This is a genomic window from Mycobacterium hippophais, from assembly GCF_027529605.1.
GTDB lineage: Bacteria > Actinomycetota > Actinomycetes > Mycobacteriales > Mycobacteriaceae > Mycobacterium > Mycobacterium arseniciresistens.
Map to the genome: position 1 here is coordinate 417,039 of NZ_JAPZPY010000003.1, position 57,671 is coordinate 474,709.

Genomic DNA, 57,671 nt, shown 5'->3' on the forward strand with positions numbered 1-57,671 from the left:
ACTCACATCATACGACGCACCTCGCTGAGTATGCTGATCTCGCACGTTCCGACGCATAAATCTCGATAAGTACTGTTGAACGCGCATATATGCGGGTCGCCAAGGAGCTCAAAGTAATTTGCCAAACTTGCAGTTTCGCGTCACGTTTTCAGGCACGGTCAGGAGCCCGGGCTGGTCGGCGCTGTCGCCGTCGTGTTTCTGACAGCATCGTCAGAAAGAATTGCGGCCGCAGGCACGCGGCGACAGCGTCAGTGCCTGATCAGGAACCGGTGGTACCGGGGTGGGACATGGGTTCGGAGACGGGCTGGGAGACGGGCGCGGGCCGGCTGACGGGTCGCTCGACCGGAGTCGGTTCGGAAGTGGGCGCGTCGAGTGCCTGAAATCCGTAGACGAAGAGGCACGTCGACACCAGCGCCCAGGCGTTGCCGAGTATCCAGTCGAGGCTGCTGCCATCGGCCGCGCCGGCCAGGAAGTACACCGCCACGGCCAGGAACGGGTAGCCCAGGGTTACGAAGAAGCGGCCATCCCTGCTGCTGCGCCAGCGCGGATGGCGACGGTTACGCAGGTGCCAGGCGCCGATCGCCACGATCACCGCGATCCCCGCGATTGTCGAGTTCATCGGTGGACCCCCGCGCTGAGTGAGAGGCGTATGCCCAAGTGCCAGCATCCCCTGGTGGTCCCACTGGGAGCCACGAAAAGGGCGATATCTTGCCGAATTCTTACCGTCGCGCCTGGTTGCAGGTCACATTCTCCATCGCGGCGCGCCGATCGAGCCCGGCGGGATCTGGATTGGCGACCTGAACCAGCGATCCACCGGCGGCGAACACCGCGAGCAGATGGTCGACGAGGTCGTCGGCGGTGGCCCACGCGTGGGTGGACAGCACCCGGTCGGTGGCCGTGATCCCTTGCGCCGTAGCGGATTCACGGGCCGCGGTGATCACCTCGTCGGCTGACTGCCCAGCCAGGGCGGGCCCGGGCCTGCGTTCGGGGACAATCTGGTCGCCGTGCACGCGCACCGCGGTGGCGTAGTCGGTGATCCCGACGGGCAGATCGGGCACCGGCTTGCCGAACGGATCGAGTGACAGCACGGCGATCTCGCCGACCCCGACGGCGGCATCCGCCTCGGGCAGCCGGTCGAGTGTGCACAGCGCGACGTCGGCCTCACCGTCGAGCACCACCTCGGCGCCGATCCACCAGACACCGAACAGCACCGCTGCGGTCTGCCAGTGGGCGGGCAGCAGCACCGCCACCCGGCTGCCCGGTCCGGCGCCCAGTTCGTCGCGCAGCAGATTGGCCGTCTTGGCCGCCCAATTGGCGAGCGTCACCGCGGACAGCTCGATACGTTCGCCGGTGGCGTCGTCGTAGTAGGTGATGCGCGGCCCGACGGGGTCGGATGCCAGCAGCGGGTCGAGCACCGCTCCGGAGACGGTGGTCATGTCAGTTGACGCACTCCGGGTCGTCGGAGCCCGCGGTGATCACCGGCGCCGGCGCCGGGGGCGCCCCAGTCGACTCCTCTGTCGACCCGGTGGCCGCCGGGTCGGCGGCCAGCAGGGCGGGGTCGGCGCCGTCGAGACCCGAGCCCGGGCCGGTGTAGTCGGCGGCCAGCACCACCCGCACCGCGCCGGACGGCACCGAGGCGTCCTCGACGACCGGCAGCCCGCCGAGGTCCTTGGCGACCGCCTGCGCGCCGAGGTCGTCGGCCGTGGCGGCCTGCACCTGGCTGCCGCTCACCTGGACGCCCTGCTCGTGGTTGCCGGTCGGGCCGGGCGTGAATCCCTTCTCCGTCAGCACTCCCGACACCGCGGCGGCCAGCCCGTTGATGTCGGTCGCGTTGACCACCTCCGCGGTGGTCTTGCTCGGCGTGTAGGCCAGTTCCTCGGTCTTGCCCTCGTCCTGGTCGTGCAGCAGGCTCGACACCCACTCCTGCACCTGCACCGGGTCCACCCGCACCACGCTCTGCATGCCGTCGTCGCTCCAACCGTCCTCCCGCAGAACGGGAATGGTGGCGAACGCGACGTTGCCCGCCGCCAGCTTCTGCAGCTGGTCGACGAAATCCATGATGTCCCAGCCGTCGGAGAGCACCACCGAGCGCTGCACCGCTGCTTCCAGCCGGCTCAGCGTGGCGGGGCTCGACAGCGTCTTGCTGGAGATCACCTCGTGGGCGAGTGACGCCATCACCGCCTGCTGGCGGGTCACCCGGTCGAGGTCGCCACGCGGCAGGTCGTGGCGTTGCCGCACGAAGCTCAGCGCCTGGGGGCCGTTGAGCTTCTGCCAGCCGGCCGGGAAGTCGGCGCCCGAAAGTGGTTCGTAGACCGCATCTTTGAGGCAGACGTCGACACCGCCCAGGGCGTCGGTGATCAACGAGAAGCCGAGCAGCCCGATCTCGGCGTAGTGGTCGACGGTGACACCGGTGAGATTGGCGACGGTCTTGATCAGCGCCTCGCGACCGTCTTCGACGGCCTCCTTCTCGGCCTGCGCCGGATCCATGCCCTCGACTTCGACGAGCTGCTTCAGCGTCTCGAACCTGGCCTCGCCGTAGACGCCGTTGATCTTCGTCTTGTACATGCCCGGCGTCTCGACGTACGAGTCGCGGGGAATGGAGATCGCGGTGGCCGACTCGCCGCTGTTCGGGATGCGGATCAAGATGATGGTGTCGGTGTTGGTCGCGACGTCGTCACCGGCGCGCAGCGTGGCCAGCTCCTCGGCCGAGAGCGGGTTGCCGTGGGCGTCGGTACGACTGTCCGACCCCACCAGCAGCACGTCGATCGCCCCGTCCTCGCCGCCGCCGCCCAGCGTGGCCGAGCTGATGTGGTTGATGCCGGACTCGAACGAGCGGATTCGGCTCCACGCCACACCCGTCCCCAGCACCACCGCCAGCGCGGTGGTCACGGCGACAGCACGAAGTACACGGGCGGGCATCAGCCCAGGTTACTTGCGAGTGGCGCCGCATCGAGGTAGCGCTCGTCGGCGTGCCAGCCGCCGTGTCAGACTCGCGGCCATGGCGCAGCGCATCGTGATCACCGGGGCAGGCGGCCTCGTGGGCACCGTTCTCGCAGCTCAGGCCCGCCGCGAGGGGCGCACTGTCGCGGCGCTGACCTCCGCCGAGTGGGACATCACCGATCCCGCCGCCGCCCAGCGCGTCGTGCGCGCCGGCGACGTGGTGATCAACTGCGCGGCCTACACGAAGGTCGACGCCGCCGAGTCGGAGCCCGCGCGCGCCCACGAGGTCAACGCCGTCGGCCCCGGCCACGTCGCGCGCGCCTGCGCGGCCGTCGGCGCCGGTCTGGTGCACATCTCCACCGACTACGTGTTCAGCGGCGACCGCCGCGAGCCCTATGAGGTCGACGACGAGACCGGACCGCTTGGCGTCTACGGCCGCACGAAGCTGGAAGGGGAGCGCGCCGTGTTCGACGCGCTGCCGACCGCGCACGTCGTCCGCACCGCGTGGATCTACCGGGGCGCCGCGGGCGGGACGGACTTCGTCGCGGTCATGCGGCGCATGGCGGCCGGAGACGCCACCGTCGACGTGGTGGCCGACCAGGTCGGCGCCCCCACCTACGTCGGTGACCTGGTGACGGCCCTGCTCCAGGTGGCCGACGGCACCGTCGACGCACCGGTGCTGCACGCGGCGAACGACGGCCAGGCCAGCCGCTTCGAACAGGCCACGGCGGTGTTCGAGCTCCTCGGCGCCGACCCGCAGCGGGTCCGTCCCGTCGGCACCGACCGGCACCCGCGGCCCGCGCCCCGGCCGGCGTACTCCGTCCTGTCCGGCAGGCGGTCCGCCGCGGCCGGACTCACTCCGCTGCGGCCGTGGCGGGAGGCGCTGACCAGCGCGCTGAACGAGGCGCCGTGACGGCCCGGTTACCCTCTACGCCGTGATGGTGATGTCACGTGGGTGACGAGCTGGTGGTGGTGACGGTGACGTATTCGCCGGGCCCGCACCTCGACCGCTTCCTGGCGTCCCTGCCACACGCGACCGAACGCCCGGTCACGGTGGTGATGGCGGACAACGGGTCGACCGACGGCTCGCCCGAGGAGGCCCTGCAGCGGTATCCGAACGCCCGTCTGCTGCGGACCGGCGGCAACCTCGGCTACGGCACCGCGGTGAACCGCGCCGTCTCCGAATACCTGCGCGACGCCGACCCGTCGCACGACCCCGAGTTCTTCGTCGTCGCCAACCCCGACGTGCAGTGGGGACCGCACTCGATCGACACCCTGCTCGAGGCGGCTGCCCGGTGGCCGCGGGCGGGGGCGCTGGGGCCGCTGATCAACGACCCGGACGGCACCGTCTACCCGTCGGCGCGGCACCAGCCGAGCATTGTCCGCGGCGGCATGCATGCGGTGGTCGGCCCGTTCTGGAAGTCCAACCCGTGGACGGCGGCCTACCGGCAGGACCGCGAGGAGCCCAGCGAACGTGTCGTCGGCTGGCTGTCCGGGGCGTGCCTGTTGCTGCGGAGGTCCGCCTTCGACGACGTGTCGGGCTTCGACGAGCGCTACTTCATGTACATGGAGGACGTCGACCTGGGTGATCGCCTCGCCAAGGCGGGCTGGCAGAACGTATACGTGCCGTCGGCGGAGGTGTTGCACCACAAGGGCCACTCCACCGGCCGCGACCCGGCCCGCAACTTGGCCGCGCATCATCGCAGCACCTACACTTTCCTGGCTGACCGTTACCCGAGGTGGTGGCAGGCCCCGCTGCGCGGGGCGTTCCGGGGAGCCCTCGCCGTGCGCGCAGGTTTGGTGGTCAGGAAGTCGCGGCGAAGGAAAGGGCACTAGCGTGGCGAATCCGCTGAACCCGGCCGAGGTGGACGCCGTCGTCCTGGTGGGCGGCCAGGGCACCCGGCTGCGACCGTTGACGCTGTCGGCGCCCAAGCCGATGCTGCCGACGGCCGGGCTGCCGTTCCTGACCCACCTGCTGTCCCGGATCGCCAAGGCAGGCATCGAGCACGTCGTGCTGGGCACCTCGTACAAGGCGAAGGTGTTCGAGGCCGAGTTCGGCGACGGCTCCAAGCTCGGCCTTCAGATCGACTACGTCACCGAGACCGAACCGCTGGGCACCGGCGGCGCCATCGCCAACGTGGCCGACAAGCTGCGCCACGACACCGTGATGGTCTTCAACGGTGACGTGCTGTCCGGCGCGGATCTGGGTGCGCTACTGAACTCCCACGCCGAGCGGGAGGCCGACGTCACGCTGCACCTGGTGCGTGTCGGCGACCCGCGCGCCTTCGGCTGCGTGCCCACCGACACCGACGGCGTCGTGACGGCGTTCCTGGAGAAGACGCAGGATCCGCCCACCGACCAGATCAACGCCGGCTGCTACGTGTTCCGGCGCGAGGTGATCGAGCAGCGGATCCCGGCCGGGCGTGCGCTGTCGGTGGAGCGCGAGGTGTTCCCCGCGCTGCTGTCCGACGGACTCAAGGTGTGCGGCTACGTCGACGCGACCTACTGGCGTGACATGGGCACGCCCGAGGACTTCGTGCGAGGTTCGGCCGACCTGGTGCGCGGCATCGCGCCGTCGCCGGCGCTGGGCGGTCACCGCAGCGAGTCGCTGGTGCACGACGGCGCCGCGGTGGCGCCCGGCGCACTGCTGATCGGCGGCACGGTGGTCGGCCGCGGCGCCGAGATCGGGGCGGGCGCCCGGTTGGACGGCGCGGTGATCTTCGACGGGGTGCGGGTCGAGGCCGGTTCGGTGATCGAGCGGTCGATCCTCGGCTTCGGCGTCCGGATCGGGCCGCGCGCGCTGATCCGGGATGCGGTGATCGGCGACGGCGCCGACATCGGCGCCCGCTGCGAGCTGCTGCGCGGCGCGCGGGTGTGGCCGGGCGTCGCCATCCCCGACGGCGGCCTGCGCTACTCCACCGACGTCTGACCGTCCGCCTCTTTCCACGGAACTGCATTCCCGGTCGTCAAGCCGCGCGCTTGCTAGCCAGGAATGCCGTTCCGGCGCAACGCCGCGTTCACCAGTTGCGCCAAGCCGAAGTCGGTGCCATCGGGCAGCGCGTCGAGTGGCCACCAGCGCAGGTCGAGCGACTCCCGGCTGACCGTGATCTCGGCGTCGCGCGGCGCGCGCACCACGAACTGCATGTCGAGGTGGCGGGTCGGCACGCCCAGCGAGCAGGTCACCGGGTGCACGTGCAGGGCGGCCATCGACGGGTCGATGGTCAGGCCCGCGACACCGGATTCCTCACCCGCCTCGCGCAGCGCGGCGGCGACGATGTCGGCGTCGCCCTCCTCGCAGTGCCCGCCGAGCTGCAGCCACCGGCCCACCCGAGGGTGAAGGGTGAGCAGCGTCCGGGTGCCGGTGTGGTCGATGACGAGTGCCGAGGCGGTGATGTGGCCTGCTGCGCAGGACCGCTCACACGCGTCGGGCCTGGCGGCCAGGAACGCCAGCACCGAGTGCCGCAGGCTGTCCTGGGCGGGGTCGGGCGCCACCCAGTCGGTGAGCACCTCGACCGCCGAGGCGTGCAGTGTCACCGGCGCACCAGCAGCCCGTCGACGGACGCGGGATCACGCGGGCCGGTGGGTTCGGCGGCGTAGCCGATGGCGATCGCGCCCAACGGCTCCCAGTCGTCGGGCACCTCCAGCTCGTGGCGCACCAGGTCGGCGGCGAAGATGGTGGAGCCGATCCAGCAGCTGCCCACGCCGCGGACCGCGAGGGCGACCAGCAGCGCCTGCACGGCGGCGCCGGCGGCGACGGTGAACATGGTCCGCTCTGCGGCCGTCCGCTGCGCGTCCGGGTAGTCGTGCGCGCCGTCGGGCACCACGAACGGGATCACGAGTTCGGGTGCGTCGTAGAGGATCTGGCCGCGGGCGACGCGTCGTTCGACGGCGTCGGCCGGCATCCCGTCGCCGGTCAGGTCGGCACGCCAGCGGTCCCGCATCCGGTCCAGCACGCGGCGGCGGGTATCGGCGTCCTGCAGCCACAGGAAGCGCACCGGCCGGGTGTGGTGCGGTGCGGGGGCGGTGAGCGCCTCGGCGACCGACGCCTCGATCAGCTCCGGCCCGACGGCGTCGGCGCTGAAGTGCCGGACCGAGCGGCGCAGCAGCTGGGCCTGGGTGCGGCCGAGGTGCAGCGCCTCCTCGGTGCCCAGCCAGAACAGGTCGTCCTCGCCGGGCCGCAGCAGGTCGCGTGCGGTCGACCCGTCGTCGGGCAGCGACAGCCCGCGCACCACCGCGACCGGGATGCCCGTCAACTTGCCCTTCACCAGATCCGCCGCCGCCGCGATCTCGTCGGCGACGGCCACCTCGGTGACGAGCAGTTCGTTGCCGTGCACGTCGCGGGCCCCGGCATAGCCGTGCAGCACGGAGAGCCCGGCGGCGCCGATCGCGGCGTCGGTCTGGCCGTTGCGCCAGGCGCGTCCCATGGTGTCGGTGATCACCACGGCGACACGCACGCCGAGCCGGTCGGCGAGTCCGGACCGCAGGGCCGCCGCGCTGCCGTCCGGGTCGACGGGCAGCAGGGCGAGTTCGGTCGAGCCCACGTTCGAGCCGTCGACCCCGGCCGCCGCCTGGATCAGGCCGATGGCGTTCTCGGTGATCAGCGTCTTGCCCTTGCGGGCCAGCACCCGCACGGCTTCGTCGTCGATGAGTTTGCGCCGCAGCGCATCCCGTTCCTCGGGGTCGGCAGGTGCGGCGACGATGCGGCCTTCGCACTTGGACACCACCTTGCTGGTGACCACCACGACGTCGCCGTCCCGCAGCCACGGCGCGGCCGCGGCCAGCGCGGCGGCGAGGTCGTCACCGGTGCGGAACTCCGGCAGCCCGGGCACCGGCAGCAGTTCCACCGCCGCGGCGGATCCGTGCTCGGTCACAGCGTCAGCCCGGCCAGGTCGAGCGCGGCGCGCACCATGTCGGCAGTGGCGCCCGGGTCGGTCATCAGCAGCGGAACGGCCCGCACGTCGACGCCCTCGATCGCGGCGTCGTCACCGGTGTGGACCAGCCAGCCGTCGAGCAGGCCGACACCGGAGCGCGCCCCGAAGTGTCTGCCGACGGCTTCGGAGGTGGATTCGACGCCGATGACCGACAGGCAGCGGTCCGCCATGCCGCGCAACGGCTTTCCGGCGACGATCGGGGAGTAGCCGATCACCTTGGCCGATGTCGAGCGCAGGGCGGCGCGGACGCCTCCCACTGCGAGGATCGGTCCGATGCTCACCACCGGGTTCGACGGCGCCAGCAGCACCACGTCGGCTTCGGCGATCGCATCGGTGACACCGGGGGCGGCGGTGGCCTTGTCGGCGCCGACGAAGGCGAAGCTGTGCGTCTCCACGTTCGCCCGGTAGCGCACCCACCATTCCTGGAAGTGGATCGCGCGCCGCTCTCCGGCCGTCTCGCCCGGGCCGGGGTCGGTGATCACGACGTGGGTCTCGCTGCGGTCGTCGCTCACCGGCAGCAGCCGCGCGCCGGGCGCCCAGCGCGCACACAGCGCCTCGGTGACCTGGGAGAGCGGATAGCCCGCCCGCAGCATCTGGCTGCGCACCAGGTGGGTGGCCAGGTCCCGGTCGCCGAGCCCGAACCAATCGGGTTGCACCCCGTAGGCCGCCAGTTCCTCCTTGGCGTGCCACGTTTCGTCGCGGTGACCCCAGCCGCGGTCGGGGTCGATGCCGCCACCCAGGGTGTACATGCAGGTGTCGAGGTCGGGGCAGATGCGCACGCCGTGCATCCAGGCGTCGTCGCCGACGTTGACGACGGCGGTCAGTTCGTGTCCGGACGACGCCTCGCCGGTGGCGAACTGCCCGAGTCCGAGCAGGTGCTGCACACCGAGCAGGAAGCGCGCGCCGCCGACTCCGCCGACCAGTACGGTGACCTTCACATCGATCGAGATTAGGCGCTGCCGCGATCGCCGCCGCGACCGCCTGCGGCCCCGGCGCGAACATCCAAGATCACAAACGAGACACGCCGACGTCACGGCGCGCCGTATGCGGGTCACGGGATGGTATGAATTTCTGTTCCAGCGCTTGACCCCGGCAGCTAACGCGTGTCTAATCACATCAGTGTCATTCCCGGTTGGCCGGCCGAAATCGGTGTCGCAGACCGAGATTCGATCACTTGTTCGAATTGATTGGTCGCACATCTCCATCGTGGGGCTCCGAGTTCATCTACGACACCGAGTGAGGAGGCGGGAAATGTCTTTTGAGAGTAGCGATTTCGATCGAGTAGTCCGGTTCGACAACCGGCTGCTCGGCGCTGTCGGCAGCATGCCGCACACCGATATCAGGCCGGCGCCGACGGCGGCCGCAAACCGGCCGCAATTGAGCCTGGTCCCCGACCAGGGCGACGAGTGGGAAGTTGATCCGGCAACTACCGAGGATCAATGGCAGGAGCGCGCGCTGTGCGCTCAGACCGACCCCGAGGCGTTCTTCCCGGAGAAGGGCGGCTCGACCCGCGAAGCCAAGCGGATCTGCCTGGGCTGCGAGGTGCGCGACGAGTGCCTCGACTACGCGCTGGCCCATGACGAGCGGTTCGGCATCTGGGGCGGGCTCTCCGAGCGGGAGCGCCGACGCCTCAAGCGCGGCATCATCTAGCTCCGACCTGGCCCGCGCCGGGCCTCACTCGTCCTCGATCGTCGGGTCGATGACTGTGGGTTCGACGCCCAGGAATGTGGCGACCTGCGCCACCAGCACCTCATGCAGCAGCTCGGCGAGTTCGTCGGTGTCTTTGGCCCGGCGCTCGATCGGCTTGCGGAACAACACTATTCGCGCCCGGGTGGCGTTACCCCGGACATCTACGCCCGCGGGTATCAGCCTCGCCAACGCAATCGGCCCGTCGGCCACCACCTCGGGCGGCCACTGAACACTGTCGGGATCCTTCGGTGAGATCCGCGGAATCTCGTCCACCGCGACGTCGAGTGCGGAGACCCGGTCGGCCCAGCGCCGCTCGATCGGCTCGTAGGCCTCCAGCACCGCCATGTCGAACCGTTCCGCGCGACTGCGCCAGCCCGGCACCGACGGCGGCAGCAGCGGGCCGCGCATATCCCGGCGGCGGCGTGATCGCCACCGGTTCCCTTCGGCCACGGTCACCGATCGTAACGGTTCGAGATCGGCCGCCCCGACGCTGCGCGTGTCCGGTGCCACGGGGCCGCGGTGCGCGATAGCCTCTCGATCGTGAACGTTCCCCGTCGCTGCTGCCGGCCCGGGTGCCCTCACTATGCTGTGGCGACGCTGACCTTCGTGTACTCGGACTCCACCGCCGTGGTCGGGCCCCTGGCCACTGTGAACGAGCCGCATTCCTGGGATCTGTGCGTCGGCCATGCCAGCCGGATCACCGCCCCGCGGGGATGGGAGCTGGTTCGCCACGCCGGCCCGCTGCCCACCCATCCGGACGAGGACGACCTGGTCGCCCTCGCCGACGCGGTGCGCGAGGGACGTGAAGTGGCGGCCCCGATGAACGGTGTGGTGGCGGGCTTCTCCGATCCCTCCACCGGAGTCGCGGGTGGTGCGCTGATGGCGCCCCCGGCCCGTCGGCCCGATTCGAGCGGGCGCCGGCGCGGACACCTGCGGGTGTTGCCGGACCCCGGCGAGTAAACCGGAGGCCGGCGGCCGCCGGTGGAGCAAACGAGCCGGGCGATAGACGCAGATCCGTCATCCTCCGACGGCTAGGCTGGCGCAGAAGATCCCGTCACGAGGAGTGCTATGTCCCGGCCGGCTGCGGCGGTTAACCGCGTCATCAAGGCGTATGACGTGCGTGGCCTGGTCGGTGACGAACTCGACGAGGCATTCGTCGCCGACGTCGGCGGCGCGTTCGCCCGGCTGATGGCCGCCGACCCGGCAGTCCACCAGGTGGTGATCGGCTACGACATGCGCGCCAGTTCGCCCGCGCTGGCCGCCGCGTTCGCCGAGGGCGTGGTGGCCCAGGGCCTCGACGTCACCCGGATCGGGCTGGCGTCCACCGACCAGTTGTACTTCGCCTCCGGCCTGCTCGACTGTCCCGGCGCGATGTTCACCGCCAGCCACAACCCGGCCGCCTACAACGGCATCAAGCTGTGCCGCGCAGGCGCCAAACCCGTCGGCAAGGACACCGGGCTGTCGGTGATCGCCGAGGAGGTGATCGCCGGTGTGCCCGCGTCGGACGCGCCGCGCGGCGTCATCTCCGACCGCGACGTGCTGGCCGACTACGGCGACTTCCTGCGCTCACTGGTCGACCTGGCCGGTCGGCGCCCGTTGCGGGTCGCCGTCGACGCGGGCAACGGCATGGCGGGTCACACCGCTCCGGCGGTGCTGGGGAACATTCCGTCGATCACGATGGCGCCCTTGTACTTCGAACTCGACGGCACGTTCCCCAACCACGAGGCGAACCCGCTGGACGCGGCCAATCTCGTCGACCTGCAGGCCCATGTCGTGTCCTCCGGCGCCGACATCGGCCTGGCGTTCGACGGCGACGCCGACCGCTGCTTCGTCGTCGACGAGCTCGGTCGCCCGGTGTCGCCGTCGGCGGTGACGGCCCTGGTGGCCGCGCGCGAACTGCAGCGTGAAATCGGCGCCACTGTCATCCACAACCTGATCACCTCCCGGGCCGTGCCGGAACTGGTGGTGGAGCGCGGCGGGACACCGCTGCGCTCCCGGGTCGGGCACTCCTACATCAAGACGTTGATGGCCGAGACCGGCGCGATTTTCGGCGGCGAGCACTCCGCGCACTACTACTTCCGCGACTTCTGGGGCGCCGACTCCGGGATGCTGGCCGCCCTGCACGTGCTCGCCGCGCTCGGTGAGCAGGACCGGCCGCTGTCGGACCTGATGGCCGACTACCAGCGCTACGAGGCGTCCGGCGAGATCAACTTCACCGTCGGCGATGCGGCGGCCTGTGTCGAGGCGGTGCTCAAGTCATTCGGTCCCCGCATCCACTCCATCGATCACCTCGACGGCGTGACAGTCGATCTCGGCAACGGGAACTGGTTCAACCTGCGCACGTCGAACACCGAGCCGTTGCTGCGGCTGAACGTCGAGGCGCGCACCGTCGAGGAGGTCGACGAGGTGGTCGGCCAGGTATCGCAGACGGTCGAGGCCCAGAGCGTCACCGTCGCGGGGGACTCGTCGTGAGAGCCACCGAGGCGGTCATCGACCTCGACGACGCCGATGGACTGCTGAACGCCGACCGGGACGGTCTGCTCCGGGCCACTGCGATGGCAGGCGCCCAGGTCCGCGCCACCGCGGCGGCGTTCGACGAGGGAGTGCTCGAGCCGTTGCGGTCGGGCCAGCCGCCGCGCACCGTCGTGTGGGTCGCCGGCCGTGGCGTCGCCGAGACCGCGGGGGCGATGCTCGCCGCCACGATGGGACCGTCTGCCGCTGCGCCGGTCGTCGTCACCGCGCAGGTGCCGCCCTGGATCGGTGCGCTGGACGTGATCGTGGTCGCGGGCGACGACGCGGCGGACCCCGCGCTGGTGACGGCGGCCGCGACCGGTGTGCGCCGTGGCGCGCGGGTGGTGATCGCCGCGCCGTACGAAGGTCCGCTGCGGGATGCCACCGCCGGCCGGGTGGTGGCGCTGGCGCCGCGGGTGTGGGTACCCGACGACTTCGGCCTGGCCCGCTACCTCGCGGTCGGGCTGGCCACACTGCACACCGTGGATGCGGGTCTGCCTGCCGACCTCTCCGCACTGGCCGACGAGCTCGACGCCGAGGCGCTGCGCAACAGCGCGGGCCGCGACCTGTTCACCAACCCCGCCAAGTCTCTGGCCGACCGCATCTCCGGGCGCGACGTCGTGCTCGCCGGCGACAATGCGGCCACCCTGGCGCTCGGCCGGCACGGCGCGGCGGTGCTGCTGCGGGCGGCCGGTGAGGCGGTGGCCGCCGTCGGGCTGGCCGATCTGCTGGTGGGTTTGCGCAACAGGCCGTCCGGTCGCCGTGGCGAGACGTCCTACGAGTCATCGCTGTTTCACGACGACGAGCTCGACGGGCCGCTGCCGCGACGGGTGCGCGCCTTCGTCCTCACCACCGACCTCGAGCGCCCGGTGATACTGGCCAGGGTCGCGGGTTTCGACGGCGTCGACGTGGTCAGTGCCGAGGATGTGCCCGACGCCGGTGACGGCCCGGCGAGGGGGGCGAGCAGTCGGCCGGAACACCAACTGGCCACGCTGGCCGTACGACTGGAGATGACGGCTGTGTACCTGAGACTGGTTCGGGGTTAGACACGTGCACCTGCTACGAGGCGCGGTGCGGACCTATGCGTGGGGTTCGCGCACCGCGATCGCCGAGTTCACCGGAAGGCCCAGTCCCACACCGCATCCCGAGGCGGAGCTGTGGTTCGGCGCGCATCCCGGCGACCCGGCCTGGCTGCAGACCGACGACGGCGAGCAGTCACTGCTGACGGCGCTGCGCGAGGACCCGGAGGGCCAGCTGGGGACGGGGCTGCTCAGCCACTTCGGCGACGCCCTGCCGTTCCTGGTCAAGGTGCTCGCCGCCGACGAACCGCTGTCGCTGCAGGCCCATCCGAGCGCGACGCAGGCCGCAGAGGGTTTTGAACGCGAGGACCGGCTGGGGATCCCGGTGTCGGCGCCCATGCGCAACTACCGCGACCGCAGCCACAAGCCGGAGCTGATGGTGGCGCTCGACCAGTTCGAGGCACTGGCCGGATTCGCCCCGGTCGACCACACCATCGAATTGATTCGCGCGCTGGCCGTTCCCGAACTCGAGCTCTACCTCAACCTGTTGGCCGGCCAGCCCGACGCCGACGGGCTGCGGGCGTTGTTCACCACCTGGATCACGGCGCCGCAACCCCACCTCGACCTGCTCGTCCCCGCGGTGCTCGAAGGAGCCATCGAATACGTCCGTTCCGGCCACAAGCGCTTCGCCGCCGAGGCCAAGACCGTGCTCGAACTCGGCGAGCGCTATCCCGGCGATGCCGGCGTGCTGGCCGCCCTGCTGCTCAACCGCATCTCGCTGCGGCCCGGCGAGGGGATCTACCTGCCTGCCGGAAATCTGCACGCCTACCTGCGCGGAATCGGCGTCGAGGTGATGGCCAACTCCGACAACGTGTTGCGCGGCGGTCTCACACCCAAGCACGTGGACGTGCCCGAGCTGCTGCGGGTGCTCGACTTCACGCCGACGCCCGAGGACGAGCTGCGGCCCGAGATGAGCCGCGACGGAATGGAACTGGTCTATCGCACGCCGGCGCCGGAGTTCGCGGTGTCGGTGTTGAGCGTCGCGGGCGACCAGTGCGGCCACGAGATCGACGCGCCGTCACGGTACGACGGCCCGCAGGTGCTGCTGTGCACCGAGGGTGTGACAGTGGTGCATGCGAAGAGCACGTCGCTGACGCTGCAGCGCGGCGCGGCGGCATGGGTGGCCGCCGACGACGGCCCGATCCGGCTGATGGCGCAGGAACCGACCAAGCTGTTCCGGGTCACCGTCGGGCTCTGACGCCCGTCCCCGCTCAGGCGACCGGTACGGCCTCGCGCGTGGCGCGCCGCTCGGCCAGCCACAGCCTCATGTTGTGCTTGATCGTGCGGCCCACGAGTCGCGGCGAAGGCACCATCCAGAGGCTGTCGAGCAGGCTGAACCGTCGCAGAAACCATTCGGCCAGCACGGGATCGGTCTCCGCGGCGCCGAGGAACTGGTCGAACAGCCCGCCCACCGGCGAGTACCACCACGGCATCGGGCCGGTGGCCCGGTGCAGCGTCAGGTCGCCGACCGCGTTCATCTGCCACACCGGGTAGGTCGTTTTCGCGGTGGCCTTGCTCAGCGTGCTGGCCAGGCTCTCGCCGGGATTCTGCAGGGCCCGGCGCAGGTGACCGGCCTGCAGCGACGTCATCGTCATGCCTTGGCCGTAGGTGGGATTGAAGCTGACCACGGCGTCGCCGAACGGCACGATCCCGGCCGGGAAGCGGTCGAGCTTGTCGAAGCGGCGCCACCGGCTCGTCGGATATTTGTGGAACGACATCTCGCCGACGGGTTTCCCGGCCCGCAGCGCGGCGGCGACGTGGGAGGGCAGGATGTCGTCCGCGAGCGCGCACATGCCATCGAAGTCCTTCGGCGGATCGACTTTGCCGACGCCGAAGGTGGTGACGTTCCACAGGCCGTCCTCGTAGAACAGCATGCCCACACCGAGCGGCAGATCGTCCGACGCGCCTGCCACGACGACCTTCTCGGCCAGCAGGCCGTCGGGCACCTGCACCCGCTGGCTGGCGTAGCCGATGCCGACGTCGACGGTGTCCTCGCGGGGACGCTCGAAACCCCACTGCGCGAGCCACACCGGCAACCGGGTTCCGCGGCCGGTGGCGTCGACGACGAGGTCGGCGGCTACCGCTTCGCCGTCGTCGAGCACCACCCCGGTGACGCGCTGGGCGGCAGCGTCGAACGTCGGTTCGGACACCAGGCGCCGGATGATCTCGACGTTGGGTATCGCGTTCACCCGCCGGCGGATCTGCCATTCCAGCTGTGGACGGCTCGGCACATAGGCGGTGAACTCGTCCTGCAGGGTGTGCTGGGTGCCCAGCACGTGACCGGCCGCGCCGAAGTGGATGCAGTCGGGCCGGTTCTCCAGGATGGGCACGCCGGCGGCGACCATGTCGTCGAGCAGGCCGGGGAAGTGGCTCTCGAACTCGGCGGCCCCGCGGGCCATCAGCAGGTGTACGTGCCGGCCCTGGGGGACGGCTGCGCGGTTGGCCGGACCGTCGGGCAACTCGTCGCGCTCGAAGATGGTCACGTGCTCGTAGAAGTCGGAGAGCACCCGCGCGGCACACAGCCCGGCGATGCTCCCCCCAATGACGATTGCGTGTTTAGTACTCCGCCCCATCGGGTCACAGTAGCCGGTAGATTTCGCACACCCGGGCGAGAATCTGTCCCGCACCGGATCCGAAAGGAATTCGTCATGACCGGCAGATGGCGCACCAAATCCGTGGAGCAGTCGATCGCCGACACCGACGAACCGAGCACCCGATTGCGCAAGGATCTGACGTGGTGGGACCTCACCGTGTTCGGCGTATCCGTGGTGATCGGGGCGGGCATCTTCACCATCACCGCGTCCACCGCGGGCAACCTGACCGGTCCGGCCATCTCGATCTCGTTCATCCTGGCCGCGATCGCCTGCGGGCTCGCGGCCCTGTGCTACGCCGAGTTCGCCTCGACCGTGCCGGTGGCGGGCAGTGCCTACACGTTCTCCTATGCGACGTTCGGTGAGTTCGTCGCCTGGATCATCGGCTGGGATCTCATCCTGGAGTTCGCCGTCGCCGCGGCCGTGGTGGCCAAGGGCTGGTCGAGCTACCTGGGCACGGTGTTCAACTTCGGCGGCGGCATCGCCGAGGTCGGCGGCCTCAAGGTGGACTGGGGCGCGTTGCTGATCATCGCGTTCGTGACGCTGCTGCTCGCGCGCGGCACCAAGCTGTCGGCCGGCGTCAGCCTGGTGATCACCGTGATCAAGGTCGCGGTCGTGCTGCTCGTGGTGATCGTCGGCGCCGGCTACATCAAAATGAGCAACTACTCGCCGTTCATACCGCCGGCCGAGGCGGCCGAGGGTGGCAGCGGCGCCGAGCAGTCCCTGTTCTCCTTGATCACCGGCGCCGAGGGCAGCAGCTTCGGCTGGTACGGCCTGCTCGCCGGCGCGTCGATCGTGTTCTTCGCCTTCATCGGCTTCGACATCGTCGCCACCACCGCCGAGGAGACCAAGAACCCGCAGCGCGACGTGCCGCGCGGCATCCTGGGGTCGCTGGCCATCGTCACGGTGCTCTACGTCGCGGTCGCCGTCGTGCTGTCGGGCATGGTCTCCTACACGGTGCTGCGCGACGCGGGTGAGAAGGCGAACTTGGCGACGGCGTTCTCCGCGAACGGGGTGGAGTGGGCCGCGACGGTGATCTCGATCGGCGCACTGGCCGGCCTGACGACCGTCGTCATCGTGCTGATGCTGGGCCAGACGCGGGTGTTGTTCGCGATGTCCCGCGACGGGCTGATGCCCCGCCAGCTGGCCAAGACCGGCGAGCACGGCACGCCGGTGCGCATCACGCTGATCGTCGGGGTTCTAGTGGCCGTCGCGGCATCGGTGTTCCCGATCGACAAGCTCGAAGAGATGGTCAACATCGGCACGCTCTTCGCGTTCGTCCTGGTGTCCGCCGGTGTGATCGTCCTGCGCAAGACCCGTCCCGACCTCGAGCGCGGGTTCCGGGCGCCGCTGGTGCCGCTGCTGCCGATCGCAGCCATCGCGGCCTGCGTCTGGCTGATGCTCAACCTGACCGGCCTGACCTGGATCCGCTTCCTGATCTGGATGGCCATCGGTGTGGTCATCTACTTCGTCTACGGCCGCAGGCACTCTGTGCTCGGGCGCCGCGAGGCCGCTGCGGTCGAGTAACTGTTCAGGGATTTCGGCGCGCTTTCGATCGCTCGTCAGCGACTGGAAGCGCGCCGAAGTCGCTCGGAAGCGCTTTACAAAAGGACCATTGGTGTCTAGACAACGGACAAATAGCGTCGTATAGTCAACCCAAGACGTGATCCCGATCACCGAGGAGGCTGTTCGATGACGACCGAAATCTCAGACATCACCGCTGATCAGTGGCGGGACAGGAAGCGGTACCTGTGGCTGATGGGGCTGATCGCGCCGACCGCCCTGTTCGTGATGCTGCCGATCGTCTGGGCGCTCAACGACCTCGGATGGCACACCGCGGCCCAGCTGCCGTTCTGGATCGGCCCGATCCTGCTCTACGTGCTGCTGCCGGCGCTCGACCTGAAGTTCGGCCCCGACGGCCAGAATCCGCCCGACGAGGTGATGGAGCGGCTGGAGAACGACCGGTACTACCGCTACTGCACCTACATCTATCTGCCGTTCCAGTACGCCAGCGTGATCTTCGGCGCCTACCTGTTCACCGCGTCGAACCTGAGCTGGCTGGGCTTCGACGGCGGCCTGGGCTGGCCGGCCAAGATCGGACTCGCGCTGTCGGTGGGGGTGCTCGGAGGGGTGGGCATCAACACCGCACACGAGATGGGGCACAAGAAGGACTCGCTCGAGCGTTGGCTCAGCAAGATCACGCTGGCCCAGACCGGATACGGCCACTTCTACATCGAGCACAACCGCGGCCACCACGTCCGCGTCGCCACCCCGGAGGACCCGGCGTCGGCACGCTTCGGCGAGACGTTCTGGGAATTCCTGCCGCGCAGTGTCTGGGGCAGCCTGCGGTCGTCATGGCAGCTCGAGGCCCAGCGCCTGCGACGCAACGGACGCAGCCCCTGGGACCCGAGGACCTACCCGGGCAACGACGTGCTCAACGCATGGGCGATGACCGTGCTGCTCTTCGGCGTCCTGATCGCGGTGTTCGGCGTGGCGCTGATCCCGTACCTCGTGATCCAGGCCGTCTTCGGCTTCACGCTGCTCGAGACGGTGAACTACCTCGAGCACTACGGCCTGCTGCGGCAGAAGACGGCCAGCGGCCGCTACGAGCGCTGCGCACCCGCGCACAGCTGGAACTCCGACCACATCGTCACCAACCTGTTCCTGTACCACCTGCAGCGACACAGCGATCACCACGCCAACCCCACGCGTCGCTACCAGACGCTGCGCAGCATCGACGGCGCGCCGAATCTGCCGAGTGGCTACGCGTCGATGATCGCGCTGACCTACTTCCCGCCGCTGTGGCGCAAGGTGATGGACCACCGGGTGCTGGACCACTACGACGGCGACATCACCCGGGTGAATCTGCATCCGCGGCTGCGCGACAAGATGCTGGCGCGGTACGGGGCGGTGGCGGAGGTCTCCCGATGACCGCCTACCGCTGCCCGGGCTGTGACTACGTGTACGACGAGACCACGGGTGCCCCACGTGAGGGGTTCCCGGCCGGCACCCCGTGGGACCAGGTCCCCGACGACTGGTGCTGCCCCGACTGCGCGGTGCGCGAGAAGGTCGACTTCGAAGAGATGGGAGCAACCCGATGAGTGACTACAAGTTGTTCGTCTGTGTGCAGTGCGGATTCGAGTACGACGAGGAGAAGGGCTGGCCCGAGGACGGCATCGCACCGGGCACCCGCTGGGACGACATCCCCGACGACTGGAGCTGCCCGGACTGCGGCGCGGCCAAGTCGGATTTCGAGATGGTGGAGGTTGCGCGGTCTTGACCGCTACCCTCGCGCGTGTGACAAGCCCGCGCGACCGTCGAAGCGCGCAGCGCATCCCGTACGCCGAGGCGTCGAGGGTGCTGCTGCGCGATTCGATCCTGGACGGGATGCGCGACATGCTGACGACCCGGGACTGGTCGGCGATCACGCTCTCGGACGTCGCCAAGGCCGCCGGGATCAGCAGGCAGACCATCTACAACGAGTTCGGCTCACGTCACGGCCTGGCGCAGAACTACGCGCTGCGGCTGGCGGACCGCCTGGTCGACGCCGTCGACGAGGCCATCGAGGGCAATGTCGGCGATGTGCACGCCGCCTTCCTGCAGGGATTCCGCGCGTTCTTCGCCGAGTCGGCCGCCGACCCCCTGGTGATCTCGCTGCTGTCGGGGGAGACCAAGCCCGACCTGCTGCAGATCATCACCACCGACAGCGGACCGATCATCACCCGGTGCTCCGACCGGCTGACCGACACCTTCGCCCACAGCTGGGTCAGGGCGAGCGACGAGGACGCCGGCGTGCTGGCCCGTGCGATCGTCCGGCTGGCGATGAGTTATGTCTCGATGCCGCCGGAGGCCGACCACGATGTGGCCGGTGACCTGGCCCGGCTGATGACGCCGTTTGCCGAACGATACGGTGTCATCGAGCAGAATTAGCGGCGCTCTGACCGCGCCGACTACTGTGTAACCAGGCTAACTAAATGGCCTCACGCGCGCGCACGTAAAGGAATGCATATGACTGAGTTGAAGGCTGACAGCCTCAACGGCATCGATTTCAAGGTTGCCGACCTGTCCTTGGCCGAGTTCGGCCGCAAGGAGATTCGGCTGGCAGAGCATGAAATGCCGGGGCTGATGGCCCTGCGCCGCGAGTACTCCGAGGTGCTGCCGCTCAAGGGGGCGCGGGTCTCCGGGTCGCTGCACATGACGGTGCAGACCGCGGTGCTGATCGAGACGCTGGTGGTACTCGGCGCCGAGGTGCGCTGGGCGTCCTGCAACATCTTCTCCACCCAGGACCACGCCGCGGCCGCGACCGTCGTCGGTCCGCACGGGACGCCGGAGGAGCCCAAGGGCGTCCCGGTGTTCGCCTGGAAGGGCGAGTCGCTCGAGGAGTACTGGTGGGCCGCCGAGCAGATGCTCACCTGGCCCAACGAGCCGGCCAACATGATCCTCGACGACGGCGGTGACGCCACCATGCTCGTGCTGCGCGGCGCGCAGTTCGAGAAGGCGGGCGTGGTCCCACCCGACGAGGAGGACGCCTCCGACGAGTACAAGGTCTTCCTGAACCTGGTGCGCAAGCGGTTCGAGACCGACAAGGGCAAGTGGACCAAGATCGCCGAGTCGGTCCAGGGTGTCACCGAGGAGACCACCACCGGTGTGCTGCGGCTCTACCAGTTCGAGGCGGCCGGTGACCTTCCGTTCCCCGCGATCAACGTCAACGACTCGGTCACCAAGAGCAAGTTCGACAACAAGTACGGCACCCGGCACTCGCTGATCGACGGCATCAACCGCGGCACCGACGTGCTGATCGGCGGCAAGGCCGCCCTGGTGTGCGGTTACGGCGACGTCGGCAAGGGCTGCGCCGAGGCGCTCAAGGCGCAGGGCGCCCGGGTGGCCGTCACCGAGATCGACCCGATCAACGCCCTGCAGGCGCTGATGGACGGCTTCGAGGTCAAGACCGTCGAAGAGGCCGTCGGCTGGGCCGACATCATCATCACCGCGACCGGCAACCAGGGCATCATCACCCTCGAGCACATGCGGTCGATGAAGCACCAGGCGATCCTGGGCAACATCGGCCACTTCGACGACGAGATCGAGATGGCCCGCCTCGAGCGTGACCCGGACATCCGCCGGATCAACATCAAGCCGCAGGTCGACGAGTTCGTCTTCCCCGACGGGCATTCGATCATCGTGCTTTCGGAGGGGCGCTTGCTGAACCTGGGCAACGCGACCGGCCACCCGTCGTTCGTGATGAGCAACAGCTTCTCGAATCAGGTCATCGCGCAGATCGAGCTGTGGACCAAGAACGACGAGTACGACAACGCCGTCTACCGCCTGGCCAAGCATCTCGACGAGAAGGTCGCCAAGATCCACGTCGAGGCACTCGGCGGCTCGCTGACCAGGCTCACCAAGGAGCAGGCGGAGTACATCAACGTCGATGTCGAGGGCCCGTACAAGCCGGAGCACTACCGCTACTGAGTTTTCGCGCCGAACGTGCGCTCACGGCGAGAATCAGCGTGATTCTCCGCGGTGGGCGCACGTTCGGCGTTTCTGGGTCCGCTGGCTCGTGATCAAATCGACCGGCGGGTAACCGGATACGTCAATCGGGAGCCAAACCCCCCGCCGCCGTTATCGAACTGTTAACGTTCGCGCCGTGGGTCGGGGGATTCGGGTCGTCGTTACAGTTATCAGCTTTTTCGTCATGGCGGGATCGGCGACGGCGTTCGCCGACGACCCGACCATCGACCACCACCACCCGTACTTCAACGAGGACGAGTACCAGGCGTTCTACACCCCGCCAGATCCGCTGCCGCCGGGCCAGCCCGGCGACGTGGTGCGCTCGGAGCCGTCCCGGCTGGTCCTCGAGCCGTCCGGCCAGCTCGGCATGATCATGGCCAACGGCACGCGAATCATGTACCGCAGCACAGACGCTCGCGGAAACCCCAACGTCGTCACGGGCACCTACTTCGAGCCGCACAACCCGTGGCCGTTCGGCGGGCCGCGGCCGTTGATCGTCTACGGACCCGGCACCCAGGGCCAGGGTGACCAGTGCGCGCCGTCACGGCAGTTCAATCAGGGCATCCACTGGTCGCCCTATCTCGACCTCGCGTTCAACTACGAAGAATTGTTCGTCGCGACGATGGTGGCCCGCGGGTTCGCGATCGTCATGACCGACTACGAGGGCCTCGGCACCCCGGGGCTGCACACCTACGTGAGCCGGGTGTCCCAGGGCCACGCGATGCTCGACGCCGCCCGCGCCGCCAAGCGGCTGCCCGGGACGTCGCTGGCGCCGGACGGCCCGCTCGCGTTCTGGGGATACTCCCAGGGCGGTGGGGCCGCGGCGTCCGCGGCCGAGATGGCCGAGCTGTACGCGCCGGAACTGGACGTCAAGGGCACCTATGCCGGTGCACCGCCCGCGGACCTGAAGGCGCTCTTCCCGTTCGCCGACGGCAGCATGCTCGTCGGTGTCGTCGGATATGCGCTGAACTCGGTGATGACGGCCTATCCCGAGCACGAGGCGGCGATCCGCGCGACGCTGACGCCGCGCGGCGCCGACATGCTGTTCAAGGTGCAGGACCAGTGCATCGCGGAGACGATCTCGAAGTTCATGTTCCGGCACCTCCAGCCGTACTTCAATCAGGACATGAACACGCTCGTCAGCCAGGAACCGTTCAAGTCGCTGTTCGAGGAACAGAAGCTGGGAAAGACGAAACCCAACGCGCCGGTGCTGATCAACGCCAACAGGTTCGACCCGCTGGTGCCGTGGGCGCCGGCGATGCAACTCGGCAGGGACTGGTGTGCCCAAGGCGCCGACATCGAGGCGCGAACCAACGAGCAGCCGCCGTTCCTGAACAAGGCGGTGATCAACCATGCGTTGCCGATGCTGGTCGACGGAGAGCCGGCCATGCAGTGGATCGCGGACCGGTTCAAGGGCGTTCCGACAGCGCCGAACTGCGGACGGATCTAGCGGCGGCTCACACGGGATTGAACGAGCTGATCAGCCACTGCCCCTGCACGTTTCGCAGGACCATCTGGACAGCGGACTCGTCGGTGTCCGGCTGCGGATCGGCGAGCGTGCTGGATTCCTGATCGATGAACACGAGCAGTTCAGCCACGTCGGCGCTGAGCGATTCGACCGCGACGCCGACGACTTCGGCGTCGGTGGTGATCCGCTGTTGCTGTGCTTGCGGCACGACCGCTGTCTCGAGGAGCTCCCGGTATTCGTCCTTGAAGTCGCCGGTCAGCAGCGGGTCGACGGTCTCCGCCAAGCCGGCGACGGATTCAGGCGTGTAGGAGAGCAGCTTTGGGACCACCTTCTTCACGTGCTGCTGTACCTGTTCCATACTTCCGGTCTGGCTATTCGGCCGGCTCGGCGTCATGTCCCGGCCGTTCAGCCACAGGCCGACGGCCGTCGCCGCAGCGATTCCGAGGATCAGCACAGCATTGACGGTCCACCAGGCGATGCGGGAGCCGGTCGCGTTCACGACACGAACTCCACGTCGGACGCTTTGAAGGCGGAATCGGACTCGACGACGGTGATCCGCAGCCGCCACGACCTCGGGGCGGCACCGGCGCTGTCCTTGGTCACCGTTTCGACGCTGACCGCGACGAGCACCCGTGCGCCGTCGGCGTCCAGCGATTCGATACCCGCGCCGTTGACCGTGCCGGTGCTCACCGACTCCGACGTGCGGACGGTGTCTACGAATTCGCGGGAACGCTTGGCGAAATCGGCGTGAAACGGTCCGGTCGAACTGTCGAGGACCCGCTGTACATCGCGATCGGCCGTCCGGTAGTCGATTGTCGTGAGGTTCTCCGCGACCGTCTCACCGGCGTCCACATAGGGTTCCCAGTCGGCTTCGGCGACGGGCGCCTTGATCGCGACCGGATTGATCTCCTGCCGCTGCAGGCCGGCGAACGTGATCGCCACGATCAGGACGATGCTGAGGACGACGGGCACTGCGAAGAACAGCACGGTGAGTCCGCGCCGCTCTCCCGGTGCGGGATGGCCCCAGTGGCCCGGGTGCGTCGGCGGTGTGGTCATGATGCAGTGAATCTACCGCCGCTGCGGGGCATCGAAACTCACGTATTGGGGGCGGATGCGTGGCTCACGATCGGCCGATGGTGCCTGCGAGTAGCTGACTGTAAGCCAGGCGTCCCAGCAGCTGAAAGCAGGCCTGCGATTCCGTGGTCAACCGAACCAGGTGATTCTTGTTTCCCCGTTCGTACCAGTACACCTCCCAGGTGCCGTCTTCGGATGATTGATCGACGCACCAGGTGTAGTCCGCGCGGCCGCCGAGCGCCACCGTCGTGGGGGCGATGCCGATGTCGGTCAGCGCTTGTGCCAGCTCGGTCAGATTCACGTCTGTGCTTCCTCGATCTGCCTCATCGCATCAGGTACGTGTAGTAGTTGCCGACGCTCGTCAGCGCCGCAGCCGACAGCTCAGGGTGGCGCGCGTGCATGACACTCTGCACGTGATCGCCGGCGTCGTTCAACGACATGCGGGTCCAATCGGGTTGCACGGCCATCGCTTCAGCGAGAATGTTGCGTACGAGCTGTTCGGCCATGGGTGTGTCGTCGGCGCCGTAGCGCGCCGAGAACTCGGCGTCGTTGCGGCCGGGGTAGTGCTCGAGATACAGCGTGATCGCCTCGCTCACATCGATCGTCGGGACACCGGGATGCGTGTCTGACCTTTCGAGCATGCCCGTGTGCGCGGCATCGAAGTGCATTTCGATGATCGATCGCACCCAGTGCAGCGGCGTCTCGTGACTGTCGTGCTCCCGTCGAGCCGTGCGCACCGACTCCTCGAGAGGAAGCTCCTGGCGCGCCATGAACCGACCAAGGAACTGCCACAACTTCGATCTGCTGCGCAGGCCGTATTCGTTGGGCGCGTGCAGCGGTGCGATCATGCAGTTCGTCTCACCCTCGCGCGACGACCGGTAGATCTGCAGTCTGCAGTCGCTGCCTCGGTAGTAGACGATCGACAGCGGACGCCCGCTTGCTCCGTTGTCGAGCCCGTCGAAGATCTCGTCGAGCACGAGGCCCCTTGCCGACAGGGCTGAACCGACGGTCTTTTCTACCTCTGTGGCGAAATCAGTACGCACGGCGAGGAGTTCCTGTTCGTCCGCGCTTCTCTTGGCGTCGATCGCCCGCAGCGTCGCGCGCGCAGCGCGTTGGGCCAAGTCCTCATGGCTCACTTCGCCGTGCACGTTCCACTGCCAGCTGCCGACATAGGTGGTCGTGGTGTTGTGAAGGCCCGGGAACCCGATCTGAATGTCGACTTCAGCCGGTTGCGTCCTCGTGCTCTGACCGAGCGCTTCCCGGCACATCTCGATCACCACTTCTGCGGCGTTGCCGACATAGCGCCCGGCGCCTTCGTCTTCCATGCCGACGAGATACGCATCGGGCGGGCCTGCTCCCCGTGCGCTTCGGTCGATCGCCACCCAGCAGTGTCTCGCCCAGTTCTCGACGATGATCCGATCGGGCGCAGCGAACATGGGCCGTTCGAGGTCTTTAAGGCCTGTCGCGAGTACCTGCACACCGTCGTAGGGATAGCTCCTGAGACTTCGGCTCGGTTCGCAGCCGCCGACCTCCAATCTGCGGTGGTACGGAACCGTCAGCCCGTCGCCTTTGCGCATCCTCGCCCACAGTGCGGCTTCGATGTCGGACACCGAGCCCCGCAGTGCCACATGCTCTTCGACATCGGTCAGCTCGGTAACGGGTACCTCGCCGATGACCTCGAACTTGTCGGGGCGGTACATTCCGGGCATCCCGGAGACCTCGTCGAATCGTGCGCCGAGATACGTGACGTTGGCGGTGTCACCGGTGATGATCCCGACTTCGAACCGATACCCGCACCATCGGGCGACGGTCCTAATCGTTTCCAGTCGCGCGACGTCCGTCCTCTGAACGATGGTCTCGCCTCGGACCCAACTCTTCGTGGACGGGGTGAAGCCCGGGGGGAGCGGGTCGTCGTCGGAGAGGAGACGCACTCGATCGCCGAAGCTGTGAGCGAAGTACTCGCGGCCGTCGTAGGTCGCATACTCACCGGAGGCGCGGATACCGTGTCGTTGGTTGTCCATCTGCTGCAACCCTTCTCTGCGCACCGCAGCTGAGCAGTGTCCGGTGTGAGAACCATCAGGCGCCGTCCGCCGATCGCTCCGGACCGTCCGGCAAATCACTCACAAAACCCTGTGCTACGTAATCACCAGATCCGACGGAAGATTGGTCGCGGCAATGAAGTGCTCGATCGTTGAAGCGTTGTCACCGGGGCCGGAGGGGTCGACAGACAGGGTGACTGTCTCACCTCGGCGATCTATCCCCGATAGGAAGACAGTCTCACCAGTGATCAGTCGCAGGACGAGGAGTTGTTGCTCGGGATCAGAATCGCCGACAGGCCGAAACCCTTTCTGCAACAGATCAGTAATCTCTCGGACTGAAGCCTGTAATCGTGCAACTGGCACAGTTTGGCCGAAGGCTTCCCGCGATTCCGCGGAGTCGAGGTTGCGGAAGCTCGGTTCGGGCCAGGGTCGCCGAGCGTCGAGTTCCGTGGCGACCGCCCGTAAAAAGTCTGCGAGTTGAATCTGACTAAATTGCGGGAGTTGATCGCCGCCGTCGAGGATCTCGCCCGATGCCAACGAATCCTCTATTGCCTGGTAGTAGGCATGCGGTCCCAGATCCAGCGCTTCATAGCGCACTGCGTTATCCGCGACCCATCGCACGAATTCTTCAGTGATCTCCTCTGTGAAGGAAAGACTGTGGAGAATTTCATCAATCGCGAAGCGCCAGTCATTGGTCATCAGATAGTTCCCGGACGAGCGGTCAACTGCACACTCGAAGCATCGAGACGGATTCCCTGGCTCGCGAGTTGATCGAGCACCTGCTGTGTAAGCGCCAGGCCAGGTTGATAATGACCGCTGCAGTCGCTGAGCAATTCGATCCTTCCGTTCTTTACAACTAGTTCACCGGCTCCTGCGACCGGCGCTCCGGCGAGAAAACTTGAGTGATGGAAGACCCTGAATTTCTGAAAGGTCGACGCGTAAAGATTGCCGTGCGCGTCCATTACGAAGATCGCACGACCGCCGTGATTGGGGCCGAAAGCCGAGACGCCCTTGGAAGTGTCGAAGGGCTTACCGCTCGAGTCATAGACTATGCCATCGCGGATGGTTATTCGCCGAGCTTCTCGAGCCGCTTCGTCGAGGTACGTCACCCCTGGTGAACCCAGGGGGCCTCCCGGATATTGCTCGCCTACGTACTTCGGCAGGATTCCACCAGTGTTCGGATACGGGGTTTCGCGCACCAACGGCGGCGGAACCTCGTCGGGAGGAATATTGGGCGCTTTAATGTTGTCGCGGTCGGACTGGTAGCGATCGCTGACATCGCGGGAATCGGGCGGCGTGGCGGCGTCAGCGGGCTTGTCGGGCGGTGGCGTCGAGCTTGGAGCTTTGGGGTCGCCGGCGGCGCTGGAAGCTCCGTACACGAGCTGCGGCGCATCAACGTTGTTGGTCCCCGGCGCAGTGCTTCCTGACGGATCAAACGGCGGCCGGTGGCGTCCATCACTGAGAACGGGCGACTCACGATGCGGTGCACCTGGCACTCTGTCCGCTGGCGAGCGCGGAGGCGGTGTCGAGGCGGAATTTATAGGCGCGGTTGGTGAATTCCCCGCCGAGGGCCCTGCGGCGCCTGGCTGTTGCGCCCGAGGGCTTTCCGGTGTTGCGGCGCGCGGGCCTGTCCCGTCCAAGTTACGCGTTGATGCATCCGGCGCCCCGGACTTCGGAGCCGCCGGCGACCCGTCGGCGGCACCCGGTGACGACCCGGACCCGTGTGACCCCACAGGCGTACCGAATCCGCCCATCCCGACCGGCATCACTCCCGCAGGCTCGTGCCGCTTCGCGTCGCTCTCACCCGCTGCATGCGCAGGCTCTCGCGTCTGGTCACCGTCTCCAGTGCGTTCGGGACCGCTCGGCTGTTCCACTGCCGGCGAACTGGTCGGTTGCTGCTCGGCGGGCGTGTGCGTGCGCTCATCGGGTCGCGCGGTGTGCTCGTCGGAGCCAGGCCGGTGACCCTCACTCGGCGCGTCGTTGCCCCCTGGCTGCTGCGCCGAATTCTCGCCTACGCCCGTGCCACCCCCGTGTTGTTCAGGCGCGTGTCCGCCGGCGGGAGCATCCGGAGCCGCCGGCGTATGGCCGGTCGGTGAACCCGTGTCGGACGGCGATGGACCTGCCTCCGATTGACCCGTCGGACCCGACGATTCGGGTGCCTGCGGAGTCGCCGGCGGCGTCGGGTCACCCGGGGACGGCGCCTGGTTGGGTGCCGCCGGTGGCGAGTCAGCAGAATTCGGCCCCGGCGATGCGGGCGACTGCGGAGGCGGCCCCTCCGCGCGACCCGGGCCGGCGTCCGACGGACCGGGCGTGCGCTCCGGCGGGTCCGGTGGCGGCGGGGGACCGCTGCCACCGCCATCCCCGTGATTCTCGCGACCACCGGGGACACCCGTCGGCGACGGCGGATCTGGCGGCCCGGCCGGCGCTTCGACTCCCCGCGGGCTCGCCTGGGGCGCGTCGATAGCGTTGGGTGGCACCGGACCGATCACCGAGTCGGGGATTCCGCCCGGTCGGACCTCGGGAACGTCTGGCACCCGGGACCCGCCCCCGGTGAGGTCCTCGAGACTTCCCAGTCCCTGCGGTCCCGCGCCCGGCAGGTCATCAAATGAAGGCGAATTCGAATCACCGAACTGTCGGCGGGCCGCGTTGATGCCTTTGGCCACGGTGCCGGTCTTCGAGAGCGCTCCGCCGGGAGGCAAGAACAACGACGCGACGTTGAACCCGGCTTCGCCGATGCCGCGCGCCGGATTGTCGCCGGTCAGCTTGTCGTAGGCGACGAATTCCTTGAGTGACGCGAGGGCCACGTCGTCGGCTTTCGTGGGATCTTGAATGACCGACCAGGCTGTTTGAGCCATGCCCTGCCACACCGCGGGATCGGCCATCGACACGGTTCCAGCCACCGTGTTGACCAACCCCGTCGTCACGCCGAGCGAAAGGTCGGTATGAATCTTGATGAACTCTGAGAGTGCGCCACCTACTTGGTCGCCGAGCGACTCTCTCAGTGTCTTGTCGGCCAAGCTTTGGAATGCTTCGGTGACCTCTGTGAGCAATTCGGTGAATTCCCCTAGAAGGCCGGCGATACCGCGAACCTGGTCGACGAAATTCTCGAGCACACTTTGGACGTCGCGCGCGACCTCCTTGATGATCTCTTCTGCCTCGCCGGTGAAGATGCCAGTCACCGTGTCGATGAAGCCGTCGACCGACAGCAGCCTGTCGAGCAGTCGGCGGATGGCGTCCTGCGTTTCCTGCACCGTGTTGGCGAAATCGCCTACCAAGGTTCCAAGCTTCGAGGCCAACGTGGCCAAACCCGTTGCCGCTCCGCCAAGTTTGTCGAGCGCCGTACCGATCTTCTCGCCCTCAGGGATTTTCTGCGTGGACACGGTGGTCTTGACCCCGTGCACTTCGCCTTCGAAGACCGAGAAGCCTTCGGCGAGATTGCGCCACTGCTCGGCGGTGACGCGCAACATCGCCGGGTTCCCCGATGGCCATGTCAGCGCCAGGCCCACGAATGGCGCGATCACCCACCATTTGGCCGGGGGAAACACCGCGGCCAAGCTCGGACCGGTGGTCGCATCGGCAGGCGCCGTCTCGCCGGGCGCCTCGCCTACTCCGCCGGCGGGTCCCGATCCGCCTACGGTCGACGAGGCGTCGGCGTTCTTGTAGTTGTGTCCCGACGCCTCCAGCTTGTAGCCCACGAACTTGAACGCGTTCGCGCCCTTGGCCAGCGCGTCGGCGAATTCCTGTGCCTTATCGCCGTATTCCAGCCCGAAGTCGAATCCGGCCGGATCGAGACCGGACGCAATGCCGCTCGACAGCAGCGGCCGCAGCACATTCATCAACGCGTCCAACTGCGTCCCGAGCAGTCCTAGACGTTGACCCGCACGGATCAGCACCTCGGGATCCACCTCGATGCGGATGTCTCCGACACCTTGCGAGTGGCCGCTTTCTGAGGGCACTGCTAGGGCCACATCTCACTGTTGTTGGCCACTGCATCGGCGTAGTTGGTACGCGCCGTGTCGACGATCTTCTGCAACTGCGTCAAAGCCTCTTGCATCTGTTTGGCGCCTTCGGTCCACAGCCGGTGCGACTCAGCCTGAGCCTCCGACGCCTCCCCATGCCAGGTCGCCCGCAACGCGGCCATTGCCCGGTCGATGTCATCTAGGCACTCGGTGACCTCGTTCCCGAAGCTGGCGATGTGCACGGCGGCCGCTCTCAGCTGCCCGAGGTCCGCCACAAGCGGGGCGCCGCCGCTACCCGGCACCGGAACGCCTCGAGACACCCGTCGGGACAACGGCCGTCGGCGGCGGCTGCGGCACGGCGTCTACCGGAGCGCTCGATGACGCCCGACCGGCAGGCCCGTCCGCCCCGGCGGGCTGCTCGGTCGCTTCGTCACCGTCGCGATCCTCGGGATCATCGGTCCGTTCCTCCGAGGACTCGCGATCGTCGTCCTGCTTGTCTGCGTCGTCCTTCTCATCGGCTTGCGCGGCCTGTTGCGCCAACGCCGTCACGGCCTGCGCGATCCCGGCGGCGGCCTGCGCCAGACCGGCGGCCAGTTGCCCTGTCGCCTGCCCGAGCGCCTGTCCGGCCTGCGCCGCCGGCTGCCCGAGGTTCATCATCTCGGCCATCGCGCCGGTGCCACCCTGACCGCTCGGGACACCATCACCCGCACTCTGGCCGGCCGGCGCCGCCGCACCGGGCGCACTGGGGCTGCCACTCGGTGCCCCGCCGCCTGGTGCGCCGCCGGTCGGCTGGAACGACGAATCAACGGATTCAGCGGCCTGCTGATCGGTGGCGGCGTACTGCGCACCCGCGGCCTTGAGCGACTCCGACATGGACTGGAGCCCGCGGACCACCTGGCCCGCGCCGTTGTGCCACTTGTCCCACTCGGCCGTGTAGGCCGTCGCGGCGCCGCCCTTCCAGCCCTTCGCCAACAGCTCGTCGACCGACAGGTCAACGGCCGACAGCCCGTCCTGCAGGCGCTGTCCGGCGTCCGCCAGGCGTGCGGCCGCCGATTCCAGCTCCGAGACGACGACCTCTACCGATCCCCCCACCCGGCGAACCCCCAGTCACTCGACGGCCGGCTCCCATACGCCCGCCACAGCTTCCTCTCAGCTGCTACATGGCCGGATGAAAGCTTATCGACGGTCAGAGGGGGTCGAATGCACCAGTTACGCTCGCCGGTGGGCAGGAGCGGAGCGACCCGGGAGAAGCGAACAGCGTGCTCATCGCGATCGAGGGAGTGGACGGCGCGGGGAAGAACACGCTGACCACCGGGCTGCGGGCGTCCTTCGAGTCCTCCGGACGCTCGGTTGCCACCCTGGCCTTCCCGCGGTATCACCGGTCGGTCACCGCCGACCTCGCCGCGGAGGCACTGCACGGTGCACACGGCGACCTCGCCCAGTCGGTGCACGCGATGGCCGTGCTGTTCGCCCTCGACCGCGCCGACGCCCGCGACGAGATCGGGCACCTGAGCGCGGCCTACGACGTCGTCATCCTCGACCGGTACGTCGCCTCCAACGCCGCCTACAGCGCTGCCCGGCTCAGCCAGGGCGCCGACGGCGAGGTCGTGGAGTGGGTCCGCAGCCTCGAATACGACCGTCTCCGCCTGGTGGTGCCCGACTGGCAGCTGCTGCTCGACGTGCCGGTGGAACTGGCCGCCGCCCGCGCCGATCGGCGGGCCGAACAGGACGCCGCCCGTGCGAAGGACATCTACGAGCGCGACGGGGGGCTGCAGTCCCGCACCGCCGCGGTCTACCGGGAGCTGGCTGCCCGTGACTGGAGCGGGCCGTGGCGCAGCGTAGGTCCCGACGTCGTCCCGGCACAGCTGGCAGCCGACCTGGGACGTTAGCCGACTCGCGGGTGCGCGCTAGCAGTGTTTTGTCGCGATCTGGTGACACCATGGACACCATGAGGCAAAGGATCCTGGTCGTCGATGACGACCCATCGCTGGCCGAAATGCTCACCATCGTCCTGCGCGGAGAAGGCTTCGACACCGCGGTGGTCGGTGACGGCACGCAGGCTCTCACCGCGGTCCGCGAGCTGCGGCCCGATCTCGTGCTGCTGGATCTCATGTTGCCCGGCATGAACGGCATCGACGTCTGCCGGGTCCTGCGCGCCGACTCCGGCGTGCCCATCGTCATGCTGACCGCCAAGACCGACACCGTCGACGTGGTGCTCGGGCTCGAGTCGGGCGCCGACGACTACGTGATGAAGCCGTTCAAGCCCAAGGAACTCGTCGCCCGGGTGCGTGCCCGGTTGCGCCGCAACGACGACGAACCCGCGGAGCTGCTGTCCATCGCCGATGTCGACATCGACGTGCCTGCCCACAAGGTCACCAGGATGGGCGAACAGATCTCGCTGACGCCGCTGGAGTTCGACCTGCTGGTGGCGCTGGCACGCAAACCGCGCCAGGTGTTTACTCGAGATGTGCTGCTCGAACAGGTGTGGGGATACCGTCACCCCGCTGACACCCGTTTGGTGAACGTGCATGTCCAGCGGCTGCGGGCCAAGGTCGAGAAGGACCCGGAGAATCCGCAGGTGGTGTTGACCGTTCGAGGAGTGGGATACAAGGCCGGACCTCCGTGACCGTGGCCGCCCGGGCGGCGCCGTGATCTGGAGTTCGCGACGCCGCATCCACCGACGGTCGGCACCGCTGCTGCGCGGCCTCGGCACCCTGGGCCGCGCGCTCGGGCTGGCATGGCGCCGGTCGCTGCAGCTGCGGGTCGTCTCGCTCACGCTCGGGCTGTCGCTCGCGGTCATCCTCGTCCTGGGCTTCGTGCTCACCAGTCAGATCACCGACCGCATCCTCGAGGTTAAGGTCAAGGCCGCCACCGAGGAGATCGAGCGCGCCCGCAACACCGTCAGCGGCATCGTGGGCGGCGAGGAGAGCCGCTCGCTGGACAGCAGCCTGCAGTTGGCCCGCAACACCCTCATCGACCGCAAGGCCGAAGCGGGCGCCGGCCTCGGCGGTCCGTTCGACGCCGTGCTCGTGGTCCCGGGCGACGGGCCGCGCGCCGCGACCGCCGCTGGGCCGGTGCAGCAGGTGCCCGAGGCGCTGCGCGACTTCGTCCAGGCCGGTCAGGTCAGCTACCAGTACGCCACCGTCACCACCGAAGGCTTTTCCGGACCTGCGCTCATCGTCGGCAGCCCGACGTCGTCGCCGGTGACCAATCTGGAGCTCTACCTGATCTTCCCGCTGAGCAACGAGGAGAGCACCATCGCGCTGGTGCGCGGCACCATGGCCACCGGCGGCGTGGTGCTGCTCGGCCTGCTGGCCGCGATTGCGCTGCTGGTGGCCCGTCAGATCGTGCTGCCGGTGCGGTCGGCGTCGCGGATCGCCGAACGGTTCGCCGAAGGCCACTTGACCGAGCGGATGCCGGTGCGTGGCGAGGACGACATGGCTCGGCTGGCGGTGTCCTTCAACGACATGGCGGAGAGCCTGTCGCGGCAGATCACCCAGCTCGAGGAGTTCGGCAACCTGCAGCGCCGCTTCACCTCAGACGTCAGCCACGAGCTGCGCACGCCCCTGACGACGGTGCGGATGGCCGCCGACCTGATCTACGACCACAGCGAGGATCTCGATCCGGCGCTGCGCCGCTCCACCGAGCTGATGGTCAACGAGCTCGACCGCTTCGAGACGCTGCTGAACGACCTGCTCGAGATCTCCCGCCACGACGCCGGCGTCGCCGAGCTGTCGGTGGAGGCGGTCGACCTGCGCGACACCGTGCAGAGCGCGCTGGACAACGTCGGGCACCTCGCGCAGGACGCCGACGTCGAGCTCATCGTCGACGTGCCCGGCGAAGAGGTGATCGCCGAGGTGGATCCCCGCCGCGCGGAACGCATCCTGCGGAACCTGATCGCCAACGCCATCGACCACGCCGAGCGCAAGCCGGTGCGCATCCGGATGGCCGCCGACGAGGACACCGTCGCCGTCACGGTGCGCGACTACGGCGTCGGGCTGCGCCCCGGTGAGGAGAAGCTGGTGTTCAGCCGGTTCTGGCGGTCTGATCCGTCGCGGGTGCGCCGCTCGGGTGGCACCGGGCTGGGCCTGGCGATCAGCATCGAGGACGCCCGGCTGCACCAGGGCCGGCTGGAGGCATGGGGCGAGCCCGGCAAGGGAGCCTGCTTCCGCCTGACGCTGCCGCTGGTCCGCGGCCACAAGGTGACGACGAGTCCGTTGCCGCTCAAGCCCACCCGGCCCGACCGGGCGCCGCGACGCGGTGCGGTGGAGCGCGAACCGGCGGGGGAGAGCGTGTGAGGCGGATCCTGACCGCGGCATGGCTGATGCTGTTCGCGGTCGCCATCGTGGGGTGTGCCGGGGTGCCGAGTTCGTCGGCGCCGCAGGCGATCGGGACGGTCGAGCGGCCGGCGCCGCCCAGCCTGCCCACACCGACACCCAACATGGATCCCGACGTGTTGCTGCGCGAGTTCCTGAAGGCCACCGCGGATCCGGCCAACCGGCACCTCGCGGCCCGGCAGTTCCTCACCGAGTCGGCGTCGCAGGACTGGGACGACGCCGGCAGCGCGCTGCTGATCGACCGGGTGGTGTTCGTCGAGACTCGCCGGCCCGACCGCGTCTCGGTCAGCATGCGCGCCGACATCCTCGGATCGCTCTCGGACATGGGTGTTTTCGAGACCGCGGACGGCGCGCTGCCCGACCCCGGCCCCATCGAGTTGCTCAAGACCCCGGGCGGCTGGCGGATCGACAAGCTCCCCAACGGTGTGTTCCTGGACTGGCAGCAGTTCCAGGCCACCTACAAGCGCAGCACGCTGTACTTCGCCGACCCCACCGGCGCCACCGTGGTGCCCGACCCCCGCTATGTCGCGGTGTCCGATCCCGACCAGTTGGCCACCGAACTGATCTCCAAGCTCATCGCCGGACCCCGGCCGGAGATGGCGAACACCGTGCGCAACCTGCTCGGCGCACCGCTGAAGCTGCGAAGCCCGGTGACCCGCGCCGACGGCGGCAAGACCGGCATCGGCCGTGGCTACGGCGGCGCCCGGGTGGACCTGGAGAATCTGTCGACCACCGATCCGCACAGCAGGCAACTCCTTGCCGCACAGATCATCTGGACACTGTCGCGGGCCGGGATCAACGGCCCCTACGTGCTCAGCGCCGACGGCGCACCCCTGGACGACCGGTTCGCCGACGGCTGGGAGACCTCGGACGTGGCGGCCACCGATCCGGGCGCCTTCCCCGGCGCGGCGGCCGGGCTGCACGCACTGGTCAACGGCTCGCTGGTGTCGCTCGACGGGCAGCGGGCGCCACGAATCGCAGGCTCGTTCGGGCAGGCGCCCAACCAGACCTCGGCCGCGGTGTCGCGCAGCGGACAGGACGCCGCGTCGGTGGTGGTGCTGCGTCCGGGCGCGCCGGACATGTTGTCCTCGTTGTGGATCGGACCGCTGGGTGGGGCGGCCGGCCAGGCGCTCGAGGCACGGAGCCTGACTCGGCCGAGCTGGTCGCTGGACAACGCGGTGTGGGTGGTGGTCGACGGCAACAACGTGGTCCGCGTGATCCGGGATGCTTCCGGCCAGCCTGCCCGCATCCCCGTCGACGTGGCGCCCGTGGCCACGAAGTTCCCCGGCCCGATCAGCGAGCTGCAGCTCTCCCGCGACGGGACGCGCGCGGCGATGGTGATCGAGGGTCAGGTGATCCTGGCCGGCGTGGAGCAGACCCCCACCGGCCAGTTCCTGCTGAACTACCCGCGTCGCCTCGGCTTCGGCCTCGGGAACACCGTGGTCTCCCTGTCCTGGCGCACCGGTGACGACATCGTGGTCAGCCGGCGCGATCCGCAGCACCCGGTCTCGTACGTGAACCTCGACGGCGTCAACTCCGACGGACCGAGCCGCAACCTGCTGATGCCGGTCACCACCGTGGCCGCCAACCCGTCCACGGTGTACGTCTCCGACCAGCGCGGGGTGCTGCAACTCTCGAGCGCTGCCGAGGGCGACCCGGCATGGTCGGAGGTGCGGCCGTTGATGAATGCCGGCGCCATCCCGGTGCTGCCCGGCTGATCTGCCGTTGAACCCTTCTCGGCCCTGTCCCGTTGAGCACAGCGAATGTGTCGCTCAAAGGCGGCATCGGCGTACGGAAGGGTCAAGAGATGAAGGTGACGGGTCCGGTCGCGACCTTGGGAGCGGTTGCCGCTCTGGGCGCGGGGTTGCTCCTGGTCAACGTGTCGAAGGAGGAGTCGCCCGCACCTCCGGTTTCGGCGTCGGTCACCGCGTCGGTCGCGGCCCCGTCCGCGCCGGCATCGCCGCCGCCCGCGCCACCCCGTCGGGCGTTCCCGGCCACGGCTGACTACGCCGGCGAGATCCCGACCCGCAGTGGTGTTCTCACCCTCGACATCACGGTGGACGGCCCGAAGGCGGTCGCCTATGCGTGCGACGTCAACACGATCGAGACGTGGCTCGAGGGCAGCGCCACCGACGGGACGGTGACGCTGTCGAACAGGGACCGCACGAGCCGCCTGGAGGGTCGCCTCGAAGGGTCCGCCGTGGTGGGCACGTTGCGGATCGGCGAGGAGACGTGGGAGTTCACCGCGGCCCGGGTGGGAGGCGCCGCCGATGACTACTGAGACGGGAATCGGCGCCCCTGGCACGGGCAGGTCGTCGGGTGGCGTGCCCGTGCTGATCGCTGTCGCAGTCGGCGCGCTGGTCGCAGTGGCACTCGGTGTCTTCGGCAGAACGCATCAGCCGCAATTCTTCTCGGTCAGCATCGCGGGCTTCTCCAGCGGGACGGCGGTGAAGTCCTGGCTGGCGACCCTGGCGGTACTCCTCGGTGTGTTCCAGCTCGGATCGGCGTTCGCGATGTACCGGTTGATTCCGGGCGGGCGGGCGCCGTCGTGGATCGCTGCGGCGCATGTCTGGTCAGGACGGCTGGCGGTACTGGCCAGCGTCCCCGTCGCCGTGCACTGCCTGTACGCCCTCGGATTCCAGTCGTCGGACAGCAGGGTTCTCCTGCACTCGCTGTTCGGTTGCCTCTTCTATGGCGTATTCGTGACGAAGATGCTGTTGCTCACCCGCAAGGGCCTCCCCGGGTGGATCATCCCTATCGTCGGCGGATTGGTGTTCTTCGGGCTCGTCTACGTGTGGCTCACCTCGGCGCTGTGGTTCTTCCAGACCACCGGCGTGACGTTCTGAACGGAAGGTCTCGACAGATGTTCCTCCACGACATCCTGCTGTCTCGCCAGAAGCTCATCGCCGCTGCCGGACTCGGTCTGGCGGCCACCGTGCTCAGTGCGTGTGCGACATACGGCAAGGAGCCAACGCCGGGCGAGGCACCGGCCCCCAACCCCGAGCCGGACGCCCCAGGTGCGCCGCCGACCGTGCAGGGCATCGCGAACACTGCCGACATACCGGTCGGATCCGGTCTCATCGTGGACGGCGTCGTGGTGACGCAGCCGTCCGAAGGGGTGTTCGCTGGGTTCTCCGCGGTGTGTACCCATGCGGGATGCACCGTGTCGGAGGTCGTCGACGGCACCATCGTCTGCCCCTGCCACGGAAGCAGATTCAACCTGGACGGGTCGGTCGCGAACGGCCCCGCCTCTCGGCCGTTGGACACCAGAGCGGTCTCCGTCCGGGGTGACTCGATCGTCCTCGGCTGACCGTGTGCGCAGTGTCGCGCTGACTCGCCGAGCGCCGGTGTTCGGGCGGGGGGCCGCGAAACAGCCCGGTTCGGGCGTCGACTTGCTTGACTGGCACGCACGCCACGTCTCACGCCGCCGGACCTCGGTGGTGACCCGTTCGACACGGGCGGGCGTCACGAAGGAGTGGGAATGCGGGACAGGCGAATGGCTCTTCTGGTGGCGCTCGGCGTCGCCGCGACCGCGATCGTGGGGTGTGGCTCGGGCGGTGACGGTGGCGACGACGCCGGCAGCAGCAGTGCTCCGGCCGACGACGCCGGCCAGGACCCGAAGGACATGACGATGGTCAACGTCGTCAAGATCAAGGGCATCCCGTGGTTCGACCGCATGGCCGAGGGCGACGCGAGTTTCGCCGCCCGCACCGGTGTCCAGACCCGCCAGGAGGGTGCGGACGACACCAGTCCGGAGAAGCAGCGCCAGATCATCGCGGAGCTGATCCCCCAGAAGCCGACGGCCATCACCGTGGTGCCCAACTCACCCGAGGCGCTCCACGCGGTGCTCGGGCAGGCCCGCGGGCAGGGCATCAAGGTGGTCTCGCACGAGGCCACCGGTATCCAGAACGTCGACATCGACATCGAGGCGTTCGACAACGCCGCCTTCGGCGAGAGGATCATGCAGAACCTCGCCCAATGTATGGGTGAGCGAGGCGAATACGTCCAGTTCATCGGCGAGCCGACGGCGAAGACACACATGCAGTGGGTCACTGCCGCGCACGATCTGCAGGTCGCCGAGTTCCCGGACATGGCGCGGGTGGGAGACCCGATCGAGAGTGCCGACGACGAGCAGATCGCCTACGACAAGGCCAAACAGCTGCTGGCGCAGAATCCGGGCATCAAGGGCTTCCAGGGCTCGGCGGCGAACGACGTGCCCGGCATCGCCAGGGCCGTCCGGGAAGCCGGTCGGCAGAACCAGATCTGCGTGATGGGTACCTCGGTTCCGTCCTCGGCCGCCGAGCAGCTCGCCGACGGTTCCGTCGACAAGATCTTCTTCTGGGATCCTGCCCTCGCCGGTGAGGCGCAGCTGCAGATCGCCCTGATGCTGGCACAGGGCCGGCCGATCGAGGCGGGCACCGATCTGGGAATACCCGGGTACGAGTCGCTGACCAAGATGGACGGCTACGACAACGTATACGTCGGTGACGCGTCCCTGGAGGCCGATGCGAAAACCGTGTCGCAGTACGACTTCTGACGAGGAGGGGCAGCGCGGACGACGCCGTCAGGACGAGCTGATGCCGGGAATCCGCCCCTCGCGGAACGCCTCCACGAAATGCCGGTGATCGTCGCGGGCCACCGCGCCGTACTCGAGGCCGAACGTCACCAGGTCGTCGACGAACTCGTCGAGGTGGTCACCGATGACCGCGTCGATGGCCTCCTCGGTCTGGAAGTCGACCAGCGACTGGTCGCTGTCGGTGTCACCCACGCAGTGCACCTTCGCCACCGCCCGGCCCAACTGTTCGACGACCTCGCCCAGCTCATCGGGTTCCGTCAGCTCACTCCAGTCGAGATCGGCTTCGTACGGCGACAATTCACTGACCACGAAACCCTTCCCATCGAGGTCGGTGTAGCCGAGCAGCGGGTCGGCATGGGCCTGTAGCGCGCGCTGCGACACCGCGGTGCGGTGCCCGTGATGGATGAAGTAGTCGTGCACCCGGCTGTCGGTGAGGACACGGCTCGGCGCGGCGACGTTGCCCTGCTTGACCGAGAGCACGGCATCGTTGTCGAGCGCCTGGTTGAAGCCTTCGATCAGCACGGTGTACGTCGGCAGCCCCGCACTGCCGATGCCGTGACCGCTCTTCCCGACCACGTCCTTGATGTCGTACGTGATGCCCTGGAACCGCTTGGTGCGCGGGATCGTCTGCAGATAGCGCTCGAAGGCCGACTCGATCTTGGCGCGCTCACCGTCGCCCAGGCGGCGCACCCCGGCAGTCTCGCGGAACTGCCGGTCCCACTTGTCGACGCGGGTGATGCGGTCGAGCATCTCGGAGCGCGTCGAGAGGCGGGCGCTCTGCAAGGTGTAGAGCACGGCGCCACGAGCGGTGGTCAGGTTCAGCGAGAAGCTCGAGTCGTCGTCCTCGTCGAGGAACCATTTGATCTGGTCGGCGTAGGCGCGGGCGAAGGTGTCGATCAGTTTGGAGATCTCCTCGTCCGACAGGGCCTTCTGCCAGCACATCAGCGCGACGCTGGCCGCGAACCGCTTCAAATCCCAGGTGAAGTGCCCGACGTAGGCCTCGTCGAAGTCGTTGACGTCGAAGATCAATACGCCGGACCCGTCCATGTACGTGCCGAAGTTCTCGGCGTGCAGGTCGCCCTGGATCCACACCTGGCTGGTGCGCTCATCGGCCCACCTGTCGTCACGGGCGGCCACGTCGGCGTAGAACAGGCACGCGCTGCCGCGGTAGAACGCGAACGGTTCGGCCGCCATCTTCCGGAACTTCGTGCGAAAGGCGTCCGGATCGGCGTCCATGAGTTCCTTGAACGCCTTCACGAGGCAGTCGACGATGAACGACTCACGTTCGTCTTGCGGCATGGTCCCAGTACAGCGCGTGCGGAACCCGGGCGTGCGGTTGTCAGTGAACTGCCCGGCAGCCGGGGCTGTCGGTCCCGGGCGGGACACTGCCCTCATGCTCGACCTGGTGCTGCCGCTGGAGTGCGGTGGCTGCGGTGCACCGTCCACCCGCTGGTGCGCGCGGTGCGCGGTCGACCTGCGGGTGCCACCCGATGCCCCGCACCTGATCACCCCTCGCGTCGACCCGGGCGTGCCGGTGTTCACGCTCGGCCGCTACGTCGGCGCCCGCCGGCAGGCCGTCGTCGCCGTCAAGGAGCGCGGCCGCGCCGACCTCGTCGCGCCGCTGGGCGGTGCGTTGTCGACGGGGCTCGGGCAGCTGCTGCGGTGGGGGATCGTCGAAGCGCCGGTCACCGTCGTCCCGGCCCCTACCCGTCGAACGGCCGCACGCCGCCGCGGCGGTGATCCGGTCACCCGGATCGGGCAGGTCGCGGTCGCCGGACGTCCCGGTGTCGACCTCGTCCAGGCGCTGCGACTCACAGCGTGGACCCGGGACTCGGTCGGGCTGTCGGGATCCGACCGGGCGCGCAACATCGCCGGTCGGGTGCGGCTGCTGCGGCCCGTCACCGGAGCGGTGGTCCTCGTCGACGACATCGTGACCACGGGCGCCACGGCCGCCGAGTCGACCCGCGTGCTGCAGGAGGCGGGCGCCCACGTGCTCGCCGTGCTCGCGCTGGCGCACGCCTGACGGGCGGGCCGGATCACCCCTGGGTCAACCCAGCGTGAAGAACTGAAAACACATGCGCGAAATGACTGGCACGACCGGGTGAACAACGACTACCGTCGCAAACAACCACCCGTGAACACCTTCACGGCGGCGCTCAGCAGTCAGCGCCACTTCGCCGCACCACGGTAGGAGGTGAGTAGTCGACACCTTGCGCCGCTGGTCGCGGAAGAAATCTCTGCAAACCCCTCTCCTGCGGCGCGAATCGTGACCCACCCGGCACGCACTGCGTGCGACGCGCGAGAGAAACGAGTTGCCAAGTATGTCAATTCAATCCGTGGAATCAGACCGAACGATGGTGGTCGAGGAGGACCAGCCGGCCCCAGAGCCGAAGGCCGACGTCAACCTCACCGGCCGCAACGTTGAGATCCCCGATCACTTCCGCGTCTACGTCGCCGAGAAACTCGAGCGACTGGAGCGATTCGACCGCAGCATCTACCTCTTCGACGTCGAACTCGACCACGAGAAGAACCGCCGCCAGCGAAAGAACTGCCAGCACGTGGAGATCACCGCCCGCGGCCGTGGGCCAGTGGTGCGCGGTGAGGCGTGCGCGGACAGCTTCTACGCCGCCTTCGAAGGCGCCGTGAGCAAGCTCGAGAACCGGCTGCGCCGCAGCAAGGACCGCCGCAAGATCCACTACGGGGACAAGCGCCCGGTGTCGGTGGCCGAGGCCACCGCATTCGCCGCCGCCATGGACCCGCCCCAGTCCGCCGCCGAACCGGTGTCCGACGGCGCGCCGGTCGACGATCACGAACCCGGCCGCATCGTGCGCACCAAGGAACACCCCGCCAAACCCATGACCGTCGACGACGCGCTCTACGAGATGGAGCTCGTCGGCCACGACTTCTTCCTGTTCCACGACAAGGACAGCGACCGCGCGTGCGTCGTCTACCGCAGGCACGCCTACGACTACGGCTTGATCCGGCTGGCCTGAGCCGCCGCGGCCTGATCGCCGGGAACCCCGTGACGCCGACGGTGTCGCGGGGTTCTCGGCGTTGTTTCGGCGTCCAAGAGGTCGCGGAGGGTCGAGCTCTCAGTCGCGACCTCTACCATGGACTCCGTCTGATACGTCAACCCACAGGGGAAATCCGTGCTCGATAAGTTGCTCCGTCTCGGTGAAGGCCGCATGGTCAAGCGCCTGAAGAAGGTGGCTGACTATGTCAACACCTTGTCCGACGACGTCGAGAAGCTGTCTGACGCCGAGCTGCGGGCCAAGACCGACGAGTTCAGGAAGCGCATCGCCGACGGCGAGGACCTCGACGACCTGCTGCCCGAGGCGTTCGCCGTGGCCCGCGAGGCGGCGTGGCGGGTGCTCAGCCAGCGGCACTTCGACGTGCAGGTGATGGGTGGCGCCGCGCTGCACTTCGGCAACGTCGCCGAGATGAAGACCGGTGAGGGCAAGACGCTGACCTGTGTGCTGCCCGCCTACCTCAACGCGCTGTCCGGCAAGGGCGTGCACGTCGTCACGGTGAACGACTACCTGGCCAAACGCGACGCCGAGTGGATGGGCCGGGTGCACCGCTTCCTGGGGCTCGACGTCGGCGTCATCCTTTCCGGGCTCACCCCTGATGAACGCAGGGCGGCGTATTCCGCCGACATCACCTACGGCACCAACAACGAGTTCGGCTTCGACTACCTGCGCGACAACATGGCCCACTCGCTCGAGGACCTGGTGCAGCGCGGTCACAACTTCGCCGTGGTCGACGAGGTCGACTCCATCCTGATCGACGAGGCCCGCACGCCGCTGATCATCTCCGGCCCGGCCGACGGCGCCTCGAACTGGTACCCGGAGTTCGCCCGCCTGGTCCCGCTGATGGAGAAGGACGTCCACTACGAAGTCGACCTGCGCAAGCGGACGGTCGGCGTGCACGAGCTCGGGGTGGAGTTCGTCGAGGACCAGCTCGGTATCGAGAACCTCTACGAGGCCGCCAACTCGCCGCTGGTCAGCTACCTGAACAACGCGCTGAAGGCCAAGGAGCTGTTCCAGCGCGACAAGGACTACATCGTCCGCAACGGCGAGGTGCTCATCGTCGACGAGTTCACCGGCCGCGTCCTGCTCGGCCGCCGCTACAACGAGGGCATGCACCAGGCGATCGAGGCCAAGGAGCAGGTCGAGATCAAGGCCGAGAACCAGACGCTGGCCACCATCACGCTGCAGAACTACTTCCGGCTCTACGACAGGCTCTCCGGCATGACCGGCACCGCCCAGACCGAGGCTGCCGAGCTGCACGAGATCTACAAGTTGGGCGTGGTCTCGATCCCGACGAACCGGTCGATGATCCGCCAGGACCAGTCGGATCTGATCTACAAGACCGAAGAGGCGAAGTACATCGCCGTCGTCGACGACGTCTCCGAGCGCTACGAGAAGGGCCAGCCGGTCCTGATCGGCACCACCAGCGTCGAGCGCTCGGAGTACCTGTCGCGCCAGTTCACCAAGCGCAAGATCCCGCACAACGTGCTCAACGCCAAGTACCACGAGCAGGAGGCCGGCATCATCGCCGAGGCCGGCCGGCTCGGCGCGATCACCGTGGCCACCAACATGGCCGGTCGCGGCACCGACATCGTGCTCGGCGGCAACGTCGACTTCCTCGCCGACAAGCGGCTGCGTGAACAGGGTCTCGACCCGGTCGAGACGCCCGACGAGTACGAAGCGGCGTGGGAGGCGACGCTGCAGCAGGTCAAGGAAGAACACGTCGAGGAGTCCAAGGACGTCATCGAAGTCGGCGGGCTGTACGTGCTGGGCACTGAGCGCCACGAGTCGCGCCGCATCGACAACCAGCTGCGCGGCCGCTCCGGCCGTCAGGGCGACCCGGGCGAGTCCCGGTTCTACCTGTCGCTGGGCGACGAGCTGATGCGGCGGTTCAACGGTGAGACGCTGGAGGCGCTGCTCAACCGGCTGAACCTGCCCGACGACGTGCCGATCGAGGCCAAGATGGTCAGCCGCGCCATCAAGAGCGCCCAGACGCAGGTGGAGCAGCAGAACTTCGAGGTCCGCAAGAACGTCCTCAAGTACGACGAGGTGATGAACCAGCAGCGCAAGGTCATCTACCGGGAACGTCGCCTCATCCTGGAGGGCGAGAACCTGCAGGACCAGGCCCACCAGATGCTCGTCGACGTCATCACCGCCTACGTCGACGGTGCGACCGCCGAGGGCTACGCCGAGGACTGGGACCTGGAGAAGCTGTGGGAGGCGCTCAAGACGCTCTACCCGGTCGGCATCGACCATCACGACCTGCTCGACTCCGACGCGGTCGGTGAGCCCGGCGAGCTGACCCGTGAGGAACTGCTCGACGCGCTCGTGGCCGACGCCGAACGTGCCTACGCCGAGCGGGAGAAACAACTCGAGGAGATGGCCGGCGAGGGCGCGATGCGTCAGCTGGAGCGCAACGTGTTGCTCAACGTCATCGACCGCAAGTGGCGCGAGCACCTCTACGAGATGGACTACCTGCGCGAGGGCATCGGCCTGCGCGCGATGGCCCAGCGCGACCCGGTGGTCGAGTACCAGCGCGAGGGCTACGACATGTTCAAAGGCATGCTCGACGCGCTGAAGGAGGAGTCGGTCGGCTTCCTGTTCAACGTCACCGTCGAGGCCGCCCCCGCGCCCGCCGTCGCACCGGTTGCGGCGCCGAGCGGTCTGGCCGATTTCGCCAAGGCCGCCGCGGCCCAGGCGCAGGAGCGCGGCGCAGGCGAGGGCGGCGTGGCCACCAAGGAGCGGCCGCCGGCACCGGCGTTGCGCGCCAAGGGGATCGACAACGACGCGCCACCGCTGACCTACGTCGGCCCGGCGGAGGACGGCTCGGCCGAGGTGCAGCGGTCCAACGGCGGCGCGCGGCATGCCGCGTCGGCCGGCGGCGCAGGCGGAGGCGGCGGCACCCGACGGGAACGCCGTGAGGCGGCCCGTCAGCAGGCCAAGGGCGCCAAGGCGCCGCGCTCACGCCGTCGCGGCTGAGCCCTCATCCGATCTGCAGGGCGACCAGCTGCCAGCGGTCGGGTCCGACGAGTTCGACGCGCCCGGCGATGGCGCGCACCCGCTCGCCGCGGGTGTAGGTGGCGAACACCTCGGCCGCCGTCGAGCCGGAACCGGCTGCCCGCAGGCGGACCCGGCGCAGCCGGGCCGGAGCAGCGTGCCGCAGCCGGGCGTGCGTGACCACCGTGGCGAGTAGCGGCGGCGCCAGCAGAGCCCGCAACTGCGCGGCCGGGCGGCGCCGGTCGATCACCTCCAGCACGCGGCGCAGCGCGGCATCGGCGAACAGCGCCGCGGGCTGCGGCGCAACGGGCGCGGCGGCCGGTGCGGGCCGCAGCGGCCGGGGAGTCCGCCGGTGCAACGCGGCGGGTGACGGCGGCGGGCACGGCCCGGTGACGGGTGCGGGCGCCGGCTCGTAGTCGATGACCGGTGAGGTGAATGAGCCGCGGGCGGCGGGGGAACGGGTGGTGTGAGAGGGCATGACGGACTCTCCTGAATGCTCGACGTCGGATCGGCATCTGCTGGAGAGTCGCAGACCTGTCCATGGTCGCATGGTTCGCACCAGGCTGGATGCACCCGTGCTGCGAAGGCACAGATCGGCCGGATACGGTGGCGGTGACCGAGCAGCGACGGCCGAAGAGGGGGATAGCGCCGAATGGTGACGAGGCTGTCGGCGCCCGACGCGACGTTCTTCCACCTGGAGAACACGGCCACCCCGATGTACGTCGGTTCGCTGTCGATCCTGCGCCGGCCCCGCAACGGGTTGAGCTACGAGAGTCTGCTGGCCACGGTCGAACAGCGGCTGCCGCAGATCCCGAGATACCGGCAGAAGGTCCGCGAGGTCACCCTCGGCCTGGCCCGGCCGGTCTGGGTCGACGACCCCGACTTCGACATCACCTACCACATCAGGCGTTCGGCGCTGCCGTCGCCGGGCAGCGACGCCCAGTTGCACGACCTGGTCGCGCGCCTGGGTTCGCGCCCACTCGACAAGACGCGGCCACTCTGGGAGATGTACCTGGTCGAGGGCCTGACCAAGAACCGCGTCGCGATCTACACGAAGTCCCACCAGGCCCTGGTGAACGGGATGACCGCACTCGAGATCGGTCACGTGATCGTCGACCGGACGCAGAAGGCGCCCGAGTTCGGCGAGGACATCTGGATTCCGGCCCGCGAACCGAGTGACCGCCGACTGCTGCTCGGTGCGGTGGGGGAATGGGTCACCCGGCCGACGGCGCAGCTGGGAGCGGTGCGCGACGCGGTCACCGAGGTGGCGACCAACGCCGGGCAACTCGTCGAGATGGGCCGCCGGTTCGCCGACGTGGCGCGCACCGTCGCCCGCGGCACCGCGCCGAACAGCCCGTTGAACACCCGGGTCTCCCGCAACCGCCGCTTCACCGTGGCCAGCCACGAGCTGGAGGACTACAGGCGGATGCGCGCCAGGTACGAGTGCAACATCAACGACATCCTGCTCGCCGTGGTCGCCGGCGCACTGCGCAACTGGCTGCTGTCCCGGGGGGAACCCGTCGGCCCCACCACGACGGTGCGCGCGATGGCCCCCATGTCGGTCTATCCGGACGCCGAGATCGACTCAACCGGCCCGGGGCAGGCGATCAGCGAGGTGGCCCCGTTCCTGGTCGATCTTCCCGTCGGCGAGGGCAACGCCGTGGTGCGGCTGTCCCAGATCTCACACGCCACTGAAACGCACCCGACGGCGGCCAGCCTGGTGGACGCCCGCACCATCGTCACGCTGTCGGGGTTCGCGCCGCCGACGCTGCACGCCATGGGTATCCGCGTTGCGACGACGTTCTCGGCGCGGCAGTACAACCTGCTCATCACCAACGTGCCCGGAGCGCAGAAGCAGATGTACGTGGCGGGCACCAAGCTGCTCGAGACCTATGCCGTTCCGCCGTTGCTGCACAACCAGACGCTGTCGATCGGGGTGACCTCGTACAACGGCATGCTCTACTTCGGCATCAACGCCGACCGGGATGCGATGAGCGACGTCGACGTGCTCCCCGGTTTGCTGCGCGAGTCCCTCGATGAACTGTTGGGAGCCTCGCGGTAACCAGTTCGTAGCCTCCCGGGGAGTTGACGTGGCGGCACCGAGGGTTTCTGATGAATTCACCATGACAATCAGCCCCGAGAAGAAGAAGTCCGAACGCGCGCGGCGGACGGTCGACCACGCGCTGCGGTCGCCCACCGGCGGTGCCATCCCGCACCCGATCCTCGACGTGCAGATCGATGAGGAGGCGCAGGCCAGGCGGATCGGCATCGACTGGGTGGTGTTCGGCGTCACCGCCGCGCTGGCCATCGGCTTCCTGGTGTGGGGCGGGGTCAGCACCGCGACGCTGGCCGACGCCTCCAGCGGTGCGCTGAACTGGGTGCTGACCAACGTCGGCTGGTTCTTCGTGCTGACCGCGTCGGGGTTCGTGCTGTTCGTCCTGTGGCTGGCGGTCAGCCGCTTCGGCAACATCCCGCTCGGCCGCGACGACGAGGAACCCGAGTTCCGCACCGTGTCGTGGATCGCCATGATGTTCAGCGCAGGCATGGGCATCGGGCTGATGTTCTACGGCGTCGCCGAACCGTTGACGCACTTCGTCACCCCGCCCCCGGGCACGGGCGCACCGGGCAACCAGGAGGCCGCGCAGACCGCGATGGCCACCACCCTCTTCCACTGGACGCTGCATCCCTGGGCCATCTACGCCGTCGTCGGCCTCGCGATCGCCTACGGCGTGTACCGCAAGGGCCGGTTCCAGCTCATCAGCGCCGCGTTCGAGCCGTTGATCGGAGCGCGCGCCAACGGCGGCTGGGGCAAGGTCATCGACATGCTGGCGATCTTCGCCACGCTGTTCGGCTCGGCCGCCTCACTGGGCCTGGGCGCGCTGCAGATCAGCAAGGGTCTGCAGATCGTCGCGGGCATCGGCGAGACCGGCAACGCCGTGCTCATCGGCATCATCGCCGTGCTGACCGCGGCGTTCGTGCTCTCGGCGGTGTCGGGCGTGGCCAAGGGCATCCAGTGGCTGTCCAACATCAACATGGTGCTCGCCCTGGTGCTGGCGCTGTTCGTGTTCATCGTCGGCCCGACGGTGTTCATCCTCAACCTCATCCCGACATCGGTCGGCAGCTACTTCCAGGAACTGGCCATGATGTCGGCGCGCACCGGCGCCGAGGGCGGCGAGGTGAACGCGTGGCTGGGCTCGTGGACGGTGTTCTACTGGGCGTGGTGGCTGTCCTGGACACCGTTCGTCGGGATGTTCATCGCCCGCATCTCGCGCGGCCGGACCATCCGCCAGTTCGTCGCAGGCGTGCTGCTCGTGCCCAGCGTGGTCTCGCTGGTCTGGTTCTGCATCTTCGGCGGCGCCGCGATCCGGGAACAGCAGGAGGGCGTCGACGTGGTCGGCGACGGCAGCTCGGAGAGCCAGCTGTTCGGGCTGCTCGAGCAGTACCCGCTGGCCACCGTCGCCAGCGTGCTGGTGATGATCCTGGTCGCCATCTTCTTCGTCTCGGGCGCCGACGCCGCGTCGATCGTGATGGGGTCGCTGTCCGAGCGCGGCTGCATCGAGCCGTCCCGCAAGACCGTGGTGTTCTGGGGGGTGGCCACCGGAGCGGTGGCGGCGGTGATGCTCATCCTGGGCGGCTCGGACGCGCTGACCGGGTTGCAGACCATCACGATCATCGCGGCGGTGCCCTTCGTCGTGGTGATGGTGCTGCTGTGTGTCGCACTGGTCAAGGACCTGCGCCGGGACCCGATGATGGTGCGCAAGCAGTACGCCGAGGAAGCGGTGGAGGAGGCGGTCGTGCACGGTGTCACCGAACACGGCGACGACTTCATCATCTCCGTCGAGAGGGATCCGTCGAAGACATAGCTAGTGTCGGCGGAATGCGTGTGTACATTCCGTCGACCCTCGCCCTGCTGCAACAGCTCGTCGCCGACGGGTCGGTGCACGCCCGCAGCGGCACGGCCTTCGCGGTGACCCCGACACTGCGCGAGGCCTACGCCGAGGGCGACGACGACGAGCTCGCTGAGGTGGCGCTGCGCGAGGCGGCGCTGGCGTCGCTGCGGCTGCTGTCCGGCCCGGACGGCGTGTCGGGACCGCCGCGCCGTGCGGTGCTGGTCGCCGACGTTCAGGACGCCACCGCCCGCCCCGACCTCGACGACGCGGTGGTGCGGCTCGCCGGCCCGGTGGCGCTCAGCGACGTGATCGCCGCCTACATCGACAACGCGGACGCCGAGGCGGCGGTGCGGCAGGCGGTCGGCGTGGTGGACGCGGCCGACCTGGGCGACGAGGACGCCGAACTGACCGTCGGCGACGCCCAGGACCACGATCTCGCGTGGTACGCGCCGCAGGAGTTGCCGTTCCTCCTCGAGCTGCTCTGAGGTGGTCCAGAGCTGAAGATCACACTGGATACGGAAGCGTAAGTTACGGTACCGTAGGTTTCATGGCCAAGAACACGATCAAGGTCGCGGCCAAAGGCGCCGACACGGTGCGCCCCGAGGTCGTCGGCGCCGAACGGCACCCCGGACTCCACGCGTTGCGCAAGCTCGTCGGACGCATCACCACGCCGCTGCTGCCGGACGATTATCTGCAATTGGCGAATCCGCTGTGGTCGGCCCGCGAGCTGCGCGGCCGGGTGCTCGAGGTCCGCCGGGAGACCGAGGACTCCGCCACCCTGGTCATCAAGCCCGGTTGGGGCTTCTCCTTCGACTATCAGCCCGGGCAGTACATCGGTATCGGGCTGCTCGTCGACGGTCGCTGGCGGTGGCGCTCATACTCGCTGACGTCGAGCCCGGTCACCGGGGCCGGCAAGCCGGCGATTGCGGGCCGCTCCGGGAAGATCATCACCATCACCGTCAAGGCGATGCCCGAGGGGTTCCTGTCGACACACCTCGTCGGCGGGGTGGCGCCGGGCACGATCGTGCGACTGGCCGCGCCGCAGGGCAACTTCGTGATGCCCGACCCGGCGCCGGCGTCGGTGTTGTTCATCACCGGCGGCTCCGGCGTCACGCCGGTGATGTCGATGCTGCGCACGCTGGCCCGCCGCGATCAGATCACCGACGTCGTCCACCTGCACTCCGCACCCACCGAGGCCGACGTGTTGTTCGGCGCGGAACTGGCCGAGCTGCAGCGCACCCATCCGGGGTACCGGTTGACGTTGCGCGCCACCCGCACGCAGGGCCGGCTGGACCTGGGCCGGCTGTCCGACGAGGTGCCCGACTGGCGTGACCGCCAGACATGGGCCTGCGGACCGGAGGGCATGCTCAGCGACGCCGAGAAGATGTGGTCGGCCGCGGGCGTCGACGACCGGCTGCACCTGGAGCGGTTCGCGGCGGTGCGCACCGCGGTGCACGGTGACGGCGGCTCGGTGGCCTTCGCCCGCAGCGGGAAAACCGTCCGGGTGGACGCCGCGACGTCACTGATGGACGCGGGGGAGAAGGCCGGGATCCAGATGCCGTTCGGCTGCCGGATGGGCATCTGTCAGTCCTGCGTCGTCGGCCTGGTCGACGGATATGTCCGCGACCTGCGCACCGGCGTAGAGCACGAGCCGGGTACCCGGGTGCAGACGTGCATCTCCGCGGCATCCGGCGACTGCACACTGGACGTTTAGTCGTTACTGGCTGGTAACCTACGGGATCGTAGGTTACGCTAGCGTAGGTACCACGAAAGGAGGCACACGATGGCAATCACGGACGTACCGGCATTCGCGCACCTGACCGAAGCCGACATAGACAATCTGGCTCTCGAGCTCGACACGATCCGCCAGGACATCGAGGACTCCCGGGGTGAGCGCGACTCGCGCTACATCCGGCGCACCATCGCCGCGCAGCGGGCCCTCGAAGTGGCCGCCCGCCTGACGCTGGCCGCGAGTTCGAAGCGTTCCGCCTGGTGGGCCGGCACCGCCGCCCTGGGCGTGGCCAAGATCATCGAGAACATGGAGATCGGCCACAACGTCATGCACGGCCAGTGGGACTGGATGAACGATCCGGAGATCCACTCGTCGACGTGGGAGTGGGACATGGGCGGGGCCTCAAAGCATTGGCGGTTCACCCACAACTTCATGCATCACAAGTACACCAACATCCTCGGCATGGACGACGACGTGGGCTACGGCCTGCTGCGCGTCACCCGGGATGCGAAGTGGAAGCCGTTCAACCTCGGCAATCTGCTGTACAACACGATCCTCGCGCTCGGTTTCGAGTGGGGCGTCGGTCTGCAGCACGTCGAGCTCGGGAAGATCTACAAGGGCCGCGACGACCGGGACGAGAGCAAGATCCGGGCGCGGGAGTTCGCCGTCAAGGCGGGCGCCCAGCTGGCCAAGGACTACGTCGCCTACCCGGCGCTGACCTCGCTGTCGCCCGGCGCGACCTACCGGTCGACGCTGACGGCGAATGCGGTGGCGAACGTGATCCGCAACGTCTGGTCGAATGCCGTGATCTTCTGCGGCCACTTCCCCGACGGCGCAGAGAAGTTCACCAAGACCGACATGGTCGGCGAGAGCAAGGGTCAGTGGTACCTGCGCCAGATGCTGGGCAGTGCCAACTTCGAGAACGGCCCGGTGCTGCGCTTCATGAGCGGCAACCTCTGCCACCAGATCGAGCACCACCTGTACCCGGACCTGCCGAGCAACCGGTTGCACGAGATCTCGATCCGCGTGAAGGAGATCTGCGACAAGTACGACCTGCCCTACACCACGGGCTCGTTCCTGGTGCAGTACGGCAAGACGTGGCGCACCATCGCCAAGCTGTCGCTGCCGGACAAGTACCTGCGCGACACCGCCGACAACGCTCCCGAGACCCGCAGCGAGCGGATGTTCACCGAGCTCGAATCCGGTTTCGCCGGAACGGATCCCGAGACCGGGCGTCGTCGCGGGCTGAAGAGCGCCATCGCGACCGTGCGGTCGTGGCGGAGCGACAGGCGCGCGGCGAAGGCCGCAGGCGTGGCCGAGGCCCGACAGGCCGCCTGACAGAGCGAACCACAGCCCGCCCGGTGCACTGCGCCGGGCGGGCTCTCGTTTGTCCGCCCCGCGCCGCCGCACGAGCGGGCGGTGATCCGCGAAGTCGTGTGGACATCCGGTCGAGAGCCGTCGGCACCGTGCGGGTTTCAGCATGATCTTTACAAGATCAGTTCTGATTGATAAATATGTGGCCATGGGGAAGGCCGGGGGCGACACCCTTCAGGGGGTGTCGGAGACGACGCTGTGGACGCTGCACAACCGCGCAAGCGAAGCGATGCGGGCGGACCGCCTGATCGACGACCCGCTCGCTGTCAGCATTTTCGAGTCGATCGACTTCGACTTCCGCAAGTTCGGTCCGCCGACCCTGTATCACCCGCTTCGGGCCCGAGCTTTCGACACCGAACTCGGAAAGTACCTGGCCGATCATCCGCGTGCGGCGGTGGTCGCACTCGCCGAAGGGCTGCAGACGACGTTCTGGCGGGTGGACAACGGCCAGTTGACCTGGCACTCGGTCGATCTGCCGCCGGTGATCGAGCTTCGCCGTCAACTGCTTCCGCAGGAGCCACGCATCAGGACCGTGGCGCAGTCGGCCTTCGATCTGTCCTGGATGGATGAGGTGGAGGCCACCGACGGCGTGTTCATCACGGTCGAGGGCCTGTTCATGTATCTGGAGCCCGAGCAGGTGTATGGCCTCATCGGTGCCTGTGCTGCGCGATTTCCTGGCGGCCGCATGATTTTCGACAACCATCCGCCATGGATGAGTCGGCGCGCCCAGCACGGATTCCGATTGTCCGAGCGTTACACCACGCCACCGATGCCGTTCTCGCTCAGCTACGAGGATGCTCAGGCTATGACCTCGATACCCGGAGTCGCCGGTGTCGATGACATCGATCTCCCTGCGGGCCGGGGCATCTGGCGTGTGATCGACAAAGGCGCATCACGCCAGACACGACCGGCGTTGACGCTTCTGCATTTCGGCTGACCGCGTCACCGATTACCGTCGGCCGGCCCTGTGTACTTCGGCCGTCGCCCGCGGTTCGGACCGAGCTGTCGCCGGTGTTCGTGCTGGAACGCGGCGTCCGGGTCGACGTGGTGACGGCGCCCATGAATGGCTTCACCGTTCGCAAATAGCGCACCGAATAGCAGTAGCCGTCAATGTGATCAAATTGCTGCTGCTCTTTTTATGGCTCACAAAATAGCGGTTGGCGACAATTAACGGACGTCACTGGAAAGGGGCATCCGGCGCTCCATGGCCGAGCCGGATAGATTCAATTCAAACCGTCTGACCAGGCATGATAGATGTTTGAATACTGACACACTTGCAGAATAAGAATGGTTATGCCACTCGAATGCCATCGACCGATGGAGTCAATGAATTAAATCGAGGAGAACGCTGGACAGAGTTGACCCAAAGCCATAGGGTCGACCGCATGCCAATGCGCGTCAGAGCGTTCCTCACGGCCGCCTTGGTGGCTATCGGAGGATCTGGCGTGCTCATTGTTTCGACGATGGGGCGCGATCAACTGGAACGTATTGCATTGGTGAATGAGGACGCCGGCCCCATCGGGCACCGAATAATTGACGCGCTTGCGGGCACCGGTCGATTCGCCATCGAATCGCCGAAATCCGGGGGTCACCCCAGGCCGCTGTACGGGGCGACGATCGTTCTGTCGCCGGATCTGTCCGCGTCCATCGGATCGGTCACCTCGAGTGATCCGCGCCGCGCTCGCCTCGAGGTCGAGATCGACCCGCGAGCCGATGAAGCCCGCGTCGACAATGCCGTCGCCGAGGTCACCAGCCATGTCCGTCTCGAGGGGATCCGGGAAACGCTGTCGACTGTGCGTGCCGCCCGCGAACTGATCGGACAAGCGAGCCTGACAACCCGTGTGCTCCGCGCGGGAGTAGACGACGCCGTCGGCACATCACAGCAGTTCCGTGCGGACGCCGACCATATGCTGACATCACTCGGCCAAGCCAAACGCCGTGCTCTCGAGGTGCAGTCGCAAGTCGCCGAACTCGACACCGTCGCCGGCGAGCTCGGGTCCCGCCTCGAGGAGGTGGCGGCCGCCCTCGACAGGACCGGGGTCACCGTCGGACAGCTCATCGACGGAACATCGCAGGTGAACGCAGGTCTGGCGCAAGCCGTTCCTGCTCTGCGGTCGCTACCCTTCGCGCAGGACCCGGCCGTGGCGCCGATCATCACCAAGCTGGAGGCCCTGCAGGCCCTCGCTGCGCAGACCGACGATCAGGTGTACGGGTTCGCGAAGCTCGCGGGCGTCCCGGTCGAGCCCGAGACCCGGTTGAGCGCCTTGGTCAGCGATGCTGTCGCTCGCCTGACGAACACGCGGGACGAGCTCAACGCCAGTGTCGAGTTCGCCCGATCGGTCCCGAAGTTGGCCGACGAGGGCGCGACCCAGTTGATCGCCGCCCAACGGCAGCTCGACAACGGCCTCACCAAGATGGGCACCGTCCTGGGCAACCTCGACGAGCTGACCGCCGGCGCGTTGAGTGCGTTGCCAGAACCGGGACGCGAGATGGATGCGATCGCTGCGGTCGTCGACCAGCCCGTCGACATCGTCCGAACACAAGTTTGAATAAAGGGGAACAGCACCGGTGGTCGACCCAGATACCGTGGTCTGCACAATGTTGGACGATTGGACCAACGCCAATCGCGATGCCACCAAAATGGCGTCTCATTTTGCCGAGGACGCCATTTACAAGCCCATGCCCGCGCTCGCGCCGGTTACCGGCCGAGCAGCGATCAAACAATTTACGGCACGAATTCTCGCGGCCTTTGATTCAGTCGAGATAAACATTCACTTCCAAAGCCTGCAAGACGATATTGTGATGAACGAACGGACCGACGTGTTGAGGCGTCGTGACCGCGTCATCGAAGTGCCGGCGATGGGCATATTCCGGGTCGAGAACGGTCTCATCGTCGAATGGCGGGACTATTCCGACATGGGTGCGCTGCTCGACGGATTCAATTTCGGTTCGAACGCCTCGCCGGCGAAAACGAAAAGGTTCTGGTCGCGCGGGCGCGGCGACACTGTCACGCCGACCAGATGACATCAGAACCGATCGATTCGGCTCGACCAGCCGATGACTGAACTGCCGCGGCGATGCGCCGTGACACGTATCTCGAGGGGAACCAGAAGTATGTCTGCTCCGAACACTGACGACGACATCGCAATCGTCGGCATCAGCTGTCGCTTCCCCGGTGGAATCCAGTCGGCCGCGGACCTCTGGAACTTCGTCGCGACCGACCAGCACGTCTCCAGCGATTTCCCACCTGACCGACCGATGCCCGAGATGATCGGCATCGCATCCCCGGATGCCATCGCTTCATTCGCCCCCAAGGGCGGATTCATCGACGAGCCAGGCGCATTCGACGCCGAGTTCTTCGGCATCAGTCCCCGCGAAGCCAAGGCCATGGACCCACAGCAGCGGGTGTCCCTGGAGCTGTGCTGGCAGGCACTTGAAGATGCCGCGATCGACCCACACCGTCTTCGCGCGTCGCGCACAGGCGTTTATGTCGGCGCGATGACCGGTGACTACGCCTATCTCGCGGTGGGCCGGCAAGATCTCGATCCCGGATACATCGCCACCGGCGCCAGCCAGAGTGTGCTTTCGGGCCGCATCTCCTACCTGTTCGGATTCCAAGGCCCGTCGATGACCATCGACACCGCGTGCTCGTCGTCGTTGGTGGCAATGCACATTGCGGCGAATGCGCTTCGCGCGGGCGAATGCTCTTTGGCGCTTGCCGGCGGAGTGACGATCATGTCGACGCTCACGAGTTTCTATGCACTCGGTCAACACGGCGCTGTCTCACGCGATGGCCGAAGCAAGGCGTATTCGTCCAATGCCGACGGGTTCTGTGTATCCGAGGGCGGTGCCGTGCTGGTTCTCGAGCGGATGTCGGACGCACAGCGCAACGGACACCGAATCCTCGCGCTGCTGCGCGGCTCAGCGGTGAATCAGGACGGCGCGTCGAACGGACTCACCGCGCCCAGTGCTCCCGCGCAGATGAATCTCATCCGCGACGCCTTGGACAGCGGCGCCCTGACCGTGTCGGACGTCGACGTGCTCGAGGGACACGGCACCGGAACACCGGTCGGAGACCCGCTGGAACTGGAGGCCCTCTTCGCCACGTACGGCCAGCGCGGACCCGATGACGGCCCGCTGTTGCTGGGCTCCATCAAATCCAACTTCGGCCATGCCCAGGCTGCGGCCGGAACCGCCGGAGTCATCAAGATGGTGGAGGCGATGCGGCGGGGCGTCGTTCCCGCCACTCTGCATGTCGCCGAACCGACTTCGAGTGTCGACTGGTCCGCAGGCGCGGTGGAGGTGGTCACGGAAACACGGGATTGGCCCGAACGTGGGCGACCGCGTCGAAGTGCGGTGTCGTCGTTCGGGATCAGCGGCACCAACGCCCACGTCATCCTCGAGCAGGCGCCAGAGAACACCGCCGAGGACGGCGACGCGCCCCGCACCCTGGTGACCGACGATGTCATCCTCACCGTCTCCGGGCGTTCAGAGGCGGCGCGCACCGAGCAGGCGGCACGGCTGGCCGCACACCTGCGCGCTCACCCGGAGCAGGATCAGCGCACCGTCGCGCGCGCCCTGGGCACCAGCCGCTCGTCGTTCGAATATCGCGCCGCGGTCGTCGGGTCCGACCGCGCGTCTTTGGAATCTGACCTGGCGAGCATCGGCGACGGTCATCTGCTGGGAACCATTCACGGGGTGGCGATGGACCACAAGGTGGTCTTCGTCTTCCCCGGCCAAGGCGGACAGTATCCGGCCATGGGCGCGCGCCTCATGCGCGAATCCACCGTGTTCGCCGACCACATCCGCGCTTGCGACGACGTGTTGTCCCGCTACATCGACTGGTCGGTCACCGACATGCTGCTCGGCGGTGACAACACGGCTGACGTCCGACGGGCCGATGTCATCCAACCGTTGCTCTTCGCCACCATGACCGGAATCGCGAAGGTGTGGAAATCGATCGGAGTCCAACCCGATGCGGTGCTGGGTCACTCCCAGGGGGAACTCGCCGCGGCTTACACGGCGGGCATCCTGTCCCTCGAGGACGCCGCCCGAATCACAGCCCTGCGCAGCGTCGCGGTGACGAAACTGGCGGGCACCGGCGCCATGGCATCGATCAACGCCTCCGCGGATCGCATCGATGAGCTCGCCGCCGACCTCGATGACATCGGCGTGGCGGCGGTCAACTCCTCCCGCACCACCGTGATGTCGGGCGCCACGGCCTCGATCGCGCAACTCTGCGAGCGGTGCGAGCGCGACGGCATCCGGTTCCGGACGATCGACGTGGATTACGCGGGGCACTCCAGCCACATCGACGTTCTGCGCGAGGACGTGAAAGACATTGCCGCGTCGGTCGACCCGCAGTTCAGCGACACCGTCATCTTCTCCACTGTCGTCGGCGACGCCGTCGCCCCCGGCAAACTCGGACCGGAATACTGGTTCCGCAACCTGCGCGACGTCGTCCGCTTCCGCGACGCCGTGGAGGCTGCCTACGCGGCCGGTTACACCGCGTTTCTCGAGATGCGGCTGCAGCCGGTACTCACCGCGGCGATGTATGAGACGTTCGAGGAGCAGGGCGCCGACAGTGACTTCGTCTTCGCGGTCGGCTCGGCGACGCGCGAGGACGACGGTGTTCACGGCTTCCTGACCTCAGTGGCCAGTGCCTACGTCCGTGGCGTCGCTCCCGATTGGGACGCCCTGTTCGCCGACGCGCCGAGTGAGGCGGTCGAGCTTCCCGGATATCCGTTCCAGCGGGAGAACTTCTGGTTGGCTGGAGGCGGAGCCGTCCGCGGTGGGCAGCCGTCGGCCTTCGGTCTGACCGACCCTGAGCATCCGTTGCTCGGCGCCATCACCGCCGTACCCGGCGCCGACAGGTACCACTTCAGCGCGCGGTTGTCGCTGTCCGATTACCCATGGCTGGCCGACCACGCGCTCAACGGCACGGTCC

General features: G+C 68.1%; 53 protein-coding genes (1 of these 53 only partly in view). 35 read left to right on the plus strand and 18 right to left on the minus strand.

Annotation, left to right across the window (positions count from 1 at the left end):
• Positions 1-259 precede the first annotated feature (259 nt).
• The 3 genes from O6P37_RS10560 to O6P37_RS10570 form a co-directional block, all read right to left on the minus strand.
• Positions 260-619: a hypothetical protein gene (locus O6P37_RS10560; protein WP_269894004.1), complete on the minus strand. Its 360-nt coding sequence runs from the start codon at positions 617-619 to the stop codon at positions 260-262.
• 100 nt (positions 620-719) lie between these two features.
• Entirely contained in the window at positions 720-1,436 is a 717-nt protein-coding gene (locus tag O6P37_RS10565; protein WP_269894005.1) for a TIGR03089 family protein, read from the minus strand.
• Position 1,437: 1 nt separating this feature from the next.
• On the minus strand, positions 1,438-2,919 hold the full coding sequence (locus O6P37_RS10570) for an LCP family protein (protein WP_269894006.1): 1,482 nt from the start codon (positions 2,917-2,919) through the stop codon (positions 1,438-1,440).
• Positions 2,920-2,998: 79 nt separating this feature from the next.
• On the opposite strand from O6P37_RS10570, the gene rfbD reads away from it, so the two are divergent.
• From rfbD to manB, 3 genes are read left to right on the plus strand one after another with little or no spacing between them, the layout of a single operon-like run.
• Positions 2,999-3,853, plus strand: coding sequence for a dTDP-4-dehydrorhamnose reductase (gene rfbD / locus O6P37_RS10575; protein ID WP_269894007.1), 855 nt, complete (start codon positions 2,999-3,001; stop codon positions 3,851-3,853).
• A 38-nt stretch (positions 3,854-3,891) separates the two neighbouring features.
• Positions 3,892-4,776 (plus strand): glycosyltransferase family 2 protein, encoded by an 885-nt coding sequence (locus O6P37_RS10580; RefSeq protein ID WP_269894008.1) that lies wholly within the window; start codon positions 3,892-3,894, stop codon positions 4,774-4,776.
• 13 nt (positions 4,777-4,789) lie between these two features.
• Complete coding sequence (manB, locus tag O6P37_RS10585; RefSeq protein WP_269894171.1) at positions 4,790-5,869, plus strand: mannose-1-phosphate guanylyltransferase; 1,080 nt, start codon at positions 4,790-4,792, stop codon at positions 5,867-5,869.
• Positions 5,870-5,922: 53 nt separating this feature from the next.
• On the opposite strand, the gene O6P37_RS10590 is transcribed toward manB, so the two are convergent.
• The 3 genes from O6P37_RS10590 to cofD are packed head-to-tail and all read right to left on the minus strand — an operon-like array spanning position 5,923 to position 8,809.
• A complete protein-coding gene (locus tag O6P37_RS10590) occupies positions 5,923-6,474 on the minus strand; it encodes an NUDIX hydrolase (RefSeq protein WP_269894009.1) in 552 nt (183 codons plus the stop codon).
• A complete protein-coding gene (locus tag O6P37_RS10595) occupies positions 6,471-7,811 on the minus strand; it encodes a coenzyme F420-0:L-glutamate ligase (protein ID WP_269894010.1) in 1,341 nt (446 codons plus the stop codon). The genes O6P37_RS10590 and O6P37_RS10595 overlap by 4 nt, the downstream gene beginning before the upstream one ends.
• Positions 7,808-8,809, minus strand: a complete 1,002-nt coding sequence (gene cofD / locus O6P37_RS10600; RefSeq protein WP_269894011.1) for a 2-phospho-L-lactate transferase — start codon at positions 8,807-8,809, stop codon at positions 7,808-7,810. Before cofD ends, O6P37_RS10595 begins: the two co-directional genes overlap by 4 nt.
• A 445-nt stretch (positions 8,810-9,254) precedes the next feature.
• Here cofD and O6P37_RS10605 point away from each other — a divergent pair, with 445 nt between their 5' ends.
• Positions 9,255-9,521: a WhiB family transcriptional regulator gene (locus O6P37_RS10605; protein ID WP_264016019.1), complete on the plus strand. Its 267-nt coding sequence runs from the start codon at positions 9,255-9,257 to the stop codon at positions 9,519-9,521.
• A gap of 24 nt (positions 9,522-9,545) precedes the next feature.
• On the opposite strand, the gene O6P37_RS10610 is transcribed toward O6P37_RS10605, so the two are convergent.
• Positions 9,546-9,968, minus strand: a complete 423-nt coding sequence (locus O6P37_RS10610; RefSeq protein ID WP_264016018.1) for a metallopeptidase family protein — start codon at positions 9,966-9,968, stop codon at positions 9,546-9,548.
• Between the two features lie 132 nt (positions 9,969-10,100).
• On the opposite strand from O6P37_RS10610, the gene O6P37_RS10615 reads away from it, so the two are divergent.
• The 4 genes from O6P37_RS10615 (at position 10,101) to manA (ending at position 14,348) form a co-directional block, all read left to right on the plus strand.
• On the plus strand, positions 10,101-10,520 hold the full coding sequence (locus tag O6P37_RS10615; protein ID WP_264015956.1) for a DUF3499 domain-containing protein: 420 nt from the start codon (positions 10,101-10,103) through the stop codon (positions 10,518-10,520).
• 108 nt (positions 10,521-10,628) lie between these two features.
• On the plus strand, positions 10,629-12,032 hold the full coding sequence (locus tag O6P37_RS10620) for a phosphomannomutase/phosphoglucomutase (RefSeq protein WP_269894012.1): 1,404 nt from the start codon (positions 10,629-10,631) through the stop codon (positions 12,030-12,032).
• Complete coding sequence (locus O6P37_RS10625) at positions 12,029-13,117, plus strand: TobH protein (protein ID WP_269894013.1); 1,089 nt, start codon at positions 12,029-12,031, stop codon at positions 13,115-13,117. The genes O6P37_RS10620 and O6P37_RS10625 overlap by 4 nt, the downstream gene beginning before the upstream one ends.
• A gap of 4 nt (positions 13,118-13,121) precedes the next feature.
• Entirely contained in the window at positions 13,122-14,348 is a 1,227-nt protein-coding gene (gene manA, locus O6P37_RS10630; RefSeq protein ID WP_269894014.1) for a mannose-6-phosphate isomerase, class I, read from the plus strand.
• Between the two features lie 13 nt (positions 14,349-14,361).
• Here the strand turns inward: manA and O6P37_RS10635 are convergent, their stop codons facing one another.
• Positions 14,362-15,723: an FAD-dependent oxidoreductase gene (locus O6P37_RS10635; protein ID WP_269894015.1), complete on the minus strand. Its 1,362-nt coding sequence runs from the start codon at positions 15,721-15,723 to the stop codon at positions 14,362-14,364.
• A 75-nt stretch (positions 15,724-15,798) separates the two neighbouring features.
• Here O6P37_RS10635 and O6P37_RS10640 point away from each other — a divergent pair, with 75 nt between their 5' ends.
• The 7 genes from O6P37_RS10640 (at position 15,799) to O6P37_RS10670 (ending at position 22,699) form a co-directional block, all read left to right on the plus strand.
• Positions 15,799-17,268, plus strand: coding sequence for an amino acid permease (locus O6P37_RS10640; protein WP_269894016.1), 1,470 nt, complete (start codon positions 15,799-15,801; stop codon positions 17,266-17,268).
• Positions 17,269-17,433: 165 nt separating this feature from the next.
• Positions 17,434-18,672: an alkane 1-monooxygenase gene (locus O6P37_RS10645; RefSeq protein WP_269894017.1), complete on the plus strand. Its 1,239-nt coding sequence runs from the start codon at positions 17,434-17,436 to the stop codon at positions 18,670-18,672.
• Positions 18,669-18,842 carry a rubredoxin gene (locus tag O6P37_RS10650; RefSeq protein ID WP_269894018.1) on the plus strand — a complete coding sequence of 58 codons (174 nt, stop codon included), beginning with the start codon at positions 18,669-18,671 and terminating at the stop codon, positions 18,840-18,842. The genes O6P37_RS10645 and O6P37_RS10650 overlap by 4 nt, the downstream gene beginning before the upstream one ends.
• Positions 18,839-19,021, plus strand: a complete 183-nt coding sequence (locus tag O6P37_RS10655; RefSeq protein WP_264015947.1) for a rubredoxin — start codon at positions 18,839-18,841, stop codon at positions 19,019-19,021. The genes O6P37_RS10650 and O6P37_RS10655 overlap by 4 nt, the downstream gene beginning before the upstream one ends.
• Positions 19,022-19,128: 107 nt before the next feature.
• A complete protein-coding gene (locus tag O6P37_RS10660; RefSeq protein WP_408633150.1) occupies positions 19,129-19,671 on the plus strand; it encodes a TetR family transcriptional regulator in 543 nt (180 codons plus the stop codon).
• Between the two features lie 78 nt (positions 19,672-19,749).
• Positions 19,750-21,210, plus strand: a complete 1,461-nt coding sequence (gene ahcY / locus O6P37_RS10665; protein WP_269894019.1) for an adenosylhomocysteinase — start codon at positions 19,750-19,752, stop codon at positions 21,208-21,210.
• Between the two features lie 223 nt (positions 21,211-21,433).
• Entirely contained in the window at positions 21,434-22,699 is a 1,266-nt protein-coding gene (locus tag O6P37_RS10670; protein ID WP_269894020.1) for a lipase family protein, read from the plus strand.
• A gap of 7 nt (positions 22,700-22,706) precedes the next feature.
• On the opposite strand, the gene O6P37_RS10675 is transcribed toward O6P37_RS10670, so the two are convergent.
• The 8 genes from O6P37_RS10675 to O6P37_RS10710 all read right to left on the minus strand — a co-directional run bounded on the left by O6P37_RS10675 (position 22,707) and on the right by O6P37_RS10710 (position 30,881).
• Entirely contained in the window at positions 22,707-23,216 is a 510-nt protein-coding gene (locus O6P37_RS10675; protein WP_269894021.1) for a hypothetical protein, read from the minus strand.
• A complete protein-coding gene (locus O6P37_RS10680; RefSeq protein ID WP_269894022.1) occupies positions 23,213-23,773 on the minus strand; it encodes a mammalian cell entry protein in 561 nt (186 codons plus the stop codon). Before O6P37_RS10680 ends, O6P37_RS10675 begins: the two co-directional genes overlap by 4 nt.
• Positions 23,774-23,837: 64 nt before the next feature.
• A complete protein-coding gene (locus O6P37_RS10685; protein ID WP_269894023.1) occupies positions 23,838-24,092 on the minus strand; it encodes a hypothetical protein in 255 nt (84 codons plus the stop codon).
• A gap of 22 nt (positions 24,093-24,114) precedes the next feature.
• Entirely contained in the window at positions 24,115-25,821 is a 1,707-nt protein-coding gene (locus O6P37_RS10690; RefSeq protein WP_269894024.1) for a hypothetical protein, read from the minus strand.
• A 105-nt stretch (positions 25,822-25,926) separates the two neighbouring features.
• Positions 25,927-26,529, minus strand: coding sequence for a hypothetical protein (locus O6P37_RS10695; protein WP_269894025.1), 603 nt, complete (start codon positions 26,527-26,529; stop codon positions 25,927-25,929).
• Entirely contained in the window at positions 26,529-29,786 is a 3,258-nt protein-coding gene (locus tag O6P37_RS10700; RefSeq protein WP_269894026.1) for a WXG100-like domain-containing protein, read from the minus strand. Before O6P37_RS10700 ends, O6P37_RS10695 begins: the two co-directional genes overlap by 1 nt.
• A gap of 2 nt (positions 29,787-29,788) precedes the next feature.
• A complete protein-coding gene (locus O6P37_RS10705; RefSeq protein WP_408633141.1) occupies positions 29,789-30,091 on the minus strand; it encodes a WXG100 family type VII secretion target in 303 nt (100 codons plus the stop codon).
• Positions 30,081-30,881, minus strand: coding sequence for a WXG100 family type VII secretion target (locus O6P37_RS10710; protein WP_269894027.1), 801 nt, complete (start codon positions 30,879-30,881; stop codon positions 30,081-30,083). The genes O6P37_RS10705 and O6P37_RS10710 overlap by 11 nt, the downstream gene beginning before the upstream one ends.
• A 167-nt stretch (positions 30,882-31,048) precedes the next feature.
• Between O6P37_RS10710 and O6P37_RS10715 the strand changes: the two genes are divergently transcribed.
• The 8 genes from O6P37_RS10715 to O6P37_RS10750 all read left to right on the plus strand — a co-directional run bounded on the left by O6P37_RS10715 (position 31,049) and on the right by O6P37_RS10750 (position 38,663).
• Positions 31,049-31,678, plus strand: coding sequence for a dTMP kinase (locus tag O6P37_RS10715; protein WP_269894028.1), 630 nt, complete (start codon positions 31,049-31,051; stop codon positions 31,676-31,678).
• 50 nt (positions 31,679-31,728) lie between these two features.
• Positions 31,729-32,415: a two-component system response regulator MtrA gene (gene mtrA, locus O6P37_RS10720; protein WP_264015934.1), complete on the plus strand. Its 687-nt coding sequence runs from the start codon at positions 31,729-31,731 to the stop codon at positions 32,413-32,415.
• 22 nt (positions 32,416-32,437) lie between these two features.
• Entirely contained in the window at positions 32,438-34,087 is a 1,650-nt protein-coding gene (gene mtrB, locus O6P37_RS10725; protein WP_269894029.1) for an MtrAB system histidine kinase MtrB, read from the plus strand.
• A gap of 8 nt (positions 34,088-34,095) precedes the next feature.
• Entirely contained in the window at positions 34,096-35,844 is a 1,749-nt protein-coding gene (lpqB, locus tag O6P37_RS10730; RefSeq protein WP_408633151.1) for an MtrAB system accessory lipoprotein LpqB, read from the plus strand.
• An 89-nt stretch (positions 35,845-35,933) separates the two neighbouring features.
• Positions 35,934-36,407: a hypothetical protein gene (locus O6P37_RS10735; protein ID WP_269894031.1), complete on the plus strand. Its 474-nt coding sequence runs from the start codon at positions 35,934-35,936 to the stop codon at positions 36,405-36,407.
• Positions 36,397-36,972 (plus strand): DUF6529 family protein, encoded by a 576-nt coding sequence (locus O6P37_RS10740; RefSeq protein WP_269894032.1) that lies wholly within the window; start codon positions 36,397-36,399, stop codon positions 36,970-36,972. The genes O6P37_RS10735 and O6P37_RS10740 overlap by 11 nt, the downstream gene beginning before the upstream one ends.
• A gap of 17 nt (positions 36,973-36,989) precedes the next feature.
• Positions 36,990-37,436: a QcrA and Rieske domain-containing protein gene (locus O6P37_RS10745; protein WP_269894033.1), complete on the plus strand. Its 447-nt coding sequence runs from the start codon at positions 36,990-36,992 to the stop codon at positions 37,434-37,436.
• 171 nt (positions 37,437-37,607) lie between these two features.
• A complete protein-coding gene (locus tag O6P37_RS10750; protein ID WP_269894034.1) occupies positions 37,608-38,663 on the plus strand; it encodes a substrate-binding domain-containing protein in 1,056 nt (351 codons plus the stop codon).
• Positions 38,664-38,690: 27 nt separating this feature from the next.
• Here the strand turns inward: O6P37_RS10750 and O6P37_RS10755 are convergent, their stop codons facing one another.
• Positions 38,691-40,001 carry a DUF2252 domain-containing protein gene (locus O6P37_RS10755; RefSeq protein WP_269894035.1) on the minus strand — a complete coding sequence of 437 codons (1,311 nt, stop codon included), beginning with the start codon at positions 39,999-40,001 and terminating at the stop codon, positions 38,691-38,693.
• Between the two features lie 94 nt (positions 40,002-40,095).
• Between O6P37_RS10755 and O6P37_RS10760 the strand changes: the two genes are divergently transcribed.
• The 3 genes from O6P37_RS10760 (at position 40,096) to secA (ending at position 44,710) form a co-directional block, all read left to right on the plus strand.
• The gene (locus O6P37_RS10760; RefSeq protein WP_269894036.1) at positions 40,096-40,725 is read left to right on the plus strand and encodes a ComF family protein; all 630 of its coding nucleotides are present in this window, start codon (positions 40,096-40,098) and stop codon (positions 40,723-40,725) included.
• A gap of 331 nt (positions 40,726-41,056) precedes the next feature.
• A complete protein-coding gene (gene hpf, locus O6P37_RS10765; RefSeq protein WP_269894173.1) occupies positions 41,057-41,695 on the plus strand; it encodes a ribosome hibernation-promoting factor, HPF/YfiA family in 639 nt (212 codons plus the stop codon).
• A gap of 156 nt (positions 41,696-41,851) precedes the next feature.
• Positions 41,852-44,710: a preprotein translocase subunit SecA gene (secA, locus tag O6P37_RS10770; RefSeq protein ID WP_269894037.1), complete on the plus strand. Its 2,859-nt coding sequence runs from the start codon at positions 41,852-41,854 to the stop codon at positions 44,708-44,710.
• Between the two features lie 4 nt (positions 44,711-44,714).
• Here the strand turns inward: secA and O6P37_RS10775 are convergent, their stop codons facing one another.
• Positions 44,715-45,206, minus strand: a complete 492-nt coding sequence (locus O6P37_RS10775) for an Rv3235 family protein (RefSeq protein ID WP_269894038.1) — start codon at positions 45,204-45,206, stop codon at positions 44,715-44,717.
• Positions 45,207-45,380: 174 nt separating this feature from the next.
• Between O6P37_RS10775 and O6P37_RS10780 the strand changes: the two genes are divergently transcribed.
• The 9 genes from O6P37_RS10780 to O6P37_RS10820 form a co-directional block, all read left to right on the plus strand.
• Positions 45,381-46,790 carry a WS/DGAT/MGAT family O-acyltransferase gene (locus O6P37_RS10780; RefSeq protein ID WP_269894039.1) on the plus strand — a complete coding sequence of 470 codons (1,410 nt, stop codon included), beginning with the start codon at positions 45,381-45,383 and terminating at the stop codon, positions 46,788-46,790.
• A 61-nt stretch (positions 46,791-46,851) separates the two neighbouring features.
• The gene (locus O6P37_RS10785) at positions 46,852-48,591 is read left to right on the plus strand and encodes a BCCT family transporter (RefSeq protein ID WP_269894040.1); all 1,740 of its coding nucleotides are present in this window, start codon (positions 46,852-46,854) and stop codon (positions 48,589-48,591) included.
• Positions 48,592-48,605: 14 nt separating this feature from the next.
• Positions 48,606-49,103 carry a DUF6912 family protein gene (locus O6P37_RS10790; protein WP_264010906.1) on the plus strand — a complete coding sequence of 166 codons (498 nt, stop codon included), beginning with the start codon at positions 48,606-48,608 and terminating at the stop codon, positions 49,101-49,103.
• A gap of 62 nt (positions 49,104-49,165) precedes the next feature.
• On the plus strand, positions 49,166-50,332 hold the full coding sequence (locus tag O6P37_RS10795; protein ID WP_264010905.1) for a ferredoxin reductase: 1,167 nt from the start codon (positions 49,166-49,168) through the stop codon (positions 50,330-50,332).
• Between the two features lie 69 nt (positions 50,333-50,401).
• Positions 50,402-51,688 (plus strand): fatty acid desaturase family protein, encoded by a 1,287-nt coding sequence (locus O6P37_RS10800; protein ID WP_269894041.1) that lies wholly within the window; start codon positions 50,402-50,404, stop codon positions 51,686-51,688.
• A gap of 184 nt (positions 51,689-51,872) precedes the next feature.
• A complete protein-coding gene (locus tag O6P37_RS10805) occupies positions 51,873-52,661 on the plus strand; it encodes a class I SAM-dependent methyltransferase (protein WP_269894042.1) in 789 nt (262 codons plus the stop codon).
• A 448-nt stretch (positions 52,662-53,109) separates the two neighbouring features.
• Positions 53,110-54,273, plus strand: coding sequence for a YhgE/Pip domain-containing protein (locus tag O6P37_RS10810; protein WP_269894043.1), 1,164 nt, complete (start codon positions 53,110-53,112; stop codon positions 54,271-54,273).
• Positions 54,274-54,292: 19 nt separating this feature from the next.
• Complete coding sequence (locus O6P37_RS10815; RefSeq protein WP_269894044.1) at positions 54,293-54,748, plus strand: limonene-1,2-epoxide hydrolase family protein; 456 nt, start codon at positions 54,293-54,295, stop codon at positions 54,746-54,748.
• A 90-nt stretch (positions 54,749-54,838) separates the two neighbouring features.
• Positions 54,839-57,671: the 5' end (the start) of a type I polyketide synthase gene (locus tag O6P37_RS10820; RefSeq protein ID WP_269894045.1), read on the plus strand. It continues 3,572 nt past the right edge of the window; 2,833 of the gene's 6,405 nt are visible here — the first part of the coding sequence; the start codon lies at positions 54,839-54,841; the stop codon falls past the right edge of the window.

Bases quoted from the DNA above. Each gene is read 5' to 3' on its own strand.
- O6P37_RS10810 (WP_269894043.1), top strand. From the start codon at position 53,110: ATGCCAATGCGCGTCAGAGCGTTCCTCACGGCCGCCTTGGTGGCTATC.
- O6P37_RS10790 (WP_264010906.1), top strand. From the start codon at position 48,606: ATGCGTGTGTACATTCCGTCGACCCTCGCCCTGCTGCAACAGCTCGTC.
- O6P37_RS10620 (WP_269894012.1), top strand. From the start codon at position 10,629: ATGTCCCGGCCGGCTGCGGCGGTTAACCGCGTCATCAAGGCGTATGAC.
- O6P37_RS10565 (WP_269894005.1), bottom strand. From the start codon at position 1,436: ATGACCACCGTCTCCGGAGCGGTGCTCGACCCGCTGCTGGCATCCGAC.
- O6P37_RS10640 (WP_269894016.1), top strand. From the start codon at position 15,799: ATGACCGGCAGATGGCGCACCAAATCCGTGGAGCAGTCGATCGCCGAC.
- O6P37_RS10660 (WP_408633150.1), top strand. From the start codon at position 19,129: ATGCGCGACATGCTGACGACCCGGGACTGGTCGGCGATCACGCTCTCG.
- hpf (WP_269894173.1), top strand. From the start codon at position 41,057: ATGGTGGTCGAGGAGGACCAGCCGGCCCCAGAGCCGAAGGCCGACGTC.
- rfbD (WP_269894007.1), top strand. From the start codon at position 2,999: ATGGCGCAGCGCATCGTGATCACCGGGGCAGGCGGCCTCGTGGGCACC.
- O6P37_RS10560 (WP_269894004.1), bottom strand. From the start codon at position 619: ATGAACTCGACAATCGCGGGGATCGCGGTGATCGTGGCGATCGGCGCC.
- O6P37_RS10795 (WP_264010905.1), top strand. From the start codon at position 49,166: ATGGCCAAGAACACGATCAAGGTCGCGGCCAAAGGCGCCGACACGGTG.
- O6P37_RS10610 (WP_264016018.1), bottom strand. From the start codon at position 9,968: ATGCGCGGCCCGCTGCTGCCGCCGTCGGTGCCGGGCTGGCGCAGTCGC.
- mtrA (WP_264015934.1), top strand. From the start codon at position 31,729: ATGGACACCATGAGGCAAAGGATCCTGGTCGTCGATGACGACCCATCG.
- O6P37_RS10785 (WP_269894040.1), top strand. From the start codon at position 46,852: ATGACAATCAGCCCCGAGAAGAAGAAGTCCGAACGCGCGCGGCGGACG.
- O6P37_RS10780 (WP_269894039.1), top strand. From the start codon at position 45,381: ATGGTGACGAGGCTGTCGGCGCCCGACGCGACGTTCTTCCACCTGGAG.
- O6P37_RS10695 (WP_269894025.1), bottom strand. From the start codon at position 26,529: ATGACCAATGACTGGCGCTTCGCGATTGATGAAATTCTCCACAGTCTT.
- O6P37_RS10680 (WP_269894022.1), bottom strand. From the start codon at position 23,773: ATGACCACACCGCCGACGCACCCGGGCCACTGGGGCCATCCCGCACCG.
- O6P37_RS10635 (WP_269894015.1), bottom strand. From the start codon at position 15,723: ATGGGGCGGAGTACTAAACACGCAATCGTCATTGGGGGGAGCATCGCC.
- O6P37_RS10760 (WP_269894036.1), top strand. From the start codon at position 40,096: ATGCTCGACCTGGTGCTGCCGCTGGAGTGCGGTGGCTGCGGTGCACCG.
- O6P37_RS10740 (WP_269894032.1), top strand. From the start codon at position 36,397: ATGACTACTGAGACGGGAATCGGCGCCCCTGGCACGGGCAGGTCGTCG.
- O6P37_RS10805 (WP_269894042.1), top strand. From the start codon at position 51,873: ATGGGGAAGGCCGGGGGCGACACCCTTCAGGGGGTGTCGGAGACGACG.
- O6P37_RS10655 (WP_264015947.1), top strand. From the start codon at position 18,839: ATGAGTGACTACAAGTTGTTCGTCTGTGTGCAGTGCGGATTCGAGTAC.
- O6P37_RS10800 (WP_269894041.1), top strand. From the start codon at position 50,402: ATGGCAATCACGGACGTACCGGCATTCGCGCACCTGACCGAAGCCGAC.
- O6P37_RS10735 (WP_269894031.1), top strand. From the start codon at position 35,934: ATGAAGGTGACGGGTCCGGTCGCGACCTTGGGAGCGGTTGCCGCTCTG.
- ahcY (WP_269894019.1), top strand. From the start codon at position 19,750: ATGACTGAGTTGAAGGCTGACAGCCTCAACGGCATCGATTTCAAGGTT.
- O6P37_RS10745 (WP_269894033.1), top strand. From the start codon at position 36,990: ATGTTCCTCCACGACATCCTGCTGTCTCGCCAGAAGCTCATCGCCGCT.
- O6P37_RS10670 (WP_269894020.1), top strand. From the start codon at position 21,434: ATGGCGGGATCGGCGACGGCGTTCGCCGACGACCCGACCATCGACCAC.
- O6P37_RS10645 (WP_269894017.1), top strand. From the start codon at position 17,434: ATGACGACCGAAATCTCAGACATCACCGCTGATCAGTGGCGGGACAGG.
- O6P37_RS10755 (WP_269894035.1), bottom strand. From the start codon at position 40,001: ATGCCGCAAGACGAACGTGAGTCGTTCATCGTCGACTGCCTCGTGAAG.
- O6P37_RS10650 (WP_269894018.1), top strand. From the start codon at position 18,669: ATGACCGCCTACCGCTGCCCGGGCTGTGACTACGTGTACGACGAGACC.
- O6P37_RS10570 (WP_269894006.1), bottom strand. From the start codon at position 2,919: ATGCCCGCCCGTGTACTTCGTGCTGTCGCCGTGACCACCGCGCTGGCG.
- O6P37_RS10775 (WP_269894038.1), bottom strand. From the start codon at position 45,206: ATGCCCTCTCACACCACCCGTTCCCCCGCCGCCCGCGGCTCATTCACC.
- O6P37_RS10750 (WP_269894034.1), top strand. From the start codon at position 37,608: ATGCGGGACAGGCGAATGGCTCTTCTGGTGGCGCTCGGCGTCGCCGCG.